We start from the raw sequence: 57,671 nt of genomic DNA, 5'->3' as shown, positions 1-57,671 counted from the left end.
GCGGCGCGCAAACGAGCCGACCCGGCCCTGCGAGCGAAGATTGAGACGTTGGCCGACGATATCAGCTGGGATTGGCAAGCCGCGCTGGAGTCACGCTCGACCACCCCACCATCAGAGTCAGCGAATCAACAAGGCGGGCAACCCGGTTCGACCCAGGAGTAGTCTCAAAGACGCTCCCTGGATCAGTGGCTGATCGGCCGCGGATAATATCCAGCGGGCGCCACTGGCCTGAATTGCCCCAATCAAATCGTCCGTCGTTGCTGAATACAGCGGAACATAGCGAACATCCACCCCAGCGGGCGCCAGCACAGCCTGGGCGCGCCCCTTAAGCGTGTCAATTTCGCTGTCGGAGCCGGCCAACAATAACATGACCGTTTGAGGTGCACGCGTGCGGAGCAGCTGCAGGAGTATGGCAAGCACGCGATCCGAACTCGGGCTACCATCGTAGACCGCAACCAATCGGCTACCGGTGAGCGTGTCTTTGTCCGTTCTTTGACCGCCGGGCAACATCAGAATCGAACTGCGGCCGCGCTCGAAGGCCAATTGAGCGGAGGCACCCATGCGCTTAAATCTCGAACTCCACCCGGAACCGCCCAAGGTAAGAACGTCCCCTTCTCCGGCGGCTTCGATCAGCCGTTGATTCACCTGGCCGCGGAGAACCTGGAATGAATGCATGAGTTGAAACTGGCTGGCTGTTTGAGCGACCGCACGGGCCATCTTTTGTGCAATCAGTTGAAAATCATGTTCAAGCGAGGCCACTTCCAGGGACACATGATCACCGCTGAACGAGCCGAGCACTTGGGTGAAGGGAAGGCCAGCGGCCAACAGCAAATCTTCGTCTTCGACGAACAAACCGGCCAATTCGGCATCCAGAGAAGCGGCGAGCCAGGCCCCCGCTTGCAGCGCCCGAAGACTGCTCGGCGAAGCATCCAGCGCAACCAGAATCCGTCTGGTCTGGCGCTCATTCGGCGCCATCGTCTTCTCCATGGTGAGCAAACCCGCGGGCTTTCTCCGCCAGATCCCGCAAACGGTCCGAAACCCGGGCGTTGATCGTGTCCGGTGGAAACTCGCCGTCGACCCCCGCTTGGCCGGCATCCACACCGGTCAAAATAGCCATAGCGGCATCTACCGTGGTGACGGTATGGATGTGGAACTGGCCTGCGCGAACGGCATCGACCACATCACGGTGCAACATGAGATTGGGAACGTTCGCCTCGGGAATCAGCACACCCTGACTCCCCGTCAGTCCGCGTGCCTGGCAGATCTCGAAGAACCCTTCGATTTTTTCATTGACGCCGCCGATGGCTTGGATTTCGCCAAACTGATTGACTGAGCCGGTCACCGCATAACATTGCCGAATCGGAATCTGCGCCAGGGCGGAGAGCAGCGCAAAGAGTTCCGCCGAGGACGCACTATCGCCTTCGACCCCACCGTAAGACTGCTCAAAAACCAGACTTGCCGAAAAGGCCAGCGGAAAATTGGCGGCGTAGCGAGCCCCCAGAAAACTGGACAAAATCATCACGCCCTTGGAGTGCAAGGGACCGCCGAGTTCGACTTCGCGTTCGATATCCACCACTTTGCCGGACCCCAGCCGAACCGTGGCGGTGATTCGGCTCGGGCGGCCGAATGCATAGGTCCCCAAGTCCAATACCGACAGCCCATTCACTTGACCGACCCGCTCGCCCTGGGTGTCGATCATGAGCGTTTCTCTCAGAATATGCTCTTGTATCTTGCGCCGCGGACGATCATGACGTCGATGTTGCGCGGTGATGGCTTGCTCGACATCCTCCGCTTGCACCACCTCGTGGCCTGCCTGCAAACCGAACAGCTCCGCTTCTTCCAGCAGATCTTCCATGGCGCTGATCTGAGCACTCAATTTGGTGGAATCACCGGCCAAGCGCGAACTCTGATCAATCACCCGGGCGATCGCCGTCGCACTGAAAGGCCGCAGCTTCTTGTCCTGCGCCAAGGCCGCCAAGCTCCGCGCGTAGAGGCGATCCCGGTCCGCATCGCGGTCGATTTCATCATTGAAATCGACCAGGACTTTGAAAAAGTCGGCAAAATCCGGGTCGTAAGCGGACAGCAAATAGTAGAGGCGACGCTCCCCGATCATCACAACCTTGAGGTCGATGGGAACGGGTTCGGGTTCCAGCGATACGGTGGTCATCACGCTGAGCATCTGCTCGATGGACTCGATCCGAAGCTCGCGTGACTGCAGAACCCGCTTCAAGGCCTCCCAAGCAAACGGCTGGGTGAGAATCTTTCGTGCATCGACGATGAGATAACCGCCGTTTGCCCGATGCAATGCACCGGCCTTGATCAAAGTAAAGTCGGTCGTCAAGGCACCGAACCGGGCGCGATGCTCAAGCCGGCCGAACAAATTCGCATAAGCCGGGTTGTCAGCGTACACCACCGGTGCGCCGTCCGACTCGTTGGAAACCAGCACGTTCACCTGGTAACGGGTGAACTTATCCTCGCCCCCAAACAAAGCACCACTCACCAGGTTGGTCGCTTCCGATTCTTCTTTCAGAAAATCATCGGCGTTGTCCAGCACATCCTCTTGCATGGCCTCGACATGGTCCAAGGCAGAGCGACAGGCGTCGAATTGCCGCCGGATTTCCTCGAACAAGGGCTTGACCGCGGCCAGCGTGGTCTCTCGATTAAGCTGCTTCAATTCGTCTCGGGCTTCACGCTGCCAAATGGGGATCTGCTGAATTTGCTCTCGGAGGGCCTGCTGAAGCTCACTCACCCGACGCTCAATCTCTTCCTGTTCCTGTTGCGGTAACTTGGCAAAGACATCGGGTTTGATGACCGCGCCATCGCGCACCGGCGCGAAGGTGAAACCATGCGGTGTGGAAAACATGGCAACGCCGCTTTCCTTGGCTTTCTCTTGAATCTCCGTGAAGGCTTTTTCTTGGCGGTCCTGGAATTTCTGCTCGAGGAGCTGACGACGGGCTTGATACTCCTCACTTTCAAAAGCCGCGGGGATGCTGGCCTTGAGATCTTCGACGAGTTGATTCAGCGCTCGGCGGAACCGTTCGCCCTCACCGGCCGGAAAACTGAGCGCTTTGGGTTTGGATGGCAACTGAAAGTTGTGAACGTAGCACCAGTCTCCCGCTGCAGGTCTTTGCGATGCGGCCCCCTCCAACACCGGCATCATGGCGGCGTGGGTATCCCGGCTGGCGCTGCCGATAGCAAAAATGTTGTACCCCGGGCGGCCCATTTCAATGCCGAATCGGGCGGCATCCAGTGCCTCGGCCTGCCCAAAGGCAACGCCGTCTTCGGTGACTTCAGAGGTGACCGAAAAGCCCAAACGATCGGGATCGCAGGGGTGATACAGGTCTTCCGGGTTTAAGGCGCGCGCCGACATGTACTGACTATCCTATTCTTTCCGGCCGCTATCGGCGGTCCGGTTCGCTGCTCTCTCCGTGCCGTCCCAAAGCGCTGTCGTTAGGCTTCCAGGCTGAGGCTTACATGACACGTATTGGGACTTTCCGCTGGCTCTAGCGCCAGTTGCCGCACGGACAGGCCATAATCGCGAGCCAAACTCTGTAACCAAAAAACCATGGCGTCTAGAGGAACATCCTCCAATCGGACACGGACGGCGTTATTGGACTCCGTTTCGAAGCGGGTCAGATACGCACGAACACCCATGGCGTCCGCGCTTTTTTGTACTGCGAGCAATGGACTTTGGGTGGCCGAGACGGCGCCCCGCCGCTTCTGTTGAGAAACCAGCGCCGCCGCTTCCCTGGACGCTTGACGCATCCAGTCCCGCTCTGCCCGTAAGGCCAGCAAGTCTTCTTGCATTCTTTCATGCGTTCGAACCATGGGCGTGTACACAAACACGTACGCCGAAACCACGATGAGAAACACAATGCCGACTGACAAAAACAAACGCTCCCGTTTGGCCAGTGACTGCCACCAACTCTTCATGACATTTCCCGAATCGTAATGCGGCTGAGGATCCCGTCTCCATCCGCACTGGCCGAGACCACACTCAACTCGAGCGCCCGACCCGCCATCTCCTCTCTGACCATCTCCAAGGCCTGGATATTGGCCACAGCCACTTGCATCTCCAGCACCCGGTTCTGATAGCGGAGCCCTCGCAGCGCAAAACCGGGCATACGCACCAAGGACGGCGCCGTTTCGGCCATCAACCGAAGAAAACGGTCGTCACCCGCCTCTTGTCGCAGCTCCGCAAGGGCCTGCTCCATCCGCACACGGGGCGGCTCCAAGCGGCGCATCTGGGGAAAACTGGATTTGAGTATGGAGCGGATTTCGCCCTCCAGCGACACGATTTCATGCCGCATGCGGAGATGATCGTAACCCCAAGCCGACATCACCATGACCAGCCATACCATCGCCACCGCCGCGACGGGCCACCATGGCCGCAGCCTGCCGGTCCAGGAAGTCTCCGTGCGAAATGCCCCCTGCAAGAGATCAGGGCTGGGGTCTTGCGCAATGGCCGCGACGAAACGTTGTAGCGGTCTGTTCAGGTCCGCCGTGTGAACCGGCACACCACGGGACGTGGCATCGATCACTTCCAGTTGCCAGGTTTCCTGAGAACCCGGTGCCATGAGCAGATCGATCCCCTCGGGTCGCTCGTCCGCCTCGTTGATGGCGCGACGCAGAAAAACCGTGAGGTTTTCCAGATCGCAACAATAGCCACTGGCCGATCCGGTCCGGATACGACAGACTTCCGATTCAACCAACACGGTCCAGTGGTTCGGCTTATGCGGCAGAAGCAGCGTATCGACGCGACAGGCCTTTGCGATGAGTCCACGTTCGCGAACCCCGTCGACCCATTTGCCCATCAACTCCGCTTGCACGGCTACGACGGGGACCGAACCGCCTTCGGCGCGCTCGCCGAGGGCGAAATGATAGTCGGTGACCTCGCCGGGGAGAACCTCTTCCAACGCGAAGGGAACCAGTCGACGGATACGCGACTCACCACGCAGCGGCACATCCACACGATGACAGGTGACGCGTTCGCCTGGCGCGATCAAGTAAACATCAGCGCCGATTTCGGCCGCCTGATCCAAAGCTTGCTGCGGATCGCCCACACCGGACGCGGCCGATTCCAGGGATTCTTCCGCCCCTTGCAACAACCACTGGGCCGGCGCACCCTCACTTGCCGGCAAGCGTAAATACAGACGTGCTGTCATCGAATACCTCTCGCTGGCGACCAATCAGTTCGACGCGATCGGATTCCCGTCGCAGCACACTGACCATCGACAATCGGCTCTCTCCCAGAACAACCTTTGCTTGCATTCGAAAAAACTGGCTCCTGACGCCGAGCAGATCTGCCGTGGTTGCCTCGCCCTGATCCGGACCAGGGCGTTCACCCATCAGTTGCAGGAAGTCAGTCACCGTTGCAAATCCATCTGCAGCTTGTTGAGCCATAACCGACTGCGCCCATCCTTCATCCAGGCCTTCGCGCAAGGCCCGCAAGTTTATCGGTTTTGCCGTATTGACGTTCAGCTGCGTCGACTCGGGCAACGCCGTGACGAAGGGCGCTAAACGTCGATACGACTCCCTGTCCATTCCGCGGACCAATAACAGCTCATCGGCACTGACAAACCGTCGGTTTGCCGTTCGGTAGGCCGGCTCCAGCCGAAGATAGTCGCCGTCCTCCGCGCCCAGCGGCACCGGCTGCATGTTCGTATCCAACCAATCAACGATGGGCCAGACCAGTTCCGGACTCAGATCAAGCAGCCGCAGCAGACGCTGAAAGTACGCGATCTGCACATCCACCGGCCGGTCTCCACTCACCAAGTTGTTGAGATTGAAGCGCCCTTGTAAATCCTCAATTCGAATTTCCATCGTCCCGCCGTCGATCTCCAACGGCGGCTGCGGCCGCGCCCACGACTCCAGCAGCGTATCACGATCGGACCCGGCCTGATCCCGACGCAACAAACCACGGGTTTGAAGTTCGGCCCCCTCGGCATAGGCCCAGGCCTGATCGCCGTTAATCACACTGGCTGTTCGCTGCACGAACACATAGTGGCGGTCAAAGATATTGACCGCGAGCAGGGTAGCCAAGGCCACCACCAGCATCGCGGTGATCAGCGCCAAACCCCGCTGGGTCGACGCGATGGTCACGGTGCCCGTCCGCAGTCTCATTCCAACACGAACACCCGAGATAACGGGCCCAGTCCTTCCAGGTCCATTTCGAACGCCATCGCCCGAGGCATCTCGTCCAAATCGGCGTCTGGAGGCGGCCAATCCATGCGCCAACGGCCCTCGCTATCCAACAGTCGGACCTCGAAACGGCGGACGCCATCCAGCAACTCGGTGGTTTGCACGACGGTGTCGGGCGCGCGATCCAGGTACCAGTAGTTCAAACGGTATAGGGTCTGTGAGTCCACCCGATAACCGACGCGCTGCAGCGAACTGCGCGGCTGCCCCAGGGGGTTTAGCCATCCGTCTCGGGTAAACGCCAAAATGCTGTCGGTGTAGTGTTCGGCATGCAAGGCGGGCTGAAGATCGCCCAGCTCGTCCCGCACCGGGCGGATGCTGGCCTGCCGAATATCATGACTCATGACCGCAATGGCTTTTTGCAGTGTCTCCCAGCGGGCTTGGGTATCGAGGGTTTGCGTGCGGCCATCGATCACGCCGTTCAGCCCGCCGTAAGCCATCACCGCCATCACCGCAAAAATAGACAGCGCCACGACCAGTTCCAGCAGGGTAAAACCACGCGCGTTCACGGCCGCCTGCGATCCTCGGGCTGTGGCGGCGCCAGGAAAACGACCAATGTCGTCAGAGGCGTTGCCTGTTTGTCTTTGTCATTTCGCACCGCGATGTTGGCTCGCCGCAACTCGGGATCCGGCGTTCCCGAAACCTGGGCCCGCCAGTACCAGGTTCGATCAAGCATGTCCTCCTGCCCTTCCTGAAACCCAATCGCAGGCCACTGAGGTTCCAAACGCAGTTCCGCCGCGACGTTCTCCGCCACCCAAAGGGCGATGGTCCGATCCCGGAGATAGCTGGTTTGACTCGCCGCGCGGGAGACCCCTTCCACTGCGGCGCCCATCGCCACACCCAACACCAAAAGCGCCACCATGACTTCGAGCAGCGTAAAACCACGTTCGCCCCGCCGACTCATGGCGCCACCGGCTCCAGGGTCACTCGGCCTAACACGTCACCGGCGATACGAAACGCCATCGATTGGTGAGAAAGAATGAGCGAAAACGGGCTCATCTCGCCACCGGCCAAAACATAGATTTCCGGCACCGGGGTGTCCTCGTCTGGCGCTTCGAGGGCGTTGCCTTCCACCACCAAATCGGCCTCCAGCCACTCCGGCCAATCACGCGGTGCGCAGGGATTCTTGGGCGAGAGCACCCACCCGGCCGCGCCGAATTCCATAAATCCGTAGCCTTTTGGGGTCATCTGAAAGCCCAGGTGTCGCTCGGATAGCAAAGCCTCTTCGGCGGCCAGACTGAGACAGTAAAATGCCCGCTCTGCCTCATAAGCCAGCGCCCGCGAACGGTCCCCGCTTCTAAAACCCAGGGTGGCGAAACTCAGCACGACGCCGATGATCACAATGACGACCAGCAGTTCGATGAGCGTGAAACCCGCCGGCGTAACAGAGCGGATCGATCGCCGAGCGAGCTTATTCCAACTCCCAGTTGTTGATGTCGGCATTAAAACCCTCGCCCCCCAGCCGTCCGTCGGCGCCCAAGCTGCTGAGGTCAAATTCCCCATGTACGCCCGGACTCAGGTAAATATAATCGTTACCCCAGGGGTCTTTGGGCAATCGCCCCAGGTAGCCGCCGGCCTTGTAATTTGAGGGCACGGGGGAAATATTGGGCTTGGTCACCAACGCCTCCACGCCCTGATCGGTGGTGGGATAACGAAAGTTGTCCAGCCGATAAAGGTTTAATGCGGTTTCGATCGCACGCACATCCTGCTTGGCTTTGGTGATTCTCGCCACGTCCGGGCGATCCATGATGTTCGGCACAATCACCGCCGCAAGGATCCCCAGAATCACCACGACGACCATAATCTCGATCAGGGTGAACCCACGCTCACGTTTGTTCCGATGCTTCATAGCCACCTAAGTCACAAGTTGGTTGAGATTAAATACGGGCAGCATGATCGATAGAACGATCAGCAACACGATGCCGCCCATCGTCAAAATAATCAGCGGACCAAGAACCGATACCAGGCTGTTAACCCACATTTCCTGATCCCGCTCCAAGGTCTGGGCTGCCTGATCCAACATTTCTTCGAGTTTGCCACTGGACTCGCCGCTGGCAATCAAATGCAAGGTCATGGGAGGAAAATAGCCGGTGCGGTTCAAACTCTGAAACAAACTACTGCCCTCCCGCACCCGGGCCGCGCCGTCCAGTACCGCCTGCCGCATGGGCAGATTCGTCAACACCTGTGCACCGATTCGCAACCCTTCGACCAACGGCACGCCGCTGCCGATCAAGATACTCAGTGTGCGGGTAAAGCGGGCCGCGTTACTACCGACGATCAGGCGTCGCAAGACGGGCGTTGCCAGCAGCAGCCGATGCCAACGCGCCCGGCGCCCCTCATCCCGCAGCAGGTAGGTCCCTCCGGCAAACAACAAACCACTGATGACGATCAAATACACACCCCAATCTCGCAGAAAATCGCTACTGGCGATCATCGTCCGCGTCAACCAGGGCAATTCCCGCCCGATCCCGGCGAAAACCTGCACCACCTGCGGCACCACGTAGGCCAACATCGCCACCACGATGCCCGCCGATACCACCGCCAATAAAATCGGATAGACCAACGCGGCGGTGACTTTTTGCCGGATCGCCTGTTGACTCTCGGTGTGATCGGCCAATCGCTCCAAAACGCGGTCTAGGTGCCCTGTCTGCTCTCCTGCCGCAACCGTCGCCACGTAGTCTTCCGGGAAAACATGCCGGTACTGACGCAGCCCTTGGGCCAAGGGCTGACCTTCCATCACTTGGGCGCGCAGCCCCAACAAAATCGTGCGAGCACGGGCGCGCTCGGTCTGGCGCGCGACGGTTTGCAGGGCTTCCTCCACCGGCAAACCCGCACGGAGCATGGTGGCCAACTGACGGGTCATGAGGGCCAGCGCGCCGCTGCTCAAACCCCGGCGAACCGTAATCCGGGGCGCACGGGCTTCACGCCGCTGAACCTCTTCGACCTCCAGGGGCATCAAGCCTTGCTCGCGCAGCTGGGCACGAACCTGCCGCGGATGGTCGCCGTCCAGTACGCCCTTGCGTTGGCGCCCCCGGGCGTCAACGGCTACGAAATGATACGCCGCCACTGCCAATCACTCGCCACAACATTCACGGTGCTCAATCCTGCCGGGTGACTCGCATCACCTCATCCAACGAAGTGATGCCCGCCAGGACTTTTTCGATGCCATCGGCTCGGATCGATGGCGTTTGGGCTCTCGCGGCCCGCTCCAAGAGCGGCTCGGATACGTTGTCATGAATCAGATCGCGCAACTCGGCGTCGATCTCGATGACTTCGTATATTCCGGTTCGCCCCCGAAAACCTGTGTGATTGCACAGGGGACACCCCCGCGGTTCAAACAAGGTCGGTGGCGACTCACTGACCACACCCAGTTCGACGCAGGCCGCGACGTCCGCGACAGTGGGCTGTTTGCAATCTTCACAGAGCACCCGCACCAGACGCTGCGCGACGGTCGCCAATACACTGGAAGCGATGAGGTAAGGCTCCACGCCCATGTCCACCAGACGTGTCACCGCGCCGATGGCCGTATTGGTGTGCAGGGTCGAGAGCACCAAGTGCCCGGTCAAACTGGCCTGCACGGCGATGCGGGCCGTTTCCAGATCGCGAATCTCTCCCACCATGATGACATCGGGATCTTGTCGCAGAATGGCCCGCAGTCCCCGGGCAAAACTCATTTCAACTTTGGTGTTTACGGCCGTCTGACTGATGCCCTCGAGAAAATACTCGATGGGATCTTCCACCGTCATGATGTTGCGGGAAAGTTCGTTGAGTCGGGTGAGCGCGGCATACAGTGTTGTGGTTTTACCGGACCCGGTCGGGCCGGTCACCAGGACGATTCCATGAGGCCGGTGGATGATCCGATCGAGCCGTTGCTGATCGCTGTCCCGCAGGCCGATGTGGCGCAAATCCAAGCGTCCCGCTTGCTTGTCCAGCAGTCTCAACACCACGCGCTCGCCATGACCGGAGGGCAGCGTAGACACGCGGACATCCACCGGCCGACCGGCAATCCGAAGCGAAATACGGCCGTCCTGGGGCAGGCGCTTTTCGGCGATGTCCAGCCGCCCCATCACTTTGACCCGCGATACCAGCAAAGGCCCCAGGGCGGCCTTGGGCCGAAGCACCTCTCGCAGCACACCGTCGACCCGAAAGCGGATACGCATGTCCTTTTCGAATGATTCGATGTGAATATCCGAAGCCCCTTCCTTGACGGCTTCGGTCAGGATGGCGTTGATAAGACGAATGATCGGGGCGTCGTCAGCGCTCTCGAGGAGATCCTCAGGTTCGGCCAGCTGCTCCGACAGATCAGCCAAATCCACGGACTGATCCAAGGTATCGATTACGGCCGCGGCCACCCCGGCATCCGACTCGTAAGCATGCTGCAACTCGCGCTCAAATTCCGCTGAATCCACCTGCTGCAGTCTGAGAGGTAGGTTTAGGCGAGCGCGCACCGCCGCCAGCGCGGTCAGGTCGGCATCCGGCCGTTGCCAGATAACGGCATGGCCGTCTGATATCTCCCGAACAAAGAGCCCGTTTCGCCGCGCATAGGCAAACGGAATCAGCACTTTGGACTGTTCAGGGGCCTCCACGGCACTCATCCCGTTGCCACTTCCCGCCGCAGATGGCCGGCCGGTTCATGCCGGAGGAAGGAGTCGTCTATGCCTTTCGGGCTCGGTGTCTGCGGTGGCACCGGGTTTTGCTGTTCCCACTGTTCGAGCGACGGCAGCAGCGGTTTCCCGGTATCTCTCAGCCGCCGGTCGGTCTCGATGGCTTTCAGCTGTTTCTCCCGAATCTGTTGATATTTGCTCCGCGTTACCACCGTGTTGTCATCTTGAATTCTGAGAATGCTGGGGCGGAGAAAAACCATCAAATTCCGTTTGATGACTTGCGCATCTCGGAAACGGAACAACGCGCCCAGAACCGGAACGTCGCCGAGAACCGGAACGCGCTGCTCCCGTTTATTCAGCTTATCGTCGATCAGTCCGCCCAAGACAATCGTCGCTCCGGTATCCACCAGGACGCTGGTTTTGATCGAGCGTTTGGTGGTAATGAGGTCGGCGGCTCGGCCGGAATCAGGCGCGATGCTGGAGACTTCCTGTTCGACGTCGAGCTGCACAGTGGCGTCTTCGTTGATTTGCGGCGTGATCCGCAACGTCAAACCGATGTCTTCCCGCTGAATGGTCTGAAAGGGATTGCTGGCACCCTCAACCGCGCCAGTGTTGGTGAACTGGCCGGTGATGAAGGGCACATTCTGTCCGACGATGATTTCGGCCTCTTCATTGTCCAGTGTGAGCAAACTGGGCATGGACAACACATTGGTATCGGTGTCTGCGGCCAGCGCCTGCACCAGCACACCCCAGTCGTTATCGCCGCCGAAATCACCCAGCGCCAGACTCAGTCCCCGACCCACCGGTGGTATCTCTTCGGCCACCACGGCAGCACCCAATTGCGCCAAGCTCATGCCGGCATTGGTGAAATTGGTCAGACTGATGGTACCGAAGTTGTCGGTCACATCGTTGACCAACCACTGAAAGCCTAATTCCTTGGAAGTGTCGGCCCCGACCTCGGCGATGATGGCCTCCACCAACACCTGAGGGCGACGGATATCGAGTTCCCGAACGATGCGCTTGGCCATGGTCAGTTGATCGGGAGAAGCGGAAATGACCAAGGCGTTAGTGGCCTCATAGGCCTGAACCCGGGCGACGCCTTCAGACGTTTGGGTGGTTCCGGCGTTGGGTTTCTTTTCGCGCGTCAGCACGGTCTCTATGATGGGTGCGAGCTCTTCTGCCTTGGCAAAGCGCAGATATGCCACGTGGGTTCCTCCGGTATCCGACACCGGCGCATCCAGATGACGAATCAACGCACGAAGGCGCAGTCTCGCTGCCGGATCGCCCCCCAAAATAATACTGTTTGTCCGCTCATCCGCGACCAGAGACGGCCCACCCTGAGCATCCCCGGACAAGGATTTGAGCACGCGGACGAGATCGACTGCAGACGCCTCTTCGAGTTGAATGACTTCCGCTTGGTTGTGGGTCGGCTGATCGACACTGCGAACGATGTTGACCAAACGCTCCACGTTGGACGCTGCATCCGAAATAATCAGCACGTTGGTCTCTGGGTAAGCTGCGACATGGCCGTTCTGTGGCACCAGCGGCCGCAAAACCGGAACCAATTGGGCCGCCGGCACATTGCGCAACGCGATCACACGGGTTACCAAGCTGTACCGCGCCGGCGCGGCCTGTTGACCAAAGACCACCGGTGTCGCGCTCTGCCGCGCATTCACGTCAGGAACGATCTTGACGGTATTGCCTTCTTCCACAGCTGCGTAGCCGTGAACTTCCAGTACCGACAGAAATACCTGATATACCTCGTCCGGCGACATGGGGCGCGACGAAACAACGGTCGCCTTACCCTTGACCCGGGGGTCGATCACAAAATTCTTGCCGGTAATCCGGCCCACCGTCTGGATGACGGCCTCGAGGTCTGCGTCCTGCAAATTTAGCGTGACCGGCTCAGTTGCGTGAACAGCGTTACCCAGACTCAGTCCAATTGCCACGCTGCAGATAAACCATCTGATACAAGCCCTGGTCATCTGTTTTTCCCTGCCATTATCGTCCAAATCCTTCCCGCGCCAACATCGCCGCGACCTCGGGGTCTGTCTCCGCCAATACTTCCAACAAGGCGTCCATATCATCGCCTTCTTCCAGCGGGAGCTCCATCACTTCGCTCATCATCTCTTCCGGCGGAATACCGAGCTCCGCCGCCAGCGTCTCTCGATTCCGGGGACCGATCCGATATCCGACCAATCGATCGTCCTCATAGACCGGGATCACCTCCAGGTGTCCGGTCAGCATGGAAGACAAGTCTTCTTCTTGATTGAGCATCAGTTCTGGCGCGTCCTCTACCGGGACAATCAGCAATTCCGGCTCGCTCATGGGCAATGTCTCGTGTCGACCCGCCCGACGAAGAATCACTTTGTTCTCTTGTACCGAATGCAGCACCACCCCACCGGGCAATTCTTCCCCCTCGGCGTAGACCTGCTGCTTGCCCCGATCGCCGATGATCGCCATGTTCGGCTCCATGCCAGCGAGCACCCCTTGCAGGGTTAAATCCAAATCGGTAACGGGCGCCTGCGTGACCACCGGTGTTGCCGCTTCGGCACGAGGTTCACCGAGGAGATTCACGCCTGATATCTGAGCAGCATAATCGATATCGGATGGCGATCTTTGGGCGGGCGAATCGGGGGCGAAAATTGTACCGGTGGCCTGCTTGTCGGCAGCCAAGTAGTCGTCGTACAACAAATAGGCATGAACCGCCAGCCCGACGACCAACAGGCCCGCAATCAGTGAAGGTGAGATAAAACCTGCGCGGCGAATCAACAGACGGGGTGCTTTCATCAACCTGCCGTTTTCCTCGACGTGCCGGCATCATCGGGGCCGAGCGCGGGCAGAATGGGATGGGTATTCATTTGGTCTATGCCTTTCGCCTGATGCACGGCGGCGCCCGCCCGATTGTTGACCGATTCCCCGTTATACACTCACAAACCCCAGCAAAACTGATAAGGAGCGGGCGTCATTCGCTCTTTGCCTCTGCGTCCAGCCCCCAATGGCGTCGCTACGGCGACCGATCAAGCTGCAAGCCTAATTGGCGCCTTCCCCGCACCACCCGACAACGGTAAAGCTAGCGCACCATCTTAAGACAATTCCGTGACAAAGATACTGCACGGCGAAAAGAACGAGCAACCGGAGAAGGATATCGTCATTCTGCTGGTCTTTGACTGGTCGCTCAACAACAGGTATGTTTCTGCAGCGACCGTTCCTAACCCTTGGCCTCAGAGGAGCGGGCTACGGATACGCCCGATCGACCCTTGGTCGCATCAATCGGCACCACCGTGTGGTATGGGTGCAAGCCACCCGAACCTTAGGCCACCATCACCAGCCTGCTGGACCGGACGGCGTATCCGGGGCCATGCGCTATCCACTCGGAGCACAGCGAGTCGTTTCGGTCACGGCTTGCCCTGCCAGATCCGAGCATTGCGGCATGAAGCAGGCGGTGAACAAACACTGGCCCACTGCTGAGTCATTCGGTGATTGCCGAACAATCAAAGCAAAGACTCTGATAGCACCAGTGCGGATTCCGACGTTCCGGGGAATCAGTTTGGACAAAATGGTTTTCCCGCGATGGTTATTGTTTAACGACTGTAATTTGAGGAACTCTTAGGGATGAGCAGCGATACGATACATCTCCGTCACGTCTTAGGCCGCGTACCTCGGCTGATCGGCCGGGTACCCTCCTTCATCAAAGCGGGCCGGGTTCTCAATCCGATTAAGAACAATCATTCGCTGGGTGCCGTCATCGAAAATGCGGCGCAAAACTATCCCGACAACCCAGCCATGTTCTATCTGGATCGGCGAGTTACCTATCGGGAATTCAACGAAGCCGCCAATCAGGTCGCGCACTTCCTCATCCAGCAAGGCGTGAAAAAAGGCGATGTGGTTGCGTTGATGGTCGAAAATCGCCCCGAGTTCCTGATTCATGCGGTGGGGATCGCCAAAGTAGGCGCCATCGCCGCGCTGCTGAATACCTCGCAGACCGGCAAGGTACTCACGCATAGCATCAACCTCGTCAAGCCGGTGATGGCCATTATCGGCGAGGAATTGATCCACGCCATCGATGAAGTGCGGTCCGATTTGGAGCTCGCTGGCGATCGGTTCTTTTTTGTCGCCGATGCCGACACCAGCAAAACGTTCGGAGAAGCCCCCGCCGATTATGGCAACTTGCCTGAGTTGGCGAGCCGATTGCCGAAAACCAACCCCGAGACCACCAAAACGGTGGAGAAAGAAGACAAACTCTTCTACATCTACACGTCCGGCACCACCGGTATGCCCAAGGCCTCGATCACCAATCATCTGCGGTGGCTGGCTGCCCATGCCGGTTTTGGTCATGTGATTTCGGGAATGCGCTCTGACGACATCTTCTATCTCACGCTGCCCCTCTATCACGCCACCGGCCTACTGGTTTGTTGGGGCGCCATCGTTGCCGGCCCCGCCGCCGTGGTCATTCGCCGGAGATTCAGCGCCAGCGAATTCTGGCGTGATATTCATCATTACCGCTGCACCGGCTTCGGCTACGTCGGCGAACTGTGTCGTTATCTGCTCAATCGCCCACCTCAGGATGACGATCCGGACAATCCGGTCCGTATGATGATCGGCAATGGCCTGAGGCCCACAATCTGGAAGGAATTCCGACGTCGTTTCGACATCGAGAACATTTACGAATTTTATGCCTCCAGCGAAGGCAACGTCGCCTTCATGAACATCTTCAACCTGGACAACACCATCGGCTTCGGCGGCGGTAACATCGCGCTGATCAAGTACGACAAAGACCTGGAGCAACCGGTGCGAGGCGCCGACGGCTTCATGGTTCCGGCCGCCAAAGGCGAACCGGGTCTGCTTTTGGGCAAAGTCACCAAAGCAACGCCATTTGTCGGCTATACCCAGAAAGAGAAAACCGAAGCCGCGCTGCTACGAAATGTCTTCAAAGAAGGAGATGTTTACTTCAACACCGGAGATTTGGTTCGCGATATCGGCTGCCGTCATTTCCAGTTCGTGGACCGGACGGGTGACACCTTCCGATGGAAGGGTGAGAACGTTTCCACGACTGAGGTGGAAAGCATCATCGGGACCTATCCGCATCTCGCCGAAGCGGTGGTCTACGGTGTGCAAATACCGAATACGGATGGCCGCGCCGGCATGGCAGCGCTCACGCCCGGCGATGGTGTGACCGAGCTGGACTTCAAAGCACTTTGGGAGTATCTCCACCAAGAACTCCCTCACTACGCCATGCCGATTTTTCTGCGCTTGCGGGAGAGTATGGATACCACCGGAACGTTCAAATACAAAAAAGCGGACTTGAAGAAAGAAGCCTTCAATCCCGATAAAATCAGCGATCCGATCTACGTGTGGTTACCCGGAACCCATGAATACGTGGAATTGACCCACGATATCTACCACGCCATTGAGAACGGCGAATACCGTTACTAGCCACCGGTTCACCAGCCCCAAAAAAAGGCCTGCCCCGTTCGGGGCAGGTCTTCCATCAAGCTTCTGAATTTAGCCCAGATTGCCTGACGTTCTTTTTTAGTCGATGGCGACCGATACGGTGGGCACCAACGGACCCCAGTACGGAATCATCTGCAAGCCCGCAACCACGTCAGCCAGCTTGGAGTTGACGATGCCGACCGCGGCCGAACGCTTGGAATCCACACCGCTGGGAAGACCCGGCGCATAACCACTAACCAAACCGGCCACCGCACTAAGAACAGCCGGATCGGCCTTTGCAGAAAACACTTCAAAGGCAAAAGGTACGGCGTAATCAACGGCGCCGACAGTAATAGTGTATCCCTGGCCATGGATGGCGCTCAATTCGGCATTGCTCATCGGGGCCAATTCGGCCTGCGCGCTCAGGGGCAGTAAAGCAACAGCGGCGCCCATGGCAGCAGTCTTCATCAGTTTCTTCATTTCAAATAATCTCCGTGTACAGTCTATGTGTCAGTAGTATTTAGGAACACGATTTAGGTTGAGTCACGGGAATACAGCACCGCGATTGAGTCAGATCGCTTGGGTGGTCGCTGTATTCAACCCGGCCAAACTGAAGCAGGAAATATGCCACCGCAAAAATAACGACCTAAGCATCTGTTTTTACTGACTGGGAAATACACATCGAGAGGGGAAACAGCAGGGAGCCGACGATAAGTTGACGCTGCCGGTCAACTCCTTCGGTCAGAATGTGACTCGACGGGTCACATTCTGAAACGACGCCCGTGGAAAAAACGAAAAAACCCATGATAAAACGCCTGCCAGACCCAACAGCCACCTCAGACGGAGCCACAAGACGGGGCAGCATCACTGAATCTATCGCGGGTTAGGCTTCATGATCATAGGGAGGCGGAACAACATCGGGCCGGTCTTGGATGACCATGTGGGAACAACCGTCCGGCTGCACGACCTGCAAAACGGGTTCGGCGCGGGTCGCACTTTCGATCATATGTCGTCGGCTGAGAATCAGATCTCGGTGACCGACGGCAATCAAACCGCGGCTCAAGCTCTGATAAACCCTCGCATCGGTCCGCTTCATCCAATCGACGATGTTGCGGACATTGGTTACCACGGTGCGAGCCCTTCGTGGATTGCGCCACAGACGCGAGGCGAAATCCAACTTCGCCAGCCGACACCTCGGGGGACCAAATATCACCCGCCCGATCAGAGCCATCGGCAAACGGCGCATCACCGGCATCAGCGCCGGCATCAGCCACAAGCCCACGGAATTGGTGCCGGCCGCCAGGGAATAGTGGATCCGTCCGCCTGGGAGCACAGGCGCTTCCAACACGTATTCCATCGCCCGAGAACCGTCGCGGTGAAGATCCGGTCGCTGCAAGGCGGCTTCCAGCACCACTGCCCCGCCCCGAGAGTGGCCGTGTATGCGAACTTGCGCAGAGCTCACCAAATGCTCCAAAGCCCGGTTCACGATTTCCGCATCGTATTCGATGGTTCCCACCGGCTGGTCACCCATCGAACCCCATGCCGGCTCCTGGATCGCCGGTGACTCAATGGGCAGGTGATAGTCGGCGTTGTTGTAAAGGATCAGCTCGATGTCCGGGTCATCATATTGCTCGGCGAAATACCAAATCTCTTCCAAAAAACCGGGCACGGCGATGACACTGCAACGCGGCCTCTGGCGAGCTCGCCGAACGGCCAAGTAAGCCGCACCAACGCGATAGACTTCACCGTCGAAGGATCGGGCATAGGGACGCGTGGTTTCACGGTCTAGCTGAACAACACGCAAAACAGCCGCTGTACCGATGACCAAAGCCAGCAAGATCAACGTTTGCAACATTGTTACTTCCTTGTTTTATCTTCCCGACTTTACGTTTTCTGGGTGCCGCCGACCGTGAGTCCATCCACCCGTAAGGTCGGTTGACCGACGCCGACCGGTACGCTCTGACCATCTTTGCCACAGGTCCCCACACCCTCGTCCAGCGCCAAATCGTTTCCGACCATACTCACCCGCGTGAGCACATCGGGACCATGGCCAATGAGGGTGGCGCCTTTGACGGGCCGACCAATTTTTCCGTTCTCGATCAGGTAGGCCTCATTGGCGGAAAAGACGAATTTTCCGGAGGTGATATCAACCTGCCCACCTCCGAAATTGGCCGCATATAGGCCGTGGGACACCGATTCGATAATTTCCTGCGGGTCGTGGGGACCCGCCAACATGTAGGTGTTGGTCATTCTCGGCAGGGGCAAATGGGCGAACGACTCCCGGCGACCGTTTCCCGTGGGTTCCATCCCCATCAAGGCCGCATTGTGCTTGTCCTGCATGTACGTTCGCAGGATACCGTCCTCGATCAGCATGGTGGATTGCGTGGGAACGCCTTCGTCATCCACGTTCAGCGATCCTCGCCGCCCCGGCAAGGTGCCATCGTCGACAATGCTGCAAAGGGGTGAGGCCACCCGTTCACCCAAACGACCGGAAAATGCCGAGGTTCCCTTACGATTGAAGTCACCTTCCAGCCCGTGGCCGATGGCTTCGTGCAATAGCACCCCCGGCCAACCCGAACCCAACACCACGGTCATTTGCCCGGCGGGCGCTTCGTCGGCTTCCAGACTTACCAGCGCTTGCCGGACCGCTTCTCGGGCGAACGCTTCACCCGCCCCTCGGGCGAGGAGTTGATCGTAACCCGATCGCCCGCCGCCGCCCGCGCTACCCCGCTCACGGCGGCCGTTCGACTCCACGATCACGCTGACGTTCAAACGCACCAGCGGCCGAACATCGCCGCTGAAGGTTCCGTCGCTGGCTACCACCAGCACCGTATCGTGGACCCCGCTGAGGCTGACGATGACCTGTTTAACACGCGAATCCAGCGACCGTGCGAACCGATCGATGTCCTGTAGCAACGCCACTTTGGACTGGGAATCCATGGAGGTCAGCGGATCGACCGGGCCGTAGAGCTCCAGGCTTCGAGACGTCGCCCGAGCACAGACGGAGCCGGTTTGGCCTTGATGAACGATGGCACGCGCTGCCTTGGATGCTTGCTCCAAGGCCGAAAGATCGATTTCATCCGAATAGGCGAAACCAATTTTCTCCCCGCTAATGGCGCGGACCCCCACGCCCTGGCTGACATCGTAACTGGCATCTTTGACGATGCCGTCTTCCAAAACCCATGCTTCATGACGGTTCAGTTGAAAATACAGATCCGCCGAATCGACTCCTCGGCTCACCAACAGACCAAGAACCCGTTCCAGCTGGCGGGCACCTAAATCGTTGGGCTGAAGTAATCGCTGGCTGGCAATTTCAAGACTGGACTGGCTCATGAATATCTCACCGTCTTAATCTGCGCGTTCAGGCACTTGGCTTATCCAAGACGCCGATGGCTTAAAGCAGGGAAACGTCGACGCAATGCGTCGACATGTTCGGCAGAAACTTCCGCACAAACAACTCCGCTGCCACGGGGAAGTCGATCGAGCACCGTCCCCCAGGGGTCGATGATCATGCTGTGGCCATATGTCTCACGACCGTTCACGTGGTAGCCGCCTTGGGCGGCCGCAACCAAGTACGCAAGGTTTTCAATTGCGCGTGCCCGGGTCAGAATTTCCCAATGAGCGCGCCCGGTTACCTGCGTAAAGGCGGCCGGAACCGCAAACACCTGGGCACCTTGTTCAGCCGCCTGGCGAAACAATTCCGGGAATCGCAAATCGTAACAAACGGCGAGCCCCATGCGACCCACGGGCGTATCCAAGACCACCACCTCCCCGCCCGGATGCAGGGTAGCGGACTCCCGATAACGCTCCTGACTATCGTCGATATCGACATCAAATAGGTGGATTTTGTCGAAGCGAGCCACTCGCCTGCCGTTTGAATCGAAAACCAAACATGCCGGTGCCACTTTGCCGGGCACCTCCGTACGAAGCGGAATCGTGCCACCGACAATCCACAAGCCTTCACGGGCCGCTGCGCGGCTCAAAGCACGTTGTATGGGACCATCCCCATCGGCTTCCGCAACGTCCAGTTTGTCGGCCTCTTTGAGCCCCATGAAGGCGAAGTTCTCCGGCAGCACGGCCAGCACCGCTCCCGACTCACGCGCCACTGCAAGCAATCGGTCTGCCTCCAGTAGATTCGCTTGCAGGTTCGGCCCCGACGCCATTTGGAGGGCGGCAACCCGAGGCATTGCATTCTCCTATTTTTAGGACCACACGAGGTGGCAAAGCGTAGTTATCCCGGCGCGATTGAACTCTCGCAAACCCTTATCTTGGTGAACATCATGCGAAAATCGTTAAGCAACAAATATGCCCATGATGCAAAGTACCACCATTCGACCGGATTTTCCTAACCGGAGTCACGGGTCAGCTACGACGCATCAGGGAGGTTAAACGGTCCTTCGATACGCTCCAATATCGGATCACGCCAGTCGCCTGTTAGCTGATAGCGAATTTCCACCATGTCACCAACGGGCCACCGCACCAATTGTTGCCCTAAGAGCATCGCGGCCCCCACCAGCGGTCCACCCGCAACCGTTCCAGCTACCGCCGAGGCCAACGCGAGACTGGCGGACAAACTGGGTTGAACCAAGATCTCCTGATCAAAGGTCAGGTCAACCAAATGTGTTTTTCCGGTAATCGCCACGTCGGCGGCCGGTCCTTCCAGTTTGAGCGATTCCATGACCAGCTCCTGGTCACGAATCTGGAACTCACCATGGATATTCGAAAACGGCATGCTGGGTCGGAATACATCGCCGAAATCGCGATAGAGACGGCGGGGAATGGTATATAAGCTGAATAGGCCTAAAAACATACTGGCCCGTAAATCGGCTTCCTGCACATATAGGTATCCGTCCTTCGCGTCGATTTGTATCTCGCCACCGACGTTTCTTCCAGACACCACCCAAGGCGCCCCCAGCCACCGCAGATTGGCCGTCATGGTAAAGGACGCTGCATCCAACACGCCGGGATAACCCAGATGCCGAGTGGCGCGACGCGGGTCATCACTGGTTGTACTGATCGTCAACTGAGTCGATTCGCCGGCCTCTTCATGGATCCACTGGCCAGCCGCGTCGGTATTTAATTTCGTTCCACGAATGGCCAACCGCTCGATCTCGATGCCCTTCTCGACGGGACGAATATCCAACGCCATTTCGCCCAACGGCAAATCCATAATATTCAGATCGTCGCAGCGAAGCTGGATCGGCGGGAGCACACGGGGATCAAAACTCGGACCGGCGACCATACCGACACCCGATTGCTTCGGCGGCCCACTGGAAACCCAGGATAAATTCAATCGGTCAAGATCGATCCGCCACGGCTCACCCCCCTGATCCGGCGGCAGAACCACCCGACCATTCATGAGCGGTGAAACAATTTCAAGTACCGCAGCCCGGTCCTGCTGGCCAAGTTTAAGCCTGACGCCTTCTTGCGGCGGCCCGATACCGTCCAACCGATCGATGCGGACATCCATCCACGCCAGCCACGACGGCCAACGGATCGAACTCGGTTCGATATCTGACTCGAACACGTTCATCCATTCCGTAACGGAGAACTGCGGAATACGACCGCGTATGGAAACACCCTCGGCGGTTCCGTCAGTCACCGCGGGTTCTCCCAACGCAACATCACCGCCGGCCAAGCGCCATTTACCCGTGTTGCGCACCAGCCGCAAGTCCCCGGCCACTTGGGTGCCATAGTCAAACGCGACCGTTTGCGTCTCGCCTAGATGGCGACCTTCGATGCGAAAAGCCCGGACATCATCCGCTGGTTTGGCCAGGTAGCGGGGCCAGGCCACATCAAAACCGACCAAATCCGAGGTCGCGAGCCACTGAACACCACCGGCCGGCCAAATGTCCAGCTGTCCCTGCCAATCCGTTTCACCCAAGACGAGCTGTGGATTCAGCCCCGGAACGTGACGACGAAGGGTTTCGGCAGCCACCCGTCCGCGTGCCGAAACGCGGGTCGGCCAAACGCCCTCGGTTCGAAGATTGCGATCAATGGGTTGCACATCGATCTCCACCGGAACCCCATCCAGGCTCGCGGTGATTCGGTCGGCGTCGAATCGCTGCTCAGTGAACAATAAACGCCCCGTCACATCCGCCAGGCTCAAATTCCACGCAGGTTTGTCGAAACGAGCGCCTCGCCAATCGACACGACCTTTCACCGCCACATCGCTGACCTTTTTCAAAGGCATGTCCAATCGCAAGGTCACCTCGGTCGAGCCTTTACCGTCCAGTCCTGTCAGGAGTTCTTTGACGGATCGACCGATCGGCGAGGCGCGCAGAAAACGCAAAGCCTCGCTGTTGTCACCTGACGCTTGGCCCTCCGCCACCAACACGGCATTTTTTAAATTTTCGATTTCGACCCGCGCTTGGTTGATGGACAGATTATTGACATCGGCCCGGTGCACGTCGATGTTCAAGCCGGGGCCCTGAAAGCGGAGAATGCCATCGATTTGGTTGAACAATGGCCAGTCTGGATGGACCTCCAAGGCGCCGTTTTCAATACCGGCTTCCACCCGGAATTCACCCTCGCCGTTCCGGAACGGAAACCGGGACATGTCGCCCCGCAACACCATCTCGCCGCTCACGATTTGCCCGTCCAAAATGGCCTGCTGTAACCATTTCCTGGTCCGCGGTGGCAGTCCACGTTGGGGCAGATAACGCGAGACACTGGCACCGTTGCCATTTTGAAATTGCGCTTCGATATCCAACACTGGACGGCGGCCGCTGACCAACTCGGCGGTAAACCGTCCCGCCGTATCCAAATCGCTGTTGGCAAGCCGCGGAATCTCGGCCTCGATATGCCAACCGCGCTCCAGGGGGCGAAACGCAAGAGCGGCATCGACGATCAGACTCGGCCAAGGTTCGGTAAACAGGTGGGGGTAATAGAAATCCACATTCTCGCCGAGGAGACGGGCGCGCCCACGCCCCGCATCAAATTCCACCATGCCGCTGAGGTTGTCAGCGCCCGGAATTCGACCGGACGCATTCCAGCCTGCGTTGGCAAAACGTGCACTCACGCGAACCCCCTGCCACGGGGTATCTCCAACGGGCTGATAAACCAGCTTAAGGTCGGAAAAATCACCGACAGGGGCAAACGCCCGTATGGCATCGGTGGGCAAAGTGACACGGTACTTCGTACCGCTGGGGACACAGTCCGCCAGCCGCAACAGGTCTTGCAAGCGGAAAAATTGCGCATCGACGGTTAGTCGGGGCGGTCCGGATCCCTGGGACCATTCCACGCGCAGGTGATCGTTGGTCCAACCATCCCCGTTCAACGCCACGTCGATGTTCCGGCCGCTCAACGCCCAGCCGTCACGTGTGGGGCTCCACACAAACCCACCCTTGAAGTGATCGATCTCCGCCGCAGGAAGCGACCCCACGGCCGGCAAGGCCACTTCGGCCGCATCAAGGCGCACGGCGAGCCGGTCAAGCCGAGGGCCGTTCCAGGCCCCTTCAATGTCCAGATCAAACCGGCTCTGGCTAAGATCAAAAGCCTCTCCGACCAGACGCCTGAGATATTGACCCGGGCGGGCCTGAGCGAACGCGGCGGAAAAAGACCCCGACCACTCAGTGGGCGTCTCCAGATCACCAACGGCCTTGACCTGCAATGACAGGTCCTGCCCCAGCATGCCGGCCAATCCGCTGCTGATGGTCAGCGAGTGGCGCTGCCCCGTTGTTCTCAGTGCCATGTCCAAGCCACTGAAATGTTGTTCCGAGCCGGGATAGTCGTTCAGCCGCAGATGCACGGTGCTGTTTCGGAACGAAATGGAACCCATGGTTCGGAGAATGGAAGTCACCGACGACCAAACGGCGATCCCATCCGGCATTTGGGCAGTACCTGCGGGGTTGAGCGGTATACCTTCGAACAGCCACTGACCTTCAGCAGTCCGTTCCAATTCGATGTCCGCACCGACAACGGCCAAACTTTGCGGCAGTACCGTGCGGTCCACGATCAGATCAAACAGGCTGAAGCCCACGGCGACCCGCCCGACGATCAACTCCTCCCCCTCGGTCGGCTGCTGCAAGGTGACGTCCCAAAGCGCCACCTCGGGACCCAGGCGGTGCCAGCTCAAACTCATGCCTCCGATGGTCACCGGGACACCGATGTTCTCACCCAACCAGGCTTCCACGTGCGTTCGGTAATGGGGCGCCTGGGTCGAAAGATAGTGAAAACCCGCCACGGCGAGAGCGAACAGCAACAACCCGCCGCTACACACCAAGGGCACCAGATGCTTCAGCCGCAACAAGCGCATGACGTTTCCAGGCCCTGATGAGAAGACGGGAGGTTTCGGATCATGACATCAACACGACATCGAACTGCTCGTTGTGATAGGGCGTCTGGCTTTGCACCCGAATCGGACATCCGATGCTATGTTCCAGTTCCGCCAGTCTGGCAGGGTGATCTTCCAGCAACCGGCAAACAACATCGCTTGACGCCATGACCAATAGCTCCTGGGGTTCAAGCTGGTGCGCCACCCGTAAAATCTCGCGGAGAATCTCAAAGCAGACGGTCTCGACCGATTTGGTGTACCCTCGCCCGCCACACTCGCTGCAGGGGCCGCACAGGATTTGCCCCAGGCTCTCACGTGTGCGCTTGCGGGTCATTTCCACTAAACCCAAGGGCGACATGTCGTAAATCTTGGTTTTGGCCGGATCTTTTTCCACGGCGCCCTCAAACACCCTCAAAACTTTTCGCCGATGATCCGGATCTTTCATGTCGATAAAATCGACGATAATGATTCCGCCAATATTTCTAACCCGGAGCTGCCTCGCAATGGCCTGGGCCGCTTCCAGGTTGGTTTTAAATATGGTCTCCTCCAAATTCCGATAGCCCACGTAGCCGCCGGTGTTGACGTCCACGGTGGTCATGGATTCGGTCTGATCGATGACCAGATACCCCCCCGACTTGAGCGGAACTTTTCGATCCAGGGCCCGTTGAATTTCATCTTCGACGCCGAACAGGTCGAATATCGGCCGCTCGCCGGTATAGAGCTCAATCGTGGAGGTGTATTCGGACAAAAACGCATCGACGAAAGTGCCCACCTGTCGATAGGTGTCGACCGAATCGATATAAATTCGTTCCACCTCGGCACTCAGCAGATCACGCAGTGTCCGCAGGACCAGCGGTAAATCGTCGTGGATACGGGCACCGCTCGGCGTTTCACGATAGCTCTGTTGGACGGCTTGCCAAATCCGGTTGAGGAGGACCATATCGCGAAAAATGGCATGCTCGTCCGCGCCCTCGCCCGCGGTGCGGACGATATAACCACCTAAGAGCTCTTCCGTGCGGTGTCTCATCACCAACTCTTTCAAGCGCTGACGTTCCTGCTCGCCATCGATTCGGGCCGACACGCCCACGTGGTCGGACTCCGGTATAAACACCAAATAGCGGGAGGGAATGCTGATGCGGGTGGTCAGCCGGGCGCCTTTGTTACCGATGGCATCTTTACTGACTTGGACCAGGATATCTTGGCCTTCGCGAATTAAATCTTCGATCTTTTCGCAGCGCTCGGCGGCGGGATGAGGGAAATCCGATGCGATATCCAACTCCTCGCTTGTCGGCCAGCGGTCGGCTTCCTGCATGTCCGACACGTGCAGAAACGCGCTGCGTTCCATGCCGATATCGACGAATGCCGCCTGCATGCCCGGCAATACCCTTAGAACTTTGCCCTTATAGAGGCTGCCGACGATCCCGTGGTGGTCGCTGCGCTCAATAAACACCTCTTGTAACAAGCCGTTCTCAACCAGCGCGACGCGACTCTCCTCCGGTGTCACGTTGATTAAAATCTCAGTGCTCATGGGTTCGCCCGTCTCCTGGCAACGCGGTTGTTCTGACTTGACCGATCACGTTCGATTGCGTATTTCACCGACGACCAGCGACGAGCTCGCCAGCCCGAAGTCAGACAAGAGCTCGCAGGTCTCCATTAAAGGCAAACCGGTCACCCCGGAAAAACTACCTTCCAACCGAGCGACAAATACCGCGCCCAATCCCTGGATCGCGTAAGCTCCGGCCTTGTCTGCAGGCTCCCCGGTACACCAATAAGCCGCGGCCTCCTCAGCCGACAGGGTTCGAAAAAGCACGCGGCTGACATTCACTCGGCATTCGGTTCGGTGACCATCGGTGAGTGCCGCCGCGCTGAAAACCTGATGCCAGCGGTCTGACAAACGGGCCAGCATCGTCAACGCATCATGCCGGTCCTTCGGCTTTCCGAGAATGTCGCCATCGATGACTACCGCGGTGTCCGCGCCTAAAACCACAGACCCAGGATCATTAACCGCGGCGGCGCCTGCCAGTGCTTTCGCTTGGGCCAGGCGACGAACATACATCTCCGGCGGCTCGTCTATATGGGGCGTTTCATCAACCGGTGCCAACACGCGCTCAAAGGCAACACCGATTTGCGTCAACAGCGCTTGGCGTCGTGGTGAACTGGAGGCGAGGTAGAGTTGATTTTGGTTTTTCATTCAGCCTTCCGGATCAAGCGCCCCATTCCTTTGACGCATTCCCTTTTGACGGCAGGCCACGACTTGGGGCTATGCTCGATGGTAAGGGTGGCCTTCAAGCACGGTCCATGCCCGATACAGTTGTTCCGCAACGATGATCCGAACCAAACCATGAGGCAGTGTCGACGAAGACAATGACCAGGCTGCTTCCGCTCGCTGACGGCATATGTCAGCCAAGCCATCCGGACCCCCAATCAACAAAGCGACATCCCGACCGTCATTGAACCAATCGGCCAATCGGCGGGAAAGTTTGACCGTCGTCCACCCGTCTCCACGCTCATCCAACGCGATGATCCGACTGCCCTCGGGAACCCGCGCCAACAGGCGTTGCCCCTCGTCGGCCTTGGCCCGCCCGGAATCGGGGTTGCGACCGCGGCGCGCCAACGGAATCTGGATAAGTTCCACGCGGCATGCCGGCGGCATCCGCCGCTGGAACTCCAAGAAGCCTTCTTCGACCCACGACGGTTGGCGTGAGCTGACGGCCAGAATATGAATTTTCATCTCAAAGGCGGTGGCACAATGGGTGAAACGTCACGATTCGATGCCGGAAGCCTTATCGGTGGAGGACAAATCCCACAATTTCTCCAGATTGTAAAAACTGCGAACTTCCGGTCGCATGATGTGCACGACGATGTCGCCTAAATCCACCAGCACCCAATCACCCACATCAGCGCCTTCTACACCGAAAGGTTGAATATTGTGCTCTTTGGCACGTCGAATCACGTTCTGCGCAAGGGATTTTACGTGTCGATGAGAAGTTCCGCTAACGATCACCATACCGTCCATGATGCTGGTTTGTCCGCGGACATCAATGACCTTGATGTCGACTCCCTTGATGTCCTCAAGCGCGTCGACCACCAATCGTCTGAGGTCTTCAAATTGCATCAGATTTATACATTTCCTCCGTCAAGATGATGTTCCAAACCTCGTCTGGAACCAAATATCGGGCGCTTCGACCCGACGCGATGAGAGACCGAATCTGCGTGGCGGATATCGCCAACGGCGTCCCATCCCAACAGTAAACACAGCCGGCCGGCCGCTCGCACAACTCTCGTCCATCCCTTGTCAGTTGATCCGCCATAACGGCGCCCAATTCACCCGGTAGAGTCAAAGACGTGCCTGGCCGCCCCATAACAATGATATGGGCTAATTCCAGTAGTTTTTCCCAGCGATGCCATTTAGGCAAGCCGAGAAAGGCATCGGTTCCCAAAATCAGGCAAAGCGGCTGATCCCCGGCCTCCGCCCGCATCGCCGCCAAAGTATCCACCGTGTAGGATGGCCCCGGCCGCGACAGCTCACGGGTATCGAGCACGAATCCCGGCTGATTGCGAATCGCGCTCGAGATTAGACGCGCGCGGCTTGCCCCATCCAAGCGGGGCAACGGGCGGTGCGGTGGCTGTTTGGCCGGCACAAATCTCAGCTCGGCGAGATCGAGCGTCTCCAAAAGCTCGAGGGCTGAACGCAGATGTCCGACGTGAATCGGATCGAAGGTTCCGCCTAAAACGCCGATCGGCCGCATCTACTGGCGCACATGGCCGTCGCCCAGCACAATCCATTTCTGCGAGGTCAGCCCTTCCAAACCCACGGGGCCACGCGCATGAAATTTATCTGTGCTGATGCCGATTTCCGCACCCAGTCCGTACTCGAAGCCGTCCGCGAACCGGGTTGACGCATTCACCATCACAGAGCTGGAATCGACTTCGCGAAGAAACCGTTGAGCACAGCTCAGATCTTGCGTGACGATCGCATCGGTATGTCCGGAACCGTAACGCCCGATGTGATCGATGGCCATATCAAGGCCGTCCACCACCCGTATCGCCAAAATCGGTCCGAGGTATTCGGTGAACCAATCCTCCTCCGTGGCCGGACGGCATTCGGGAATCAGACGCCGGGTGACATCACAACCCCGAAGCTCCACGCCCCGATCGAGATACATCTGTCCCAAACGGGGCAAGACGTCTTCCGCGATTTTGGCGGCGACCAGCAGGGTTTCACAGGTGTTGCAAGTACCATACCGCTGAGTCTTGGCATTGAATGCCACCGCCACCGCTTTCTCCGGGTCCGCGTCGGCGTCGATGTAGACGTGGCACACACCATCGAGATGCTTGATGACCGGCACTCGGGCTTCACGGCTGATGCGCTCGATCAACCCGCGTCCGCCCCTCGGAATAATGACATCCACCGACTCCGGCATGGCTATTAGATGGCTGACCGCGGCTCGATCGGTGGTCTCAAGCACCTGCACCGCCTGGACAGGCAAGTCGGCCGCCGCCAAGCCCCGTTGGATGCAGGCCGCGATGGCTTGATTGGAGAGACAGGCTTCCGATCCGCCTCGAAGAATGGTGGCATTCCCGGATTTCAGGCAGAGCGCGGCGGCATCGGCCGTCACGTTGGGGCGCGACTCGTAGATGATCCCGATAACCCCGAGGGGGACCCGCATCCGCCCCACCTGAATGCCCGACGGACGAAATCGCATGTCGGTCACCGCACCGACCGGATCGGGCAGGTCCGCGATTTGCCGCACACCCAGCGCCATCGCCGCCACGCTCTTGGGTGTCAATTCCAGACGATCGAGTAGTGCAGAGCTGAGCCCCGACTCGCTGGCCGTATCCAAATCTCGCCCATTGGCCGCCAGGATGGATTCCTGATCATTCTCAATCGCCTCAGCGATCGCCAATAGTGCCTTATTCTTAGCCGAGGTGTCGGCCGCCGCGATCACGCGGGCGGCACGGCGGGCCTGCTGTCCCAGCTTGGCCATATACTCGGCAACATTGGAAATATCGTTCATCAAGTTCACGCGTGTTGTCAGTATTGTTTGACCGTCATGGTTCTACGAACGGTCTTGCCTTTATGGCGAGCAGGCGGTTAGATCCGCCCAATCGCCACGGCTCGAGCGGGCGTTTGCGCCCCGGCCAAAGCCGAAACCAAGTTTACCACCTCGATCCAAACCGATCCGGGTGTTACGCCTTTGGCGACGCGGTCCGCCCGGGCGGCCAAGGCCAACAAACACTCCCAATCGAGCGTCCGATGACGCCGCAGGGCCTTCGCCAGCAATGCCTTTCGCCGCGGCTGCACCCCAAGCTGTCCCCACGCCTGATCGGACAGGACTCCACCATCCGCCCGCGCTGAGGCACGGACCATCACCCGTAACTCCCGCGTGAGCCCCCAGAGGATCAACGGCGGCTCGACGCCCTCCTCCCGCAACGCCGCCAACATCCGCATGGCCGGTCGGACCTGCCCAGACAACGCGGCATCCACCAGTTCGAACAATGAATATCTCGCGCTGTCGCCCACAGCAGCCAATACGGTTTGGGCATCCACCTCCGGACCCGAGCAGAGCAAAGCCAGCTTGGTGACTTCCTGCCGCGCGGCCAGAAGATTGCCTTCCGTTCGCTCCACCAACAAACCCAAAGCTTCCGGGGTCGGCCGCAACCCTGCTCGCGCCAGCCGGGCGTTAATCCAGCCAGGAAACCGGCGCTCGTCCAACGGCCAGGCCTGAACGGCAACGCCCGCCGCTTCCAGCGCTTTATACCATTTGCTCCGACGGGCGGCGGCATCCAGAGCGCCGCAGATCACCAGCAAAACAGTGTCATCCGGCAGATGATCCGCATAGGCCAGTAATGCTTTGGCGCCGGCATCTCCGGGCTTGCCGGTGGGCAAGCGCAATTCCAGCAACCGTTGTTCTCCGAACAACGACATGGTGGCCGCCTGGGCGCCCAGAATCGACCAATCAAAACCGGGTTCCGCGAATAAGACCTGTCGTTCGGTATATCCCCTCTCTCGCGCCGTGCGGCGAACGCTGTCGGCCGCCTCTTCAATCAACAGTGGCTCGTCACCGCCCAGAACGACCACCGGTGGCAAGCCCCGCGCGAGTTGCCCGTCCAGCTTATCGGGCGAAATCGGCATCGGCTTGCTCCAAAGCCCGCAGGCGACGAATCACCGTCCGGGCCATATCGACCCGGAGCGTATCGACCAATTCGAGTACCCGCCATTCATTCGATAACTCGTTTTGCGGATCAACGATATAAACCCGTCGCAACACCAAATTTTGAGCCGGCAGAACGGTTTCACCGTGCCGCGAGACCCGAAATGCGGCACGCATCAACACGCCGTACTCCTGAGCCTTGCCGTTCAAGCCAACCGATACCAGTTCCTGCTCCCACCGGTCCTGCAAAATCTCCAAAACGACATCCGCATCCGCAGTGCTGTCTACCACCGTAACCTGAGTTGCCTTCAGTTGCCGGACGATCTCGTAGCCCAGCAAACGCTGGTCGGTCATTGATCGAACTTGAATGCTCTCGATCGAAGCGGGCAGCGCACTTTGGCCTTGCAATTGCCAACCGCAGCCGGCAACCCAAAGGGCACTGACGATGGCTGCCCACCGGACGATGGCGCGATGGTAAAAAAAAGCCCGCTCTATCGCCATCAAACGACAACGTTCACCAGCTTACCCGGCACGACAATCACTTTTTTGACCGGCTGATCTTCGATAAACCGAATGACATTTTCATCCGCCAGAGCGGCCGCCTGGATCGCCTCCCGATCGGCATCTGCCGAGACCTCGATGCGAGCTCGCAAGCGGCCGTTGACCTGCACCACGATCTCGATTTCATCCCGCACCAGCGCGGTCTCGTCCACCGCAGGCCAGGACTCGTCGATCACCGGACCATGATGACCCAATTGAAACCACAGCTGATGGGCGATGTGGGGCACGATGGGCGACAACATTCGGATGCAGGCTTCCAGCGCCTCGCGCATCACCGCCCGGCCCTGCGGACTGGGATCGTTGAAACGTCCCAGGGCATTGCTGAGCTCCATGATCGCCGCAATCGCCGTGTTGAATGTATACCGGCGGCCGACATCATCACTCACTTTGGCGATGGTCTCGTGGGTTTGCCGGCGCATCGCTTTCTGCGTGGCATCCAGGCTATCCGGTTCCAGCGCGGCCACGGATCCACCGTCCACGTGGTCATGGACCAAACGCCAAAATCGCTTGAGGAAGCGGAAACTGCCTTCCACCGCGCTGTCGGACCATTCCAGGCTTTGTTCCGGCGGCGCCGCGAACATGGTGAACAAACGCACCGTGTCGGCTCCAAAACGCTGAATCAGCGCCTCAGGATCCACGGTGTTGCCTTTGGACTTTGACATTTTGGCCCCGTCTTTCAGCACCATGCCCTGAGTTAACAAGTTGGTGAACGGTTCATCGGCCGAGCTCAGTCCCACATCGCGCATCAGTTTTTGGAAGAAGCGGGCATACAACAAGTGCAAAATCGCGTGTTCGACGCCGCCAACGTATTGGTCTACGGGCAGCCAGAAATCGGCCCGTTCATCCAGCATCGCCTGATCGTTATCGGGACAGGCGTAGCGCGCGAAATACCAGGAGGATTCGAAGAACGTATCGAAGGTATCGGTCTCCCGCCGCGCCGCTCCGCGGCACCCCGGGCAAGGTACTTGGAAAAACGTAGGCATCTGATGCAAGGGCGAAGTGCCGCCCGTCAGCGTCACGTCCCGCGGCAACTCCACCGGCAACTGATCGTCAGGAACCGGCATGGTGCCACACCGATCGCAATAAATGACGGGGATAGGCGTTCCCCAGTATCGCTGCCGTGAAATGCCCCAATCGCGCAGGCGATAGTTGACCCGCTGACGTCCCCGGCCGGCCGCCTCGAGATGAGCCGCGATCGCCCGAATCGCATCGGCGGAGGAAAGCCCGGAAAACTCTCCGGAATCCACGAGTTTGCCACGATCCGTGTAAGCGCCGGCGGTCAAATCCACCACTTCGCCCGAGCGGGGTTCGATCACTTGGCGAATGGCCAATCCGTGACGGTGGGCGAATTCCCAGTCGCGTTGATCATGCGCCGGTACCGACATCACTGCGCCAGTGCCGTAGCCCATCAGCACGAAATTTGCGACCCAAATGGGAACCGGCTCACCGGTGATGGGGTGAATCGCATTCAAGCCAAGGGGTCGACCGTCCTTCTCTAGCTTCTCAATCGCCGCTTCCGAGACACTGCTGTGAGAGCATGCTTCCACAAACGCGGCCACCTCGGGGCTCTGCGCTGCTTGGGCCAGTGCCAAAGGATGTTCCGGCGCCAAAGCAAGATAGGTGACGCCCATCAGCGTGTCGGCCCGGGTGGTGTAGACCGTGACGTGGTCATCGCGCCCTTCCACGGCGAATTCGAGCTCTACCCCTTCCGAGCGACCGATCCAGTTTCGCTGCATGGTTCTGACCGCGTCGGGCCAGCCATCCAAGGCATCCAGATCATCCAGCAATTCATCGGCGTAATCGGTGATCTTCAAGAACCACTGGGGAATTTCCCGCCGTTCCACCAAGGCACCGGAACGCCAACCTCGGCCGTCGATCACTTGCTCATTCGCTAACACCGTTTGATCGACCGGGTCCCAATTCACCGTGGCGTTTTTTCGATAGACCAACCCCCGGTCCAATAAACGGAGAAACAGCCACTGTTCCCACCGATAATAGCTGGGCTCACAGGTGGCCAACTCGCGGCTCCAATCGTAACCGAAGCCCAAGCGGCGCAACTGGTCTCGCATGTAGTCGATATTTTCACGGGTCCACTGGGCCGGTGGCACGCCATGCTTGATGGCTGCGTTTTCGGCAGGTAGACCAAAGGCATCCCAACCCATGGGTTGTAAGACGTTCTTCCCCAACATCCGTTGGTAACGGGCAATCACATCGCCGATGGTGTAATTTCGGACGTGGCCCATGTGCAACCGACCACTGGGGTACGGAAACATAGACAAGCAGTAAAACTTGCTGCGGCTGGCATCTTCCGTAACTGCAAAGCTGTCATGTTCCGCCCAGTAGCGCTGCGCATCCGTTTCGACTTGGAGAGGCTGATATTCTTGGTCCATGAGGGGTGACAAATCCGGGAAGTTTCATCGGGTGGATGAGAAAGCGGGAAGCATACCGTAGCCGCCGTGAACCGCTCAACAAAGCATCGAGGCAGTGGATATTCACGCTTCGAATTGAAATAATCCGTACTTCCGAGATGGAGAATCGCTATGGGCCAAGACGACCAAACGCCGCCGAACAAGGCAGCTTCTCTCACGGAACGCCTGGAGCAAGCGTACGAAACCATGCTTGAGCGGGTCCGTCACACCTTGGATGAGCTGGATGACAAGCTCACCCCGCGCTTGACCCACGCCCTAAAAGCCGCCAGGGAGCGGGCGGAGGAACTCGGTGAACTTAGCCGAGAAGAATCAGAACTGATCGCCGATTACGTTCAGCGCGACGTGGAAGATGCGGGTGAATATTTCGCTCGCACGGGCGGCGACATCCGCGATTGGCTGAAATTCGATTTGGAGCTGGTCGAAGATCGTCTCTTGGAATGGCTGATGAAAGCGGCCGACCAAACCGACCTGGAATTGCTTTCGCTTCAAGAACAAGCCGAACGGACGCGCTACTACCACACCGGAGAAATCACCGGGCCGGGGACGCTGGCCTGCAGCGCTTGCGGACAAACCCTGCGTTTTCAGAAAGCCGGACACATCCCGCCTTGCCCCAAGTGCCACGGCCAGGAGTTTCTCAGGGCCCGAAAATAAGGCTTAGCATTTCCGCTATCGTCTCGTCTCCGAGCCATAGCTCGCCCCGATCCCGCCAAGGCATTTGTATGACCCTATCGGATATGACCGCATCCCCCGATCCCCAGTCGCTTGCGCCGCTCTGGTTGAAAAAGCGCGAAGAAAAACGGCTGCGTGCCGGCCACCTGTGGATCTACAGTAACGAAGTCGATACCGCCCGCTCGCCGCTGTCGGACCTCACGGCCGGTCAGCTGGTTCAGGTCCGGGCGTCAAACGGCCAAAGTTTGGGCACGGCCTATGCCAACCCGCACTCGTTGATCTGCGCGCGACTCCTGTGCCGCGATGATATCCGGCGGCCGAATCGGGCATTTTTCCTGGACCGCCTACAGACCGCCCTGTCGCTGCGGGAGCGGTTTTATTCCTCGCCGTATTACCGACTCGTCTATGGGGAATCTGACGGCCTTCCAGGCTTGGTGGTCGACCGTTACGGTGACTATTTGGTGGTTCAGCTGACCACTGCTGGCTCGGAGCACCTAAAAGAACCCATCCTGGAAGCACTCGGACAACTGCTTGAGCCACGCGGGATGGTGTTACGGAACGACAGCCCACTTCGGCAAATGGAAGGACTCGACAGCTACGTCGAAACGATCGGTAGTGTTCCAGATGAAATCGAGGTTTTAGAAGGGAACAACCGCTTTCTCATCACCCCACGCACCGGTCAGAAAACCGGATGGTTCTTCGACCAAGCCGCAACCCGTTCACGCTTGGCACCTTATGTCCGAAACGCCACGGTACTGGACATGTTTTCCTACGTCGGCGCCTGGGGCATTGCCGCAAAACGACACGGGGCAACAGAAGTCACTTGTGTCGACAGCTCCAAGACAGCGATTTCGCAGCTGGAAACCAATGCCAACGCCAACGGCCTCTCGATCGAAACTCAGGTAGGCAACGCATTCGACGTGCTGAAACAGCATCGCCAGGAACGCCGCCTATTCGACGTGGTGATCCTCGATCCGCCGGCATTCATCAAACGGCGAAAGGATCTCAAAGCCGGCATGGAAGCCTACCGCCGACTGAATCAGCACGCATTGCAAGTCATCAAACCCGGTGGCTTTTTGTGGACTGGCTCTTGTTCCTATCATATGGCAACCGAGGAACTGTTGAGCTTGGTGCAAGCTGCGGCGCGTCATGTGGATCGCTCGCTGCAACTGATCGAGCAGGGCGGTCAGGCCCCCGATCATCCCATTCATCCGGCGATCCGCGAAACGGCTTACTTGAAGATGTTCGCGTTTCGCGTGTTGCGCGCCTGAGCCGATTTCCCCTTGGCATCGGCAGCTCCGTGACAACCGACAAACTCCCGAGGCGCCGCTGCCCCTCTTCGCCGCCTCGATGTTCGTGATACGCTGACAACTCCTTAATGACCGGCATGGCGTAATCGCCGAAAACGTATGAATGGGAAACATATCAATCCAATGATGAGGGCGCTTCGTTTCTCCAAACTGGTGACCTTCCTCACCCTGGTCGGTAGCACCACCTCTCAGGTACAAGCACAGAGCTATCCGCTACCGCCGGTTGATACCGACCTGATTGGTGAAGTCTTCGAGCTACCCTCTCGCCAAGAAGACACACTGTTGGATATCGCCCGGAGATACAGCCTGGGACACGATGAGATCGTCATCGCCAATCCCGACACGGACCGCTGGCTGCCCGGGGAAGGTCGAACGGTCATTCTGCCTTCACGCTATGTTCTTCCGGACGCGGAGCGCCGCGGGATTGTGCTCAACATCCCGGAAATGCGCTTGTATTATTTTCCCAAGAACACCAAACAAGACGTTCCTTCGGTCTACACCTATCCGGTCAGCATCGGCCGGATGGACTGGGCGACTCCGCTGGGTCAGACGCGTATCATTCAAAAAGTGAAAGATCCTGCCTGGCATCCTCCGGCGTCCATCAAGGCGGAGGCTGCCGCCCGCGGAGAAACGGTACCGGACGTGGTCCCGGCAGGACCAAACAACCCACTGGGGCAACACGCACTTCGTTTAGGCGTGCCCGGCTACCTCATCCATGGCACAAATCGACCTTACGGCGTCGGAATGCGGGTCACACACGGTTGCGTTCGTATGTATCCGGAAGACATTGAGCAACTGTTTCGCTGGGTGGATGTCAACACACCCGTTCAATTGGTCAATCAGCCGGTGAAAGCCGGTTGGGCAGCAGAGCAACTTTTTATCGAGGTACACCCACCGCTGGAAGAGAGCGACTCGCCGGATCGGTCCCTGTATGACCATGCGGTGACGGTGGTACTCAAGGCAACCGCCGGACGCCCCACCACCGTGAGCTGGGGGAGAGTCAGACAAGCAGTAGAAGATCGCAGCGGGATTCCGATTGTGATTTCCGTAACGGCGCCCAGCGTGGATAGCAGCAGCCGCGCGTCGATTTTCTAACGAAACACCATCCCCGCCCCTTACAGGCTTTATTACCACCGCAAAAACGAAATTGCCGCTGGCCTCTCCAAAGAGCTCTGCCAGCGGCAATCAATCGTCATAACCTGTCAGCGGGTGACAGATCGCGTTTATTTATACATGGACTTTTTAAACGCGCGATTCAGTTTTTCGTCGGTCGCATTGGCGGTCGCTTGGGCGTCGGCGGCAGCTTGCTTAGCTTCAGCAGCCATCTGAGCAGCCTTGGTAGCCTCGTTCTTGGCCTCCATCGCGGCCGCTTCTGCATTCTTCACCGCTTCGGTCAACGCAGCCAGATCGTCATCACTCATCGTCTCGGCAGTGCTGGCGCACCCCGCCAACCCACCAGAAAGGGCTAAAACCATGACCAAAGGTGCTGCATACTTGGCAACCATCTAGATCTCCTTAGTTCACTTTGAAACAGTCATACACGCGGATCGTCAGCGCCCTACCGAGGGGTGCACGGCACAAAGTGTGTGGCTTTCCTGACCGTTTTGCAAGGCCCCGCTAGAACCCGAGGCTGGCCGAAATCAAACAGCATCGAGGTCGTTTGGAAGTCGTCGACTGAAAAACGGACAATCAGCGAATGACGACACGAGTGCCCAATTTGATCCAGGATCGGAGGATATCGATCTGGCTATTGGTTAACGCGACGCACCCCTGGGTCCAATTGAATCGCCGGTGGATCTGAGCGTCACCCTCCCCCACCCCATGGATCCCGATGTACCCGCCAATGGGCGTTTCCTGAGGAGGTGTTTGGCCTTTGCGAATCGCCGTGACGATCCGGTGATACTGCCGTGGCGTCAACCGAAAATCATCAAAGGCCTGCCGCGCGTGCGCTTCATTCGGATAGTTCAAACCGACGAAAAAGTGGAACGCTTGGCTGGGTTTGAGTGACGCGACACGGAACTCACCCAAGGGTGTTTTCGCATCCTGCGCATGTTTTCCCGCAGTCACGCCGTTACGTCCGATAGCCACATCTGAGAAGGTCGCCACGGGCCGATCACCATCCATGACCTGCAAACGGAACTCAGACGTATCGACCAGCAACCAGATTTCGCCGGCCTCGGCAATCCGGGGTAATCCGCCCAAAAAAGCCAAAACAAAGAAAACGATCCCCGTCAGAGCTCTCGCTCTCTGCATCCCACAAGCAACTCGCACCACCTAACAAAAGCCCCGCCACGGAGTTAGCTGACAACCGTCAAATAATCGAAACACTAAATCGGACGAGATAGCCCATCCTTGAGAATCACTGGCCTCGGATGTTAATCGCGAGCTGGTGATCCGGGGACAAATGATAGAAGGAAATTGATGGATGTTGCAGAGGAAGAGGTGAATTCGCAATCGGTTCTACCGAAGCTATCGCACCCTGTCAGCATGGACCATAGCGATTGTCGGGTCGGGGAACCTAACTGTATGAGGAATCGGACGGCCTGGTGTCATGGGATAAGCTGCCCCTTGGGGAAAGGGCCCGCGTCCTTGGGGAGGCATGCGGGTTCACCATTGCCAAAAATATCCGTATTCCAAAATCCTCGCCAATGATCCCAAGAGCAACCACGTGCATCAGGTCGTCGCATCGGTCAGACCGTCCAGCTCTTGGGGGAAAGCGTAGACAGGTCAAATACGCACGGTTGCCCCGCTGTAACAGGAAGTGAAGCTAAAACCGAGAGCACACCCACTTCCCCTGCAACGGTTCCCAAATTGCCAAAGCCCACCGTCAGTGTCACCTGTAAGATCTTACAGTGGCGAAATATTGAAAATAAGCCACACCCGGGTGAATTGAATCATCAAGGGAAAGCCGCTACTCAGGTCGCACCGGAAAACCCGGCGCTAGCGTACCGCACGACGCTTCAGGGGCCCCAGAATCAAAACTTAACCCCGATATGGATTCATTGCAGATTCAGGATAAAAAAAGCCCTGACCATGGGTCAGGGCTTGGCTGGTAATGGCGTCCCCACGGGGATTCGAACCCCGGTCGCCGCCGTGAAAGGGCGGTGTCCTTGGCCTCTAGACGATGGGGACGCAGCAAACTTAAGTTGCCACGCCGCAGCGCGACACTGCGATCTTTGGTGGAGCCAGGCGGGATCGAACCGCCGACCTCTTGCATGCCATGCAAGCGCTCTCCCAGCTGAGCTATGGCCCCGAATGCGAAGGCCGCAACTTTAAGAAAGCGACCGGTTCTTGTCAAGGGTGTACTGAGTAAACTCCCCGATTCTCGAGCGATCAACGCCCTCGAGCACCCGTTCCAGTGTAATTATTCTCGATACAGCGCAGCAAAGCCAGACGCATCGCTGCCGCTGTTTGAAAACGCTTGGCCGGATCTTTCTGCAGCGCTTTATCGATCACATTGCGCAAGCACACCGGCACGCCGCCACGCAAGCCCATGACATTCGGATGCGGGTCGTTGGCAATGCGAACCATGAGGGTCGCGACGCTGTCGCCCTCGAATGGACGCCGGCCGGCTAACAACTCGAAGACCACCACACCCAGCGAAAAAATATCCGATCGACCATCCAGCTGCCGCCCGGAAAGTTGTTCCGGTGACATATAAGGCGGTGTCCCGAGCACGGTCCCGGTGCGCGTCCGACTGCTGCCGCCGATTCTCGCAATTCCGAAGTCGGCCACTTTTACGGTGCGTCCCTTTTTGTCCAACATCACGTTGCTGGGCTTGATGTCCCGGTGCACCACCCCTTGACGATGGGCGTAATCCAGCGCATCGGCAATCTGCGCAGCGATTTCCATGACCCGATTGACCGGCAACAATTGATTTTTTTTCGTATATCGGCGCATGTCGTGACCGTCGATCAACTCCATCGCGATGTAAGCGAGCCCATCGTCTTGTCCAACATCGTAGATGGTGACGATATTCGGATGATTGAGCCGACCGGCGACTTCCGCCTCGTGAAAGAACCGATCACGGACCTGCGCAATCTCATTGGCTTCGAATTCTTCTTGTAGATCCAGCGTCTTGATCGCCACGACGCGATTGATATGAGGATCCCGCCCTCGGTAGACCGCACCCATGGCGCCGCGCCCCAAGTGCCCTTCGATGTTGTATCGCCCCAAGGTTTGGTCTTGCACATCTTTGGCGGCTTTGCGCACCTTGCCGGTGGTAGCCGTCGCGGCACGCCGGTCTCGGTCGTCCACGGGTCTGGGTGCCGGTTTATTCGGCTTTGGCGGGGTTTTGTGCTGCCGTTGACCCAATAGATCCCGACGGCGCGTGACATCCCGGTACCGCCCATCAAAAGCGAGGATGTGATCATATGCGTCGATGGCGAGCAGATCGTTTCCTCGGCGCTCCAGGTCGGCCGCAAGCTTGTAAAGAATGGCCAGCGTGGAGGCGTTGGGCGGCAATTTCTTGAAATGCTCTAGAGCTCGGTCGAACTGGCCTCGATTTTGGTACATGAGCCCCTGTTCACGGTCTCCGAGTTGCGTACCGGCTTCCCGAACCGCTTTATGCTCGGACCAACGACGGAAAACGAACAGGCCGATGCCGACAATGAATACGATTGACGCCGGCGCGCTCAACGGAACCCATAGCCGTGGGGAAAACATCAGGTAATATTCTGCGCCGATCAAAACTATCCCGATGACCCCGCCCATGATTGCGGCAAGGGTCGTCGGCATCCAGAACATAGCCACCGCCAGTATCGTGGCCAACGCCACGGCCAACCAACGTGCGGTCGATTGCCAGGACGGTTTGAGATAGTAATCGGCCGTCATCAAACTCACGACCAAGTTGGCGTGCAATTCCAATTCGGATACGGAATGGTCGGTGGGCGTCACATAACTCGAACTTGCCAAGGTGTCCTTATACCCAATCAAGGCCAATTTACCGCTGAAACGCCCGCTGGCTGACGACTCTTCCAAGACATCACGAATGGAGTAGCGGCTGAACGTATCGCGCCCCTTGATTCGGTGAAATCCAGCCAGGACACGTAACGCCTGGTCGGTTTCGATAAATCGCTCCCCCAGATAAACCCCTTCATCGGGACTGACCCGTAGCGATTCCGGGCTCAAAGACAAGCCCCAAGCAGCCAGCAAAAGATGGATCGAAGGATAGTAATTCTGATCATACCCGATGGCCAGGGGATGGGATCTGATCACGCCGTCGTCATCGGGATAAACATCGCGGTAGCCCAAGCCGGCCGCCACTCGAGAAAATTCCGAAGCGGGCAATTCGGGCCAAGCGATCCGCTCGTGATTGACCGCGGCGTCGACCAGGAAGTCCAGCAGATAACCGGTATTCGTCGGCGCAGCGGCGCCATTGACGCGACCTAAGGCGTGAACAACAAGATCGGGGGGCGCCGCCGGTTGAGGGTCGGCATTGTAAATCGCGTCTCCCATATGAAACGGCAACAGCACGCGCCCCAGTCGGGCCATGCTTTTTTCCAGGCGATCATCGGTATTGAACGTTTGTTGGCCACGCTTGAGCATCTCATTCAACTGATGCCAAGCAGTACGATCCACCTTGGCCAATCGACTGGCTTCGAAGGCCTCGCGAAGCTCCCGATACCACGCGGGTACCGAGCGCGAGTACTTTAACGGCAGAAAAACCCCGATTCCGGCAGCCCCTTCGTCTTGCAAGCGCTCCAGGAGCGTGACCAGCTGGCCGCGAAACCCGGTGTCGGTCGCATTGGCCGACATCAACGCTTCAGCGTCGACCTCAATCAGAACGACATCTCGCGTGGCATTCGGACTCCGGTAGCTTAGGGCCACGGCATTATCGTAGACGGCTTGTTCCAGCCGTTCGAAATAGCCTGTCAATGCCCCGACCAGAATGACAACCGAGAGCAAAGCCGGCATGACCCATTTTTGTCGGAGCCAATTTGGAGGTTTCGGCATCATCAAGTTTCTATATCGACTTGTTTCGTTATTCCGGCTTCGCATCGGGCACTTACGAAGCCGCAAGGCGTTCGACCCACTCGCTCCGATCTCCCACAAAAAAGGGCGCCGTAGCGCCCTTGTCTATGGCGACCGCGTGAACCCTGTTAGGGCGTTTTTCCCGTCTCTCCAGCCTGACCGATAAGGGGCTTCAACAAATCTATCGGCAGAGGGAAGATAACAGTTGAGTTTTGTTGCCCGGCCGCGGCAACCATGCTCTCCAAGTACCTCAGTTGTAGGGCTTGGGGCTGCTCTGCGAGGATTCTGGCCGCCTCGACCAATTTCTCGGACGCTTGCTGCTCGCCTTCGGCATGAATAATCTTGGCCCGCCTTGCACGCTCGGCCTCGGCCTGCTGGGCAATGGCGCGAATCATGCTCTCGTCGAGATCCACATGCTTGATCTCGACGTTCGAAACCTTGACGCCCCAAGCGTCCGTTTGCTCATCCAGTACTTTTTGAATATCGCTGTTGAGTTTCTCGCGCTCCGCCAGCATTTCATCGAGCTCGTGCTGGCCCAATACGGAACGCAAGGTTGTCTGAGCCAATTGGCTGGTCGCGTCGTAGTAGTTTTCCACTTGGATGATGGCCTTTTCCGGATCCACCACCCGGAAATACACCACGGCGTTCACCTTGACCGAGACGTTGTCTCGAGAGATGACATCTTGCGTCGGTACGTCCATGACAATGGTTCGAAGTTCCACGCGAACCATTTGTTGAATGATGGGAATGACCAGAATCAGTCCGGGCCCTTTAACCTTCCAAAAACGGCCCAGCATGAAAATCACGCCACGCTCGTATTCCCTTAAAATTCGGACCGAACTGAATAGTAAAACCAGTACAAGGCCTAGAAGAAACAGCAGCGTATAACCGGTCATTTAGAGCTCCCCGCAGACGGTGATTGTAAGGGTTCAATGAGTAACACTAAGCCTTCCCGGCCTATCACGCGGACGCGTTGTCCCCGGCGTACAGGGGATGCGCATCGGGCCGACCAGATCTCGCTGTGAATGCGAACCTGTCCCTGGCCCTGAAAATCTTCGATCACTTCGCATCGCTCATCCAGCAAGCTTTCGTCCCCGCTCGCGAGCGGGCGATGCCGAGACCGCGCCAACACGCCAATCAACAACACGAACAGGATCGCGGTAACCAAACCAACCGCACCAATCAATGCCGGGGAAATACCGAAACCGGGCACGTCGGTCTGAATCAGCATGACCGAGCCGATGATGAATGCCACGGCGCCGCCGATACCCAACGCCCCGAAACTCGGAACCACAGCTTCGGCAACCATCAACAGGATGCCCAGCAGAATCAACCCCGCCCCGGCGTAACTAATGGGCAGCGCCTGAAAGGCGAATAAAGCGAGCAGCAGACAAATCGCACCCACAATACCGGGCACAAAACCACCGGGGTTATAGAACTCCAAAATGAGCCCGTAAACCCCGATCAACATCAGAATGTAAGCCACATTCGGATTGGTAATCACGGCCAGCAAGCGGGTGCGCCAGTCTGGCAGCAAGGTGACAACCGGCAAGGCGGATGTGCTCAGCAACACGGACTTCCCTTGAACCATGACCTCGCGCCCGTCGATGGCCTTGAGTAGCTCCGGCAAATCTTGGGCGATCACATCAATCACATTCTGCGCAAGCGCATCGGCAGCCGGCAGACTGGCGGCTTCCCGTACGGCTTTCTCCGCCCATTCGGCGTTGCGCCCGTGTATGTCTGCCAGCCCTCTAATGTAAGCGACGGCGTCATTTTGCATTTTGTGCGCCATCGGATCAGTGAGCGGAGAAGATTCAGGGCCCGCAGGATCGGATTGCGCGGGCTCGCCCTGGCCCGCAACGCCTTCATCATTGGGCGCATCCGGATCACTTTGCTCACCCGGAATACCCGGTCCGGCCAGTTGCACGGGCGTGGCGGCGCCCACGTTAGTGCCGGGCGCCATAGCGGCAATATGACTGGCCAGCAGGATATACGTGCCGGCGCTGGCGGCACGCGCGCCGCCGGGTGAGACGAACGTAACAACGGGAATGGGGGAGGCGAGAATGTCCTGAATAATCTCCCGCATGGCGGTATCCAGACCACCGGGCGTGTCCATTCGAAGGATCATTAAAGCGGCGGACTCTTCCCTGGCCCGGGCAAAAGATCGGCTCACATAGTCACTGGTCGCCGGGCCGATGGGGCCTTCGACGTCGAGCACGACTGCGGCACCGTACAACGATCCGGTATCGTCACTACCGTAAACGGGCCCAAAGAAAATACCCAGAGCAAGGAAGAAAAACAGGTGTCGCAGCATCAATTACGCCTCAGGCTGTTTGACTCGATCATAGCGACCACCTTGCCCCGCCGCCACCGCGCGGCCATTCACTCCCCCCGTTCGATGAACGCGATCGCCCGCTGCAATCGATCAAGCGTGGTGGCCTTTCCCAGCAAAGCCAGGGTGACATCAATGGGTGGCGAGACCGACGTGCCACTGACGGCGACGCGCAGGGGTTGCGCTACCTTGCCAAGCTTGAGTTCCCGGGTCTCGGCCAAACCTTCAACCACGCGGTGGATCGTCTCGGCATCCCAGTGCGCCACTTCTTCAAGATGCGCCGCCAGAGCCTGCAATACGGGGCCCGCTTCCGCGGTGAGGTTTTTACGCGCCGCCTTGGGTTCGTACTCAGCGAAATTCTCATAAAAGAAACGCGCACCGACGGCCATTTCGACCAGCGTCTTGCTGCGCTCTCGCAATGCCACCACCACCTCGCTCAGCGGCGGCCCTTGGCTCACATCCACGCCCAGTCGCGCCATATGCCACTGCAAATGTCGGGCGACATAACTCGAATCGGCGTTTTTCAGATAATGCTGATTGAGCCATAACAACTTGTCGGGATTGAATGTCGAAGCGGCGCGGTTGACCTCCTCGATCTTGAATAGATCCCGCATTTCTTCGCGACTGAATACTTCCTGATCGCCATGAGCCCACCCCAAGCGAACCAGATAGTTCAAGAGCGCATCGGGCAAGTATCCCTCATCCCGGTACTGCAACACACTAACCGCCCCGTGCCGCTTCGACAGCCGCTTCCCGTCCGCGCCCAGGATCATCGGCACATGGGCATAGGCCGGGGCCTGATAACCCATCGCCTCGAGAATGTTGATTTGTCTCGGGGTGTTGTTGAGATGGTCGTCGCCACGAATCACGTGGGTAATGCCCATATCGGCATCATCCACCACCACCGTCAGGTTATAGGTCGGCGTGCCGTCGCTGCGGGCAATAATGAGATCGTCCAGCTCGCGATTGTCGAAAACCACGGTGCCACGAATCAGGTCGTTGACCTGGACCTGGCCGGACAGCGGGTTACGAAACCGAATCACGGGTGGGTTCTCGTTAGGCGGTTCCGTGAGATCCCGGCAATGGCCGTCGTAGCGGGGTTTTTGTTTGTCGCGCATTTGCGTTTCACGCAGTGCTTCCAAACGCGCTTTGGAACAATAACAACGATACGCCTTGCCTTCAGCCAACAACTGATCGATCACGGCCTGATAACGATCGAACCGTTGAGTCTGATAGAACGGCCCCTCGTCGTGATCCAAACCGAGCCACGCCATGCCTTCCAGGATCGCATCGACATATTCCTGCATCGAACGTTCGCGATCGGTGTCCTCGATGCGCAACACGAAGTGACCTTGGTGTTGCTTGGCATGCAACCAAGAAAAGAGAGCTGTTCGAGCGCCACCGATGTGCAGGTGTCCGGTGGGGCTGGGCGCGAAGCGCGTTTTCACTGTCATGGGTTATTCAATTCCGCCGGTTTGAGTGGTGTTATCCGATTCGGTTCGCGGCCAAGAACATCGACCGCGCCTGAGCGAATCCGAAACGGGCCGATTCTAACAAAGCCAGCGCCCAATTGACCCATGGTACGTGGCGACTTAGAATCCGCTCTTATCCGGGGCGGTTAGCTCAGCGGGAGAGCACTGCCTTCACACGGCAGGGGTCACTGGTTCAATCCCAGTACCGCCCACCATCGTTCCAAATAGAAAGCCGGCGATATGCCGGCTTTCTATTTTGGCAAAAACATTAAGCGCGCTAGCTCGATCTCTGAGGCGCACAGTACATATCGTGCAGCAGTTCCAGGACCCGCGTGGCCTGATTGCCCTTCAGAGAGTAATAAATCGTTTGCGATTCGCGGCGGGTTTTCACCAGCCCATCGGTGCGTAATACGGCCAGATGCTGTGATAAGGCCGACTGACTCAGCGGCACGCGCTGCAACAGCGCCCCCACCGAGAGTTCCGCACCGAGCAAATTACACAAAATCATCAAACGGTGTTCGTTGGATAACGCTTTGAGTAAACGCGCCGCCTGCCCCGCATGCGTTTGCATTATTTGCGGATCGATCCCGTCCAGCGACCCGGGCCCTTGCTGATTCGTGTAGTCGGGGCTCGTATTCATCAATCTGTTCGCCTTTGATTGCCTTAGCGTTCCATTTACAAACGCTCATAGTAGCCAATTCAGCGCAGTAACGCCCTCTTATTTTAGATCATTCTAATATCCCATGGTAGTTCATGGGCCGGATCATCAAAAAGCCTTGAGGGTAGGCAAAGACCGAACGACCTGATTAGGTCGAGATAATTTGGCGGGTGCGGCTGTAATTATGCAGTCCCTGAAAAGCCGCGGTCGGGCTGGTCACCACATAGGTGGGAATCGCATCGAGATAATCGCGATACCGGCCTTTGTCGACGAACCGCGCGCGAAAACACGACGCCTGTAACAACGGCACCATCTGCGGAAGGATGCCGCCCGCCAGATAGACCCCACCTTGGGCTCCCAATGTCAGCGCAAGATTGCCCGTCACATTGCCAAGGAACGAGAAAAACATCTCCAGAACCCGTGCGGCAATGGCATTACCGGTGGTGGCAGCCAACGTCACTTCGCGCGGCGTGTCACAGGGCGGTCCGTTGTCATCTGCGGCTAGAAGGCGATACATCGCCACCAAACCCGGACCGGAGACCAACCGCTCAGCCGATACGTGCCCCCATTGCGGACGCAGCCGTTCGATGACATCGGCCTCTGCTCGGTCCGCCGGTGCCAGCGTGACGTGCCCACCCTCACCGCTGATGGCGCACCAACCGTCGCCATGAGGCAACAATCCGGATACACCCAAGCCGGTGCCCGGCCCCAATATCGCGAGCGGCCCCGGGGCAACGGTTCGCCGCGGCCCGATAATCACGAAATCCTCGTCGGAGAGCACAGGCATAGACCAGGCCAACGCCGTAAAGTCGTTGAGCAGGTCAATCCGCTGCAAGCCCAAGGTGCGAGCCAATACCGCCGGATCGATATCCCACCCCAGATTGGTCATATGAATGCTGCCGTCCGATCGAATGGGACCGGCCACAGCGAAGGCGCCGATGGACAACTCGTACCGTTCGGACAAACCTTCAAGATAGCGTTTGATGACGGAATAAAGGTCTGGAAAATCCTTGTTGAGAAAGTTCCGCGGCTCAAAGATGCGGCCCTGTTCGTCAGCAAGAGCAAAGCGGCTGTTGGTCCCACCAACATCGGCCAGCAAGAAGCGCACATCGGATGTCATAGGGTCGTTGCATCCGTCGGGATCCGCTTCGGCGCGGCGCCACCCCGCTGGCCAAGCGCGTCGATGAAGGAGGCTCGCCAAGCATGGATGTCGTAGCGCCTTAACACGGACATCATGTGGTGCCAACGCTCTTGCCGTTCGCTCCGGGGCATGGCCAAAGCCCGCTCCAAACCTTCGGTCACATCATCGATGTCGTAGGGGTTGACCAGAACGGCGCTGCTCAGTTCCTGCGCGGCGCCCGCAAGATAGGAGAGCACCAACGCACCGGGGTTTTCGGCATTCTGGGAGGCGACAAATTCTTTCGCCACCAGGTTCATCCCATCGCGCATAGGGGTCACCAGACCCACGTCGGAAACCGACAGGAATCCCAAAATCGTCAGCCGCCGAAAACCCTTGTTCAGGTAGCGCAGCGGCACCCAGTCGTACTCGGCGAAACGACCGTTGATATGCCCCGCAGCGCCTTCGAGAATCTGGCGAATTTCTCTGTATTCGGGTACGTCGGTTCGCGATGGCGGCGCGATCTGCAAAAACGTCACGTCCCGGCGCCGAGCCGGATAGCGTTCGAGCAGACCTTCGTAGGCATCGAAACGCTCGGGTAATCCTTTGCTGTAATCCAAGCGATCGACGCCAATGATGAGACGACGCCCGCCGAGACTGTTACGTAAGCGCTGACCAGGCATCGACGCCCGACCTTCCCCCGCGACACGCGCGACGTCTTCCACGTCCACACCGATAGGAAACACACCAACCCGATTGGATCGGCCGTTGGGATAAATCACCTCATCGCCCCGGACATCCGCCACACCACTCAGGCGAAGGCATTCCAGGTAGTTCTGTCGGTCGATATCGGATTGAAAACCCACCAGATTGTAGGCACTCAACGCGTGGAGGATCGCCTGGTGGCCGGGTAGCGCACGCAAGACATCCCAAGCCGGAAACGGAATATGCAAAAAGAAACCGATCGATCCGTCGACGCCGGCCTCGCGCAACGCCTCGCCGAAAGGCATGAGGTGGTAATCGTGAACCCAGGTAATGTCACCGGATTTCAACAGCGGGAGTAGCTTACGCGCAAAGAGACGGTTGACCCGCCAGTAGCCTTCCAAGTCGCGACGACGAGAGCGAATGAAATTGAGCCGGTAGTGGAACAACGGCCAGAGCATACGGTTGGCGAAACCGGCGTAGTAGTCTTGGTAATCCGTCGCGGACAAACCCAGCGTGGCGTAGGTCACGCCGGAGTCTTTGAATACGTGAGGCTCGGCGGCCACCGAGGCGTGTCCTACCGTGCCGTCCCAACCGAACCACAGGCCACCGGACTCCCGAAGGGCGCCCAACAATCCCACGGCAAGCCCGCCTTGCGAACCACCGCCCTTGCCAGGCAAGGCTACCCGGTTGGAGACCACCACCAATCGACTCAAAACGCATCCTCCCAGCCTTTACTCAATCGCATCGCCGAATTGATGAGACCGACCATGCTGTAGGTTTGTGGAAAATTACCCCAGAGTTCGTGACTGGCAGGATCGACATCTTCCGACAACAACCCCACGTGATTCCGGCACGCCAACAAGTTTTCGAACAGTTCGCGCGCCTCGGCATGCCGTCCCAGTGCGGCCAAAGTGTCGATGTACCAATACGTGCACGTGGTAAACGCAGTGCTCGGGGTCCCGAAATCGTCTTCTTGCACATAGCGGAACAGGAATCGCCCCCGCCCGAGATCCTTCTCAATGGCCGCGACCGTACTGGCCAGGCGAGGGTCATCGCCGGAAAGATAGCCTAACTCGTACAGTAACAATAAACTGGCATCCAAGTCCTTGCCACCGAAACTGGCCACATACGTTTGCCGCTGGGCATCCCAAGCATTGGCATCGATCACGTTCGCCATTTGCTCGGCATGTCCGCTCCAGTAGCTGGCCCGCTCGTGCAGGCCTAAACGCCGGGCAATGCGCGCCAGGCAACGACAAGCGGACCAACACATCACCGCCGAGAACGTATGCACTTGGTTGCGGCCTCGGAACTCCCACAAGCCGGCATCCGGCTTGTCGTAGACCCGCACGGCTTGCTCGCCCAACCACTCCAGGCGCTGAAACAGCGCGGTGTCGCCGGTACGCCCAATTCGTTCGTCGAAAAAGATATGCGCGGCAGCCCGTACCGCGGATCCGTAAACATCGTTTTGGACTTGTAGATACGCCTCGTTTCCGATCCGCACCGGTCCCATGTCGCGATATCCCGGCAATTCGGCAACGATGGATTCTTCCAAATCATCCTTGCCATTGATCCGATAGACAGGCCGCAATCCATCGTCGGAAGATTCCGCCACCACATTCAAAATATAGTCGACATAATCTTCCATGGTCCGGGTGGCACCCAACCGACTGAGCGCATTCACCACGAAATAGCCATCCCGGATCCAGCAGTACCGGTAATCCCAGTTGCGTTCGGTATGAGGTGCCTCGGGAATCGATGTGGTGACGGCGGCGATGATGGCCCCCGTATCTTCATAGGCGTTGAGCTTCAGCGTGATGGCCGCCCGGATGACCTCTTCCTGCCACTCGAAGGGTACGGCGAGAAAACGCACCCATTCCTCCCAGTAGGTTTTGGTCTGCTCGAAAAATCGACGCCCCAACTCCGGCAATGCCTCGGTGACCGGCTCATCGGGTCCGAGAATCATGGTGAGCTCATGCTCCAGAATAAACGGCCGCTCGTCGACGATCGCGGTCACCGAACCATCGGTGGTTAGCCGTAAAACGTTTTTCGGGCCAACGTAACGGATGTGGTTGCTGCCGTGGGTCAAGGTCGGCGGCGTTTGGCCGTAGTCGAACGACGGACGAACACGAATCCGAACCCGCGGACTTCCGGCAACGGGCCGCACGATTCGGACCAGTTGCATGGGACGGAACGTGCGGCCGTAATGCTTGAAGCGGGGCGCGAAATCAATAAGTTCAATCGCACCCCCGTGGGAATCATGAAGGGTGGTTATCAGAATCGCAGTGTTGCCGAGATAACGCTGTTTGCTATGGGCGGCATCGACCAGATCAATCGAAAAGCGCGCCAGACGCCCCTCATCCTCACTGCCCTGCAACAGGGAACAAAAAACCGGTTCGCTGTCGAATCGCGGCATACAGGCCCAAACCACATCTCCGGTGGAATCGACCAGCGCACCGTAACTGCAATTGCCAATGATCGCCAGATCCAGGTTCATCTTGTTGTTGCTCCTAAGACTGATCGATACGTGCCACTTGCTCACGTAACCAATGCCGTATTTGGTCCGGCCCGGTGGCGCGGAGGTGGGCTTGGGTTGGTCCTTCGCCCACTTTGACAGAGATCCCGCCGCGCTCGTTGACTACTCGAAAACCGTCTTCGTCCGTCACATCATCACCGACGAACACCGGCTGGCGACCTGCGAATGGACGTTCCCCCAGAAATTCGCCTATCGCGGTGCCTTTGTGATGGCCTGCGTGTTTAATCTCAAGAACCATCTTGCCGGCCTGCACTGCCAACCCAATCCCGCTGTGAGCCATCAAACGGTCGATCTCCGCGCGAACACGATCCGCCAGATCGGGCGCATTGCGGTAATGCACGGCGATGCTCATGCCTTTGTCTTCGATGAATAACGGCGGCAAGGCGCGGTGAAGCTCAGCGAGCGCCTCTCGGAAAGGATCCAACGCGGCAACCATGCTGTCTTGATGAATATACCGCCGCGCGATATCGCGCCGCTCCGCCCCATGCTGCCCCGCGACAGGCAAAACCAATGGCGCGACCAACCGGTCGACATCACGAATGGAGCGCCCGCTGACCAAGGCCAAAGCACCGCCTAACAGGCGTTCGGCCAAGCTTAGAACAGTGACCATGTCATGTTGCAGCACCACCGCATCGGGATGCGCTGCCAGATCGACCAGCGTACCGTCGACGTCCAAAAACAAGGCGTGTTCATTGCCGAGCTCAGGGAGTGGATGCTCGTGTCTTGTCAACTCATCCATGCACGCTTCCAACGGTTGGAAATCATGGATCCGAGGGCCTGGAGAGGCTGGCCAGACGCTCAACGTCTGGCCAGCGTGCGTTACCGCATCAGATTCAGTAGCAGATGGTTTAAGCGTCTCACGTACGCGGCCGGGTCTGCAAGTTGCTCGCCAGACGCCAGCCGAGCTTGATCGAAAAGCACCAGGGCCAAATCTTCGAACCGACCCTCGTCCGACGTGGCTTCGAGCTGGCCCACCAGGGGGTGGCTCGGGTTCAGCTCCAAAATGGGCGGCATTTCCGGCAGCGTCTGGCCACCAGCTTTGAGCAGCTCACGCATTTGACGCCCCATATCGTGCTCATCCAGCACCAGACAAGCGGGCGATTCGGTCAGGCGCTTGCTGACACGAACCGCTTTGACCCGCTCCCCGACGACCTGCTGAACCCGGTCGATCAATTCTTTATGGGTTTGTTCTGAAGCGTCGTCGGCATCGGTAGGCTCAGCCTCACCCATCTGACCAAGATCCAGCTCGCCTTTGGTCACATCCTGGAAGGATTTGCCTTCATAGTCGCGCAAATGCGTCATCAACCACTCATCGATGCGGTCGTGCAAGAGCAGGACCTCGATACCTTTGGCACGAAGAACTTCCAAGTGGGGCGAGGATTGCGCATTCGTAAAACTATCGGCAACCAGATAGTAGATTGTTTCCTGACCTTCCGGCATGGCGGCAAGATAGTCCGCCAAGGACCGCTTCTTCTCGGCGCTGGCGTCGAAGGTCGAGGAAAACCGAAGCAGTTGGGCAACCCGGGTCGCGTTCGCGGGATCTTCGGCTGGCCCCTCCTTGAGCACCTCGCCAAACTCGCGATAGAAGTTGCTATACGCCTCGGGATCGTCCTTCGCCAGCCGCTCCAGCATGTCGAGCACGCGCTTGGATATCGCCTTGCGCATGGAATCGATGGCCGGATCCTGCTGCAACATCTCCCGCGAGACGTTCAGCGAAAGGTCGTTCGAATCCACCACACCGCGAACAAAGCGCAGGTAGCTGGGCAAGAACTGCTCCGCACCGTCCATGATGAACACCCGCTGGACGTAGAGCTTTAAACCGCGCTTGCCGTCTCGCTGCCACAGATCGAAAGGCGCGCGGGCCGGAACGTATAGCAAAGTGGTGTATTCCAGATTCCCTTCGACGCGATTGTGACTCCACAACAGCGGATCCTGAAAGTCGTGGGCTACATGTTGATAGAACGCCTTGTATTCGTCCTCGGTGATCTCATTGCGGTCTCGAACCCACAGCGCCGTCGCTTGGTTGACGCTCTCATACGCGCCGTCGGAACCCACGGTCTCGGTGGCCTCTTCTTCCGGCTCGTTTTCCCGCGGCATCAACACCGGAACAGAAATGTGATCCGAGTATGTCCGAACGAGGTGTCTCAAACGGTAAGGGTCGGCAAATTCTCGCTCGGCCGGTTTGAGGTGAAGCTCGACCGTGGTGCCCCGCTGCGGCCGGTCGATAGTGCTGACGGTATAATCGCCTTCACCCGTGGACGCCCAATGCACCCCTTCGCTCCGCAGCGCACCGGCTCGGCGGCTGAAGACCTCAACCCGATCGGCAACGATAAAGGCCGAATAAAATCCGACGCCGAATTGCCCGATCAGCTGCGCGTTGCGTTTTTGATCATCGCCAAGTTGGGCGAGAAACTGAGCCGTACCCGAGCGGGCGATGGTCCCGAGATTCTCGATGACCTCCTGACGCGTCATGCCGATGCCATTGTCGGCCACGCGGATCACGCCCTGTTCGGCATCGAAATCCACCCGAATGCGCAGGTCCGGGTCACTCTCATAAAGCGAATCGTCGGACAACGCCGCGAACCGAAGCTTATCCGCCGCGTCTGCCGCGTTGGAAATCAGCTCTCTCAAAAAAATCTCTTTATTGGAATAAAGGGAATGCACCATCAGGTGCAGCATTTGCTTCACTTCGGTTTGAAAACCGAGCGTTTCGGTTTGATGATCGTTGGTCTCCGACATTCACTCACTCCTAAGCCGAGCCAAAAAGGGAACGTTTCGGCTCGTCGTTCATAACCAACCACATCAGATGGGGATACAACAGCGGATTTTCAAGCCGTCGGTGAACAGGCTAATTTCGCGAGGTCAGAATTTGACTCAGGGCGTGGTATCTGTCGCTGGCCGAATCGCCGCATAGCGGATCGTCGACATCGGGCAGTTGCCGCTCAACCGCCGCCCAGTCAATGAACTCCAGCGTTTCTTGCAGCATGGGAAAGACCGTCTTTTCCTCAAAATTCACATGGCGACGCTCCATGTAAACAAAATTTCGCAAATCGGCAATGAGAACCGTTGGCGAAGGATCGGCCCGGACTTCTTGCTCGTCGATTTCCTCTAGAAGGCGACGCGTGGCCACGCGCATACGATCGTGTTCAACCCGCAGCCCATCCACCAACGGTTGGAGTTCCTGGTCAATACGCACGGCGTGTTGATAAATCACGTCTTCGGTGGGGTGATGGAAGCGGTGCATGTACTCGTCGTAATAGCCAATCGACTGCTGCAATAACGACATCTCCATGTCGTCACCCTGTTGGCGCTTCACCAATTCGAGTTCCAACAAATCGAGAATGTCGCCAATGCGCCGATGATCGACACTCAGGCGGGTGAATAGATGTCGCATTGAGTTTGTTCGCGATGAGGTGGCCCAGCGAGCCCCCCAACGCCTCTTCCCTGGAACCCCAATTATGAAAAATATTACGTACGCCTTCGCCGACGGTCCTTGATCTGGATCAAAACCCGCGAAACGGCCCAATCGCCAAGGCTCGGCCAATTCGCGATTGAACAACAGTTCAAGTACGGTAAGCTATCGACTTGTCGAGGGCGGCATCTTAGAGAATCGCAGTATATCGCTGAACACAAACTGAGCCGAACACTCAACAAATAACTCAATTTGCCGGCTCAAAAAAAAGTGCCTGTCAACATGGAGGAGCACAATGTCTATCAAGACCGGTTTTTGGGCAATCGCCAAACAACATCCCGAGCGAATCGCCTTGGTATCAGCGGACGGCCGGGAATATACCTACCAGGAAGTGGACGATCGCGCCAACAGATTGTCCAATGCATTTCGCGAAATGGGGCTGGGATTCCGTGACCATATCGCCATTCTCATGCACAACGATCCGGCATGGATCGAGTGCTTTCTAGCCATTAACCAAATCGGTCTCTATATGACACCGATTAACTATCATCTCACGGGGCCGGAAGTCGCCTACATTGTGGATAACTGCGAGGCGAAAGTATTTATCGCCCATGCGCGCCACGCGGAAGCTGCCCAAAAGGCCGTTCAAGAGCTCAACTACGACCCTGCCTACTGTTTTTCGGTCGGCGGTGAGATCCCCGGATTTCAATCCTACGATGACTTACTGGCCAAGCACAGCAGCGAAGCGCCGGCAGACCGCAAGGCCGGCACGCTGATGCTCTACACCTCGGGCACCACCGGGCGACCCAAAGGTGTGAAACGGGAGCTGCAGGAAGGTAATCCGGACGTGGTCGCCACCATGGCCGGCATGCTGGGTGCCCTGTTTAAGCTGCAGGCAGGTGAAGGCACGCATTTGGTTACCGGGCCGCTGTATCACGCCGCACCCGGCGGTTTCGGTACGGCCTCGATGCATTTGGGCCATACCATGGTGCTGATGGACAAGTGGGATGCTGAAGAAACCCTGCGTCTGATCGACCAATACAAGGTTACCGTCAGTCATATGGTCCCCACCATGTTCGAGCGCCTGTTGCATCTACCTGAAGCGGTACGCAGCAAGTACGACGTCTCCAGTGTGCAGTGCATCATTCACGGCGCCGCGCCCATCAACCCGGAAACCAAACGCAAAATGATCGAATGGTGGGGCCCTGTGCTGTTCGAATACTACGGCGCGACCGAAGGTGGCGGCACTCTGGCCACGTCGGCAGACTGGCTCGAGAAGCCCGGAACCTGCGGCAAACCCTGGCCCGGCTCGCAAGTAAAAATCTTCGACGACAACGGTAACGAACTGGGACCGAACGAACCCGGCCATGTGTATATGTCCTCTATGGTGGGCACCTTCGAGTATCACAAAGCGCCGGATAAAACGGCGGAAAGTTTCCGCGGCGGCCTCTTCACCGTGGGCGACATCGGCATGCTGGATGAGGACGGTTGGCTGTTTCTCTGCGACCGGGCCAAAGACCTCATCATTTCCGGTGGCGTCAACATCTACCCGGCTGAAGTGGAAAAAACCATGATCGAGCACCCGAAAGTCTCGGATGTGGCCGTGTTCGGCATCCCCAACGACGAGTGGGGTGAGGAAGTCAAAGCCGTCGTCCAACTCAAAGCCGGTGTCGAAGAAAGCGAAGCTTTAAAAGAAGAGCTGCTGGATTTCTGCAAGGAGCGCCTGGCCAAATACAAACTGCCCCGCTCCATCGATTTCATCGACGAACTTCCCCGCCTGGACACCGGCAAGCTCTACAAGCGCTTCCTGCGCGACAAGTACTGGGAAGGCCGCGAGAGAAAGATCTAGCCGAATGAAAAAACGCGTGACACGGCCGGCCCATGCGGCATCGCTGATCTAACCGCATAGCGGAGGTCAATTGCCACGCGCTTGATTCGTAAGTGTCACCTCCCCCACAGGGATTTCGGTAACTCCCTGTGGGGGATTGACCATTAACCCGCCCTTACAAACATCAGCATCTGCGGCGCACCCATCGACCGAACCCGAGCGATGGCAAATCCACGCGAACAGTTATAATCTGCAAACGCTTAACTAACCGATGAACGGGTCGTGGATAACTAGCCCCATGAGAGCCATCAGCCGCCGATCACGCGTATACGCCTGTGCCTGCATCTTCGGTGTGCTGACACCGGCGCTTGGTATCACTTCCAACTCAACAACCGAGCCGTTGCCGTTTGATGACTGCCTAAGCGAGTTACGTGGCCGCGCGCTGGCCGATGGCGTCTCGGCCCAAACCGTGGAAGCGGCGTTTCCCAGCATCGAGCGCAACGAGCGCATCATCGAGCTGGATCGCAAGCAACCGGAATTCGTCTCCAGCTTTCAGAGCTACCTGGATCGTGCCGTCAGTCCCAAGCGGATCGACACCGGCCGGGACAAACTGGCCCAGCACCAAGCGCAGCTGGCGGACGTCTACCGAAGTTACGGCGTACCGCCCCGCTATCTTGTGGCCTTTTGGGGTCTGGAGACGAACTACGGCGGTTACTTCGGCAAACTGCCCGTACTCGACTCGCTGGCCACGCTGGCCTGTGACACGCGTCGCAGTGAATTTTTCGGCCACGAGTTTATCCACGCTTTACACATTCTGGATTCACAAGCCATCGAACTGGACGCCATGAGGGGATCATGGGCAGGCGCCATGGGGCATACCCAATTCATACCTTCGACCTACCGCGCACATGCGGTGGATGGCAACGGCGATGGTCAGATTGATCTTTGGAACAGCCTGCCGGACGTTTTCGCGTCTTCTGCGAACTTCTTGCGAATCATCGGTTGGCAACCGGGAGAACGGTGGGGCCGGGAGGTTAGATTACCAGCGGATTTCCCCTGGGCGGAATCCGGCTTGAGCACGCGCAAGTCTGTGACGGAGTGGAAGGCCCTGGGTATCACTCGGGCCGATGGCCGCCCCTTGGCCAACAGCGACCTGCAAGGTTCCATCCTCGTACCGGCAGGTCACCGGGGGCCGGCGTTTATCGTCTATGACAACTTCCGGGTCATCATGCGCTGGAACGCATCGATTTCCTACGCGCTGGCGGTAGGACATTTGGCAGACCGCATCGTCGGCGGCGGCGAGTTAGCGCAGCGGCCCCCCGAAGAGAAGGCGCTGAGAATTTCGGAGATGGAAACCATTCAACGCCAACTGACGGCCCTGGGCTTTGACAGTGGCGAACCGGACGGTCGCTTGGGTCCCAAAACGCGGGCCGCCATCCGCGCTTTCCAACAACAGGCCGGCTTACCGGCAGACGGCCATGCCGACCAAGGATTGCTTGAGGCACTCCGCATGGAATCACAGTCGCGGCAAACCGATTCCGACCCGGCTGCGCCATCGTTATAATGACCCTACCCAAGGCACCGGCCATACACCACTTGCGGATTGGAGCCTGTTGATGTCCCCCCGTTTCCGGCTTACCCCACTGTTCGGATTTTTGTCCACCATTCTATTTGCACCCCCGCTGTTCGCCGACCATGTGTCGTTCGACACCTGCCTTGCCGATTTGCGGCAACAAGCCGAACAGCGCGGGATCTCGCCATCCACCCTGGAGAGCACTTTTTCCAACGTTCAACAGCGCCAACACGTACTGGAAAAAGATCGCGGGGGGCAATCCGAATTCATCTACACCTTTTGGTACTACTTGCAGCGCAGCGTCACCGAAGAACGCATTAAAACCGGCCAGGCGATGATGCAAACCCACCGCGCGCTGTTGGATCGGGTTCACGCCGAATTCGGCGTGCGTCCGCAGTATCTGGTGGCACTTTGGGGACTGGAGACCAACTTCG

48 protein-coding genes and 3 tRNA genes (1 of these 51 running past the window's edge) are annotated in these 57,671 nt (G+C 58.2%); 9 read left to right on the top strand and 42 right to left on the bottom strand.

The genetic code is table 11. From position 1 onward, the window contains the following. A protein-coding gene (locus tag SVU69_08480; protein MDY6943036.1) for a DUF4168 domain-containing protein crosses the window boundary here: on the top strand, window positions 1-162 show its end. The gene continues 318 nt to the left of window position 1, outside the view; the window shows 162 of its 480 coding nt (coding positions 319-480); its start codon lies beyond the left edge, outside the window; it ends in the stop codon at window positions 160-162. On the opposite strand, the gene SVU69_08475 is transcribed toward SVU69_08480, so the two are convergent. The 13 genes from SVU69_08475 to SVU69_08415 all read right to left on the bottom strand — a co-directional run bounded on the left by SVU69_08475 (window position 118) and on the right by SVU69_08415 (window position 13,592). Further along, the gene (locus tag SVU69_08475; GenBank protein ID MDY6943035.1) at window positions 118-975 is read right to left on the bottom strand and encodes a universal stress protein; all 858 of its coding nucleotides are present in this window, start codon (window positions 973-975) and stop codon (window positions 118-120) included. The genes SVU69_08480 and SVU69_08475 overlap by 45 nt on opposite strands. Next, a complete protein-coding gene (locus tag SVU69_08470; GenBank protein MDY6943034.1) occupies window positions 962-3,370 on the bottom strand; it encodes an ATP-binding protein in 2,409 nt (802 codons plus the stop codon). The genes SVU69_08475 and SVU69_08470 overlap by 14 nt, the downstream gene beginning before the upstream one ends. Window positions 3,371-3,450: 80 nt before the next feature. After that, a complete protein-coding gene (gene gspM / locus SVU69_08465) occupies window positions 3,451-3,933 on the bottom strand; it encodes a type II secretion system protein GspM (GenBank protein ID MDY6943033.1) in 483 nt (160 codons plus the stop codon). Further along, window positions 3,930-5,165: a type II secretion system protein GspL gene (gene gspL / locus SVU69_08460; GenBank protein ID MDY6943032.1), complete on the bottom strand. Its 1,236-nt coding sequence runs from the start codon at window positions 5,163-5,165 to the stop codon at window positions 3,930-3,932. Before gspL ends, gspM begins: the two co-directional genes overlap by 4 nt. After that, window positions 5,128-6,123 carry a type II secretion system minor pseudopilin GspK gene (gene gspK, locus SVU69_08455; GenBank protein MDY6943031.1) on the bottom strand — a complete coding sequence of 332 codons (996 nt, stop codon included), beginning with the start codon at window positions 6,121-6,123 and terminating at the stop codon, window positions 5,128-5,130. Before gspK ends, gspL begins: the two co-directional genes overlap by 38 nt. Beyond that, on the bottom strand, window positions 6,120-6,707 hold the full coding sequence (gspJ, locus tag SVU69_08450) for a type II secretion system minor pseudopilin GspJ (GenBank protein MDY6943030.1): 588 nt from the start codon (window positions 6,705-6,707) through the stop codon (window positions 6,120-6,122). Before gspJ ends, gspK begins: the two co-directional genes overlap by 4 nt. Further along, window positions 6,704-7,102 (bottom strand): type II secretion system minor pseudopilin GspI, encoded by a 399-nt coding sequence (gene gspI / locus SVU69_08445; protein MDY6943029.1) that lies wholly within the window; start codon window positions 7,100-7,102, stop codon window positions 6,704-6,706. Before gspI ends, gspJ begins: the two co-directional genes overlap by 4 nt. Continuing rightward, window positions 7,099-7,641: a type II secretion system minor pseudopilin GspH gene (gspH, locus tag SVU69_08440; GenBank protein MDY6943028.1), complete on the bottom strand. Its 543-nt coding sequence runs from the start codon at window positions 7,639-7,641 to the stop codon at window positions 7,099-7,101. The genes gspI and gspH overlap by 4 nt, the downstream gene beginning before the upstream one ends. Continuing rightward, window positions 7,610-8,047, bottom strand: a complete 438-nt coding sequence (gene gspG / locus SVU69_08435) for a type II secretion system major pseudopilin GspG (protein MDY6943027.1) — start codon at window positions 8,045-8,047, stop codon at window positions 7,610-7,612. The genes gspH and gspG overlap by 32 nt, the downstream gene beginning before the upstream one ends. A 6-nt stretch (window positions 8,048-8,053) precedes the next feature. Continuing rightward, window positions 8,054-9,265 carry a type II secretion system inner membrane protein GspF gene (gspF, locus tag SVU69_08430; protein ID MDY6943026.1) on the bottom strand — a complete coding sequence of 404 codons (1,212 nt, stop codon included), beginning with the start codon at window positions 9,263-9,265 and terminating at the stop codon, window positions 8,054-8,056. A gap of 31 nt (window positions 9,266-9,296) precedes the next feature. Continuing rightward, window positions 9,297-10,793, bottom strand: coding sequence for a type II secretion system ATPase GspE (gspE, locus tag SVU69_08425; GenBank protein MDY6943025.1), 1,497 nt, complete (start codon window positions 10,791-10,793; stop codon window positions 9,297-9,299). After that, window positions 10,790-12,787 (bottom strand): type II secretion system secretin GspD, encoded by a 1,998-nt coding sequence (gspD, locus tag SVU69_08420; protein ID MDY6943024.1) that lies wholly within the window; start codon window positions 12,785-12,787, stop codon window positions 10,790-10,792. Before gspD ends, gspE begins: the two co-directional genes overlap by 4 nt. Before the next feature lie 16 nt (window positions 12,788-12,803). Next, window positions 12,804-13,592 carry a type II secretion system protein N gene (locus SVU69_08415; protein ID MDY6943023.1) on the bottom strand — a complete coding sequence of 263 codons (789 nt, stop codon included), beginning with the start codon at window positions 13,590-13,592 and terminating at the stop codon, window positions 12,804-12,806. Window positions 13,593-14,417: 825 nt separating this feature from the next. Between SVU69_08415 and SVU69_08410 the strand changes: the two genes are divergently transcribed. Next, window positions 14,418-16,238, top strand: coding sequence for a long-chain-acyl-CoA synthetase (locus SVU69_08410; GenBank protein ID MDY6943022.1), 1,821 nt, complete (start codon window positions 14,418-14,420; stop codon window positions 16,236-16,238). A gap of 96 nt (window positions 16,239-16,334) precedes the next feature. Here SVU69_08410 and SVU69_08405 read toward each other — a convergent pair whose 3' ends face one another. The 14 genes from SVU69_08405 to leuS all read right to left on the bottom strand — a co-directional run bounded on the left by SVU69_08405 (window position 16,335) and on the right by leuS (window position 33,616). Continuing rightward, complete coding sequence (locus SVU69_08405) at window positions 16,335-16,715, bottom strand: hypothetical protein (GenBank protein MDY6943021.1); 381 nt, start codon at window positions 16,713-16,715, stop codon at window positions 16,335-16,337. Window positions 16,716-17,118: 403 nt separating this feature from the next. Further along, entirely contained in the window at window positions 17,119-18,090 is a 972-nt protein-coding gene (locus SVU69_08400; protein MDY6943020.1) for an alpha/beta hydrolase, read from the bottom strand. 29 nt (window positions 18,091-18,119) lie between these two features. Further along, a complete protein-coding gene (tldD, locus tag SVU69_08395) occupies window positions 18,120-19,568 on the bottom strand; it encodes a metalloprotease TldD (protein MDY6943019.1) in 1,449 nt (482 codons plus the stop codon). Between the two features lie 41 nt (window positions 19,569-19,609). Further along, a complete protein-coding gene (locus tag SVU69_08390; protein MDY6943018.1) occupies window positions 19,610-20,422 on the bottom strand; it encodes a carbon-nitrogen hydrolase family protein in 813 nt (270 codons plus the stop codon). Between the two features lie 179 nt (window positions 20,423-20,601). Then, a complete protein-coding gene (locus tag SVU69_08385) occupies window positions 20,602-24,492 on the bottom strand; it encodes a YhdP family protein (protein ID MDY6943017.1) in 3,891 nt (1,296 codons plus the stop codon). A 40-nt stretch (window positions 24,493-24,532) separates the two neighbouring features. After that, the gene (rng, locus tag SVU69_08380; GenBank protein ID MDY6943016.1) at window positions 24,533-26,038 is read right to left on the bottom strand and encodes a ribonuclease G; all 1,506 of its coding nucleotides are present in this window, start codon (window positions 26,036-26,038) and stop codon (window positions 24,533-24,535) included. 45 nt (window positions 26,039-26,083) lie between these two features. Continuing rightward, window positions 26,084-26,701, bottom strand: a complete 618-nt coding sequence (locus SVU69_08375) for a Maf family protein (GenBank protein MDY6943015.1) — start codon at window positions 26,699-26,701, stop codon at window positions 26,084-26,086. A gap of 69 nt (window positions 26,702-26,770) precedes the next feature. After that, window positions 26,771-27,241, bottom strand: coding sequence for a 23S rRNA (pseudouridine(1915)-N(3))-methyltransferase RlmH (rlmH, locus tag SVU69_08370; protein MDY6943014.1), 471 nt, complete (start codon window positions 27,239-27,241; stop codon window positions 26,771-26,773). A gap of 30 nt (window positions 27,242-27,271) precedes the next feature. Beyond that, window positions 27,272-27,625, bottom strand: coding sequence for a ribosome silencing factor (gene rsfS, locus SVU69_08365; GenBank protein MDY6943013.1), 354 nt, complete (start codon window positions 27,623-27,625; stop codon window positions 27,272-27,274). After that, window positions 27,615-28,259 carry a nicotinate-nucleotide adenylyltransferase gene (gene nadD / locus SVU69_08360; GenBank protein MDY6943012.1) on the bottom strand — a complete coding sequence of 215 codons (645 nt, stop codon included), beginning with the start codon at window positions 28,257-28,259 and terminating at the stop codon, window positions 27,615-27,617. Before nadD ends, rsfS begins: the two co-directional genes overlap by 11 nt. Continuing rightward, the gene (locus SVU69_08355; protein MDY6943011.1) at window positions 28,260-29,528 is read right to left on the bottom strand and encodes a glutamate-5-semialdehyde dehydrogenase; all 1,269 of its coding nucleotides are present in this window, start codon (window positions 29,526-29,528) and stop codon (window positions 28,260-28,262) included. It abuts the gene before it with no gap. A gap of 77 nt (window positions 29,529-29,605) precedes the next feature. After that, on the bottom strand, window positions 29,606-30,646 hold the full coding sequence (gene holA / locus SVU69_08350) for a DNA polymerase III subunit delta (protein ID MDY6943010.1): 1,041 nt from the start codon (window positions 30,644-30,646) through the stop codon (window positions 29,606-29,608). Continuing rightward, window positions 30,627-31,166 (bottom strand): hypothetical protein, encoded by a 540-nt coding sequence (locus SVU69_08345; protein ID MDY6943009.1) that lies wholly within the window; start codon window positions 31,164-31,166, stop codon window positions 30,627-30,629. Before SVU69_08345 ends, holA begins: the two co-directional genes overlap by 20 nt. Beyond that, window positions 31,166-33,616, bottom strand: a complete 2,451-nt coding sequence (gene leuS, locus SVU69_08340) for a leucine--tRNA ligase (GenBank protein ID MDY6943008.1) — start codon at window positions 33,614-33,616, stop codon at window positions 31,166-31,168. Before leuS ends, SVU69_08345 begins: the two co-directional genes overlap by 1 nt. 150 nt (window positions 33,617-33,766) lie before the next feature. Between leuS and SVU69_08335 the strand changes: the two genes are divergently transcribed. From SVU69_08335 to SVU69_08325, 3 genes are all read left to right on the top strand, one after another. After that, window positions 33,767-34,306: a zinc ribbon-containing protein gene (locus tag SVU69_08335; protein ID MDY6943007.1), complete on the top strand. Its 540-nt coding sequence runs from the start codon at window positions 33,767-33,769 to the stop codon at window positions 34,304-34,306. Between the two features lie 68 nt (window positions 34,307-34,374). Further along, complete coding sequence (locus SVU69_08330) at window positions 34,375-35,595, top strand: class I SAM-dependent rRNA methyltransferase (protein ID MDY6943006.1); 1,221 nt, start codon at window positions 34,375-34,377, stop codon at window positions 35,593-35,595. Between the two features lie 138 nt (window positions 35,596-35,733). Continuing rightward, entirely contained in the window at window positions 35,734-36,729 is a 996-nt protein-coding gene (locus SVU69_08325; GenBank protein MDY6943005.1) for a L,D-transpeptidase family protein, read from the top strand. 128 nt (window positions 36,730-36,857) lie between these two features. On the opposite strand, the gene SVU69_08320 is transcribed toward SVU69_08325, so the two are convergent. From SVU69_08320 to gltX, 8 genes are all read right to left on the bottom strand, one after another. Beyond that, window positions 36,858-37,139, bottom strand: a complete 282-nt coding sequence (locus SVU69_08320; GenBank protein MDY6943004.1) for an Lpp/OprI family alanine-zipper lipoprotein — start codon at window positions 37,137-37,139, stop codon at window positions 36,858-36,860. Window positions 37,140-37,323: 184 nt separating this feature from the next. Continuing rightward, the gene (locus SVU69_08315; GenBank protein ID MDY6943003.1) at window positions 37,324-37,887 is read right to left on the bottom strand and encodes a L,D-transpeptidase; all 564 of its coding nucleotides are present in this window, start codon (window positions 37,885-37,887) and stop codon (window positions 37,324-37,326) included. Window positions 37,888-38,690: 803 nt separating this feature from the next. Beyond that, window positions 38,691-38,766: transfer RNA gene (locus tag SVU69_08310), tRNA-Glu, on the bottom strand. A gap of 45 nt (window positions 38,767-38,811) precedes the next feature. Continuing rightward, a tRNA-Ala gene (locus SVU69_08305) sits at window positions 38,812-38,887 on the bottom strand. An 80-nt stretch (window positions 38,888-38,967) separates the two neighbouring features. Continuing rightward, window positions 38,968-41,550, bottom strand: a complete 2,583-nt coding sequence (locus SVU69_08300) for a serine/threonine-protein kinase (protein MDY6943002.1) — start codon at window positions 41,548-41,550, stop codon at window positions 38,968-38,970. Window positions 41,551-41,735: 185 nt separating this feature from the next. After that, window positions 41,736-42,503, bottom strand: coding sequence for a slipin family protein (locus SVU69_08295; protein MDY6943001.1), 768 nt, complete (start codon window positions 42,501-42,503; stop codon window positions 41,736-41,738). Then, complete coding sequence (locus tag SVU69_08290) at window positions 42,500-43,921, bottom strand: nodulation protein NfeD (GenBank protein MDY6943000.1); 1,422 nt, start codon at window positions 43,919-43,921, stop codon at window positions 42,500-42,502. The genes SVU69_08295 and SVU69_08290 overlap by 4 nt, the downstream gene beginning before the upstream one ends. A gap of 68 nt (window positions 43,922-43,989) precedes the next feature. Then, window positions 43,990-45,393: a glutamate--tRNA ligase gene (gene gltX, locus SVU69_08285; GenBank protein ID MDY6942999.1), complete on the bottom strand. Its 1,404-nt coding sequence runs from the start codon at window positions 45,391-45,393 to the stop codon at window positions 43,990-43,992. 158 nt (window positions 45,394-45,551) lie between these two features. On the opposite strand from gltX, the gene SVU69_08280 reads away from it, so the two are divergent. Continuing rightward, window positions 45,552-45,626 (top strand) — tRNA-Val (locus SVU69_08280). Window positions 45,627-45,688: 62 nt separating this feature from the next. On the opposite strand, the gene SVU69_08275 is transcribed toward SVU69_08280, so the two are convergent. The 7 genes from SVU69_08275 to SVU69_08245 all read right to left on the bottom strand — a co-directional run bounded on the left by SVU69_08275 (window position 45,689) and on the right by SVU69_08245 (window position 53,818). Further along, window positions 45,689-45,982, bottom strand: coding sequence for a metalloregulator ArsR/SmtB family transcription factor (locus SVU69_08275; GenBank protein MDY6942998.1), 294 nt, complete (start codon window positions 45,980-45,982; stop codon window positions 45,689-45,691). A gap of 235 nt (window positions 45,983-46,217) precedes the next feature. Continuing rightward, window positions 46,218-47,189, bottom strand: coding sequence for a glucokinase (gene glk / locus SVU69_08270; GenBank protein MDY6942997.1), 972 nt, complete (start codon window positions 47,187-47,189; stop codon window positions 46,218-46,220). Continuing rightward, window positions 47,186-48,604, bottom strand: coding sequence for a trehalose-6-phosphate synthase (locus SVU69_08265; protein MDY6942996.1), 1,419 nt, complete (start codon window positions 48,602-48,604; stop codon window positions 47,186-47,188). Before SVU69_08265 ends, glk begins: the two co-directional genes overlap by 4 nt. Further along, window positions 48,601-50,385, bottom strand: a complete 1,785-nt coding sequence (locus tag SVU69_08260; GenBank protein ID MDY6942995.1) for a glycoside hydrolase family 15 protein — start codon at window positions 50,383-50,385, stop codon at window positions 48,601-48,603. The genes SVU69_08265 and SVU69_08260 overlap by 4 nt, the downstream gene beginning before the upstream one ends. Window positions 50,386-50,398: 13 nt before the next feature. Beyond that, the gene (gene otsB, locus SVU69_08255; GenBank protein ID MDY6942994.1) at window positions 50,399-51,163 is read right to left on the bottom strand and encodes a trehalose-phosphatase; all 765 of its coding nucleotides are present in this window, start codon (window positions 51,161-51,163) and stop codon (window positions 50,399-50,401) included. 80 nt (window positions 51,164-51,243) lie between these two features. Beyond that, complete coding sequence (gene htpG, locus SVU69_08250; GenBank protein ID MDY6942993.1) at window positions 51,244-53,163, bottom strand: molecular chaperone HtpG; 1,920 nt, start codon at window positions 53,161-53,163, stop codon at window positions 51,244-51,246. Between the two features lie 109 nt (window positions 53,164-53,272). Further along, window positions 53,273-53,818 (bottom strand): hemerythrin domain-containing protein, encoded by a 546-nt coding sequence (locus tag SVU69_08245; protein ID MDY6942992.1) that lies wholly within the window; start codon window positions 53,816-53,818, stop codon window positions 53,273-53,275. Window positions 53,819-54,131: 313 nt separating this feature from the next. Between SVU69_08245 and SVU69_08240 the strand changes: the two genes are divergently transcribed. The 3 genes from SVU69_08240 to SVU69_08230 all read left to right on the top strand — a co-directional run. After that, window positions 54,132-55,685, top strand: coding sequence for an acyl-CoA synthetase (locus SVU69_08240; GenBank protein MDY6942991.1), 1,554 nt, complete (start codon window positions 54,132-54,134; stop codon window positions 55,683-55,685). 277 nt (window positions 55,686-55,962) lie between these two features. Continuing rightward, window positions 55,963-57,228 (top strand): lytic murein transglycosylase, encoded by a 1,266-nt coding sequence (locus tag SVU69_08235; protein ID MDY6942990.1) that lies wholly within the window; start codon window positions 55,963-55,965, stop codon window positions 57,226-57,228. Between the two features lie 52 nt (window positions 57,229-57,280). Then, window positions 57,281-57,671 (top strand): lytic murein transglycosylase (locus SVU69_08230; GenBank protein ID MDY6942989.1); only part of this gene is annotated, 391 nt, incomplete at its 3' end.

This window comes from Pseudomonadota bacterium (assembly GCA_034189865.1).
GTDB lineage: Bacteria > Pseudomonadota > Gammaproteobacteria > UBA5335 > UBA5335 > JAXHTV01.
This window is presented reverse-complemented; position numbering and strand designations above follow the sequence as displayed.

Excerpts from the sequence above, each read along its gene's own strand:
- rsfS (MDY6943013.1), bottom strand. The coding sequence starts at position 27,625 with ATGCAATTTGAAGACCTCAGACGATTGGTGGTCGACGCGCTTGAGGAC.
- SVU69_08235 (MDY6942990.1), top strand. The coding sequence starts at position 55,963 with ATGAGAGCCATCAGCCGCCGATCACGCGTATACGCCTGTGCCTGCATC.
- SVU69_08315 (MDY6943003.1), bottom strand. The coding sequence starts at position 37,887 with ATGCAGAGAGCGAGAGCTCTGACGGGGATCGTTTTCTTTGTTTTGGCT.
- SVU69_08300 (MDY6943002.1), bottom strand. The coding sequence starts at position 41,550 with ATGCCGGCTTTGCTCTCGGTTGTCATTCTGGTCGGGGCATTGACAGGC.
- SVU69_08390 (MDY6943018.1), bottom strand. The coding sequence starts at position 20,422 with ATGCCTCGGGTTGCCGCCCTCCAAATGGCGTCGGGGCCGAACCTGCAA.
- SVU69_08320 (MDY6943004.1), bottom strand. The coding sequence starts at position 37,139 with ATGGTTGCCAAGTATGCAGCACCTTTGGTCATGGTTTTAGCCCTTTCT.
- SVU69_08415 (MDY6943023.1), bottom strand. The coding sequence starts at position 13,592 with ATGAAAGCACCCCGTCTGTTGATTCGCCGCGCAGGTTTTATCTCACCT.
- SVU69_08260 (MDY6942995.1), bottom strand. The coding sequence starts at position 50,385 with ATGAACCTGGATCTGGCGATCATTGGCAATTGCAGTTACGGTGCGCTG.
- tldD (MDY6943019.1), bottom strand. The coding sequence starts at position 19,568 with ATGAGCCAGTCCAGTCTTGAAATTGCCAGCCAGCGATTACTTCAGCCC.
- gspG (MDY6943027.1), bottom strand. The coding sequence starts at position 8,047 with ATGAAGCATCGGAACAAACGTGAGCGTGGGTTCACCCTGATCGAGATT.
- rng (MDY6943016.1), bottom strand. The coding sequence starts at position 26,038 with ATGAGCACTGAGATTTTAATCAACGTGACACCGGAGGAGAGTCGCGTC.
- SVU69_08335 (MDY6943007.1), top strand. The coding sequence starts at position 33,767 with ATGGGCCAAGACGACCAAACGCCGCCGAACAAGGCAGCTTCTCTCACG.
- SVU69_08405 (MDY6943021.1), bottom strand. The coding sequence starts at position 16,715 with ATGAAGAAACTGATGAAGACTGCTGCCATGGGCGCCGCTGTTGCTTTA.
- SVU69_08400 (MDY6943020.1), bottom strand. The coding sequence starts at position 18,090 with ATGTTGCAAACGTTGATCTTGCTGGCTTTGGTCATCGGTACAGCGGCT.
- SVU69_08410 (MDY6943022.1), top strand. The coding sequence starts at position 14,418 with ATGAGCAGCGATACGATACATCTCCGTCACGTCTTAGGCCGCGTACCT.
- glk (MDY6942997.1), bottom strand. The coding sequence starts at position 47,189 with ATGACATCCGATGTGCGCTTCTTGCTGGCCGATGTTGGTGGGACCAAC.
- nadD (MDY6943012.1), bottom strand. The coding sequence starts at position 28,259 with ATGCGGCCGATCGGCGTTTTAGGCGGAACCTTCGATCCGATTCACGTC.
- SVU69_08290 (MDY6943000.1), bottom strand. The coding sequence starts at position 43,921 with ATGCTGCGACACCTGTTTTTCTTCCTTGCTCTGGGTATTTTCTTTGGG.
- SVU69_08325 (MDY6943005.1), top strand. The coding sequence starts at position 35,734 with ATGAATGGGAAACATATCAATCCAATGATGAGGGCGCTTCGTTTCTCC.
- gltX (MDY6942999.1), bottom strand. The coding sequence starts at position 45,393 with ATGACAGTGAAAACGCGCTTCGCGCCCAGCCCCACCGGACACCTGCAC.
- gspE (MDY6943025.1), bottom strand. The coding sequence starts at position 10,793 with ATGAGTGCCGTGGAGGCCCCTGAACAGTCCAAAGTGCTGATTCCGTTT.
- SVU69_08245 (MDY6942992.1), bottom strand. The coding sequence starts at position 53,818 with ATGCGACATCTATTCACCCGCCTGAGTGTCGATCATCGGCGCATTGGC.
- gspH (MDY6943028.1), bottom strand. The coding sequence starts at position 7,641 with ATGCCGACATCAACAACTGGGAGTTGGAATAAGCTCGCTCGGCGATCG.
- SVU69_08385 (MDY6943017.1), bottom strand. The coding sequence starts at position 24,492 with ATGCGCTTGTTGCGGCTGAAGCATCTGGTGCCCTTGGTGTGTAGCGGC.
- gspL (MDY6943032.1), bottom strand. The coding sequence starts at position 5,165 with ATGACAGCACGTCTGTATTTACGCTTGCCGGCAAGTGAGGGTGCGCCG.
- SVU69_08275 (MDY6942998.1), bottom strand. The coding sequence starts at position 45,982 with ATGCAAACGCATGCGGGGCAGGCGGCGCGTTTACTCAAAGCGTTATCC.
- SVU69_08375 (MDY6943015.1), bottom strand. The coding sequence starts at position 26,701 with ATGAAAAACCAAAATCAACTCTACCTCGCCTCCAGTTCACCACGACGC.
- htpG (MDY6942993.1), bottom strand. The coding sequence starts at position 53,163 with ATGTCGGAGACCAACGATCATCAAACCGAAACGCTCGGTTTTCAAACC.
- SVU69_08240 (MDY6942991.1), top strand. The coding sequence starts at position 54,132 with ATGTCTATCAAGACCGGTTTTTGGGCAATCGCCAAACAACATCCCGAG.
- SVU69_08475 (MDY6943035.1), bottom strand. The coding sequence starts at position 975 with ATGGCGCCGAATGAGCGCCAGACCAGACGGATTCTGGTTGCGCTGGAT.
- rlmH (MDY6943014.1), bottom strand. The coding sequence starts at position 27,241 with ATGAAAATTCATATTCTGGCCGTCAGCTCACGCCAACCGTCGTGGGTC.
- SVU69_08295 (MDY6943001.1), bottom strand. The coding sequence starts at position 42,503 with ATGACCGGTTATACGCTGCTGTTTCTTCTAGGCCTTGTACTGGTTTTA.
- SVU69_08330 (MDY6943006.1), top strand. The coding sequence starts at position 34,375 with ATGACCCTATCGGATATGACCGCATCCCCCGATCCCCAGTCGCTTGCG.
- otsB (MDY6942994.1), bottom strand. The coding sequence starts at position 51,163 with ATGGATGAGTTGACAAGACACGAGCATCCACTCCCTGAGCTCGGCAAT.
- SVU69_08345 (MDY6943009.1), bottom strand. The coding sequence starts at position 31,166 with ATGGCGATAGAGCGGGCTTTTTTTTACCATCGCGCCATCGTCCGGTGG.
- SVU69_08470 (MDY6943034.1), bottom strand. The coding sequence starts at position 3,370 with ATGTCGGCGCGCGCCTTAAACCCGGAAGACCTGTATCACCCCTGCGAT.
- holA (MDY6943010.1), bottom strand. The coding sequence starts at position 30,646 with ATGCCGATTTCGCCCGATAAGCTGGACGGGCAACTCGCGCGGGGCTTG.
- gspK (MDY6943031.1), bottom strand. The coding sequence starts at position 6,123 with ATGAGACTGCGGACGGGCACCGTGACCATCGCGTCGACCCAGCGGGGT.
- leuS (MDY6943008.1), bottom strand. The coding sequence starts at position 33,616 with ATGGACCAAGAATATCAGCCTCTCCAAGTCGAAACGGATGCGCAGCGC.
- SVU69_08355 (MDY6943011.1), bottom strand. The coding sequence starts at position 29,528 with ATGAACGATATTTCCAATGTTGCCGAGTATATGGCCAAGCTGGGACAG.
- gspD (MDY6943024.1), bottom strand. The coding sequence starts at position 12,787 with ATGACCAGGGCTTGTATCAGATGGTTTATCTGCAGCGTGGCAATTGGA.
- gspM (MDY6943033.1), bottom strand. The coding sequence starts at position 3,933 with ATGAAGAGTTGGTGGCAGTCACTGGCCAAACGGGAGCGTTTGTTTTTG.
- gspI (MDY6943029.1), bottom strand. The coding sequence starts at position 7,102 with ATGAGTCGGCGGGGCGAACGTGGTTTTACGCTGCTCGAAGTCATGGTG.